Annotated in this window: 52 protein-coding genes, 1 tRNA gene, 1 other RNA gene and 1 pseudogene; 6 read left to right on the top strand and 49 right to left on the bottom strand. The window is 40.2% G+C overall.

Annotation, left to right across the window (positions count from 1 at the left end; genetic code table 11):
• Positions 1-680: 680 nt before the first annotated feature.
• Positions 681-880, top strand: a pseudogene (locus AC1DSL_RS05275) (helix-turn-helix domain-containing protein); the annotation flags it as partial.
• A gap of 359 nt (positions 881-1239) precedes the next feature.
• Complete coding sequence (locus AC1DSL_RS05270) at positions 1240-3060, top strand: AAA family ATPase (RefSeq protein WP_477531424.1); 1821 nt, start codon at positions 1240-1242, stop codon at positions 3058-3060.
• Positions 3061-3316: 256 nt separating this feature from the next.
• On the opposite strand, the gene AC1DSL_RS05265 is transcribed toward AC1DSL_RS05270, so the two are convergent.
• From AC1DSL_RS05265 to clpP, 15 genes are all read right to left on the bottom strand, one after another.
• Entirely contained in the window at positions 3317-3607 is a 291-nt protein-coding gene (locus AC1DSL_RS05265) for a hypothetical protein (protein WP_477531423.1), read from the bottom strand.
• Positions 3608-3761: 154 nt separating this feature from the next.
• Positions 3762-4085, bottom strand: coding sequence for a hypothetical protein (locus tag AC1DSL_RS05260; RefSeq protein WP_477531422.1), 324 nt, complete (start codon positions 4083-4085; stop codon positions 3762-3764).
• Between the two features lie 530 nt (positions 4086-4615).
• Positions 4616-4971, bottom strand: a transfer-messenger RNA (tmRNA) gene (gene ssrA, locus AC1DSL_RS05255).
• 122 nt (positions 4972-5093) lie between these two features.
• On the bottom strand, positions 5094-5561 hold the full coding sequence (smpB, locus tag AC1DSL_RS05250; RefSeq protein WP_016429072.1) for an SsrA-binding protein SmpB: 468 nt from the start codon (positions 5559-5561) through the stop codon (positions 5094-5096).
• Positions 5562-5809: 248 nt separating this feature from the next.
• Positions 5810-8134, bottom strand: coding sequence for a ribonuclease R (gene rnr / locus AC1DSL_RS05245; protein WP_477531421.1), 2325 nt, complete (start codon positions 8132-8134; stop codon positions 5810-5812).
• Between the two features lie 43 nt (positions 8135-8177).
• Positions 8178-8924, bottom strand: a complete 747-nt coding sequence (locus tag AC1DSL_RS05240) for an alpha/beta hydrolase (RefSeq protein WP_477531420.1) — start codon at positions 8922-8924, stop codon at positions 8178-8180.
• Between the two features lie 149 nt (positions 8925-9073).
• Positions 9074-9301 carry a preprotein translocase subunit SecG gene (gene secG / locus AC1DSL_RS05235; protein WP_016429075.1) on the bottom strand — a complete coding sequence of 76 codons (228 nt, stop codon included), beginning with the start codon at positions 9299-9301 and terminating at the stop codon, positions 9074-9076.
• Between the two features lie 347 nt (positions 9302-9648).
• Positions 9649-10944, bottom strand: a complete 1296-nt coding sequence (gene eno / locus AC1DSL_RS05230; RefSeq protein ID WP_016429076.1) for a phosphopyruvate hydratase — start codon at positions 10942-10944, stop codon at positions 9649-9651.
• A 2-nt stretch (positions 10945-10946) separates the two neighbouring features.
• The gene (gpmI, locus tag AC1DSL_RS05225) at positions 10947-12491 is read right to left on the bottom strand and encodes a 2,3-bisphosphoglycerate-independent phosphoglycerate mutase (protein WP_477531419.1); all 1545 of its coding nucleotides are present in this window, start codon (positions 12489-12491) and stop codon (positions 10947-10949) included.
• Complete coding sequence (tpiA, locus tag AC1DSL_RS05220) at positions 12484-13245, bottom strand: triose-phosphate isomerase (RefSeq protein WP_016429078.1); 762 nt, start codon at positions 13243-13245, stop codon at positions 12484-12486. The genes gpmI and tpiA overlap by 8 nt, the downstream gene beginning before the upstream one ends.
• Before the next feature lie 12 nt (positions 13246-13257).
• A complete protein-coding gene (locus AC1DSL_RS05215) occupies positions 13258-14445 on the bottom strand; it encodes a phosphoglycerate kinase (protein WP_477531418.1) in 1188 nt (395 codons plus the stop codon).
• A gap of 124 nt (positions 14446-14569) precedes the next feature.
• Positions 14570-15577 carry a type I glyceraldehyde-3-phosphate dehydrogenase gene (gene gap / locus AC1DSL_RS05210; RefSeq protein ID WP_477531417.1) on the bottom strand — a complete coding sequence of 336 codons (1008 nt, stop codon included), beginning with the start codon at positions 15575-15577 and terminating at the stop codon, positions 14570-14572.
• A gap of 12 nt (positions 15578-15589) precedes the next feature.
• Positions 15590-16627: a sugar-binding transcriptional regulator gene (locus tag AC1DSL_RS05205; RefSeq protein ID WP_477531416.1), complete on the bottom strand. Its 1038-nt coding sequence runs from the start codon at positions 16625-16627 to the stop codon at positions 15590-15592.
• A 114-nt stretch (positions 16628-16741) separates the two neighbouring features.
• Entirely contained in the window at positions 16742-16975 is a 234-nt protein-coding gene (locus AC1DSL_RS05200) for a glutaredoxin family protein (RefSeq protein ID WP_016429082.1), read from the bottom strand.
• 345 nt (positions 16976-17320) lie between these two features.
• Positions 17321-17917: an ATP-dependent Clp endopeptidase proteolytic subunit ClpP gene (gene clpP, locus AC1DSL_RS05195; protein ID WP_016429083.1), complete on the bottom strand. Its 597-nt coding sequence runs from the start codon at positions 17915-17917 to the stop codon at positions 17321-17323.
• Between the two features lie 169 nt (positions 17918-18086).
• On the opposite strand from clpP, the gene AC1DSL_RS05190 reads away from it, so the two are divergent.
• A tRNA-Arg gene (locus AC1DSL_RS05190) sits at positions 18087-18158 on the top strand.
• A 531-nt stretch (positions 18159-18689) separates the two neighbouring features.
• Here the strand turns inward: AC1DSL_RS05190 and AC1DSL_RS05185 are convergent.
• The 20 genes from AC1DSL_RS05185 to hprK form a co-directional block, all read right to left on the bottom strand.
• Positions 18690-18947: an HPr family phosphocarrier protein gene (locus AC1DSL_RS05185; protein WP_016429085.1), complete on the bottom strand. Its 258-nt coding sequence runs from the start codon at positions 18945-18947 to the stop codon at positions 18690-18692.
• 74 nt (positions 18948-19021) lie between these two features.
• A complete protein-coding gene (gene whiA, locus AC1DSL_RS05180) occupies positions 19022-19978 on the bottom strand; it encodes a DNA-binding protein WhiA (protein ID WP_477531415.1) in 957 nt (318 codons plus the stop codon).
• A 26-nt stretch (positions 19979-20004) separates the two neighbouring features.
• Positions 20005-20997 (bottom strand): gluconeogenesis factor YvcK family protein, encoded by a 993-nt coding sequence (locus tag AC1DSL_RS05175; RefSeq protein WP_342543120.1) that lies wholly within the window; start codon positions 20995-20997, stop codon positions 20005-20007.
• A 4-nt stretch (positions 20998-21001) separates the two neighbouring features.
• Positions 21002-21889, bottom strand: coding sequence for an RNase adapter RapZ (rapZ, locus tag AC1DSL_RS05170; RefSeq protein ID WP_477531414.1), 888 nt, complete (start codon positions 21887-21889; stop codon positions 21002-21004).
• Positions 21886-22362 (bottom strand): NUDIX hydrolase, encoded by a 477-nt coding sequence (locus tag AC1DSL_RS05165; protein WP_016429089.1) that lies wholly within the window; start codon positions 22360-22362, stop codon positions 21886-21888. Before AC1DSL_RS05165 ends, rapZ begins: the two co-directional genes overlap by 4 nt.
• A gap of 423 nt (positions 22363-22785) precedes the next feature.
• Positions 22786-23736: a thioredoxin-disulfide reductase gene (gene trxB / locus AC1DSL_RS05160; protein ID WP_477531413.1), complete on the bottom strand. Its 951-nt coding sequence runs from the start codon at positions 23734-23736 to the stop codon at positions 22786-22788.
• A gap of 69 nt (positions 23737-23805) precedes the next feature.
• Positions 23806-25332, bottom strand: a complete 1527-nt coding sequence (locus AC1DSL_RS05155) for a tetratricopeptide repeat protein (protein WP_477531412.1) — start codon at positions 25330-25332, stop codon at positions 23806-23808.
• A 73-nt stretch (positions 25333-25405) separates the two neighbouring features.
• The gene (hisIE, locus tag AC1DSL_RS05150) at positions 25406-26041 is read right to left on the bottom strand and encodes a bifunctional phosphoribosyl-AMP cyclohydrolase/phosphoribosyl-ATP diphosphatase HisIE (protein WP_477531411.1); all 636 of its coding nucleotides are present in this window, start codon (positions 26039-26041) and stop codon (positions 25406-25408) included.
• Positions 26038-26796 (bottom strand): imidazole glycerol phosphate synthase subunit HisF, encoded by a 759-nt coding sequence (hisF, locus tag AC1DSL_RS05145; RefSeq protein WP_477531410.1) that lies wholly within the window; start codon positions 26794-26796, stop codon positions 26038-26040. Before hisF ends, hisIE begins: the two co-directional genes overlap by 4 nt.
• Positions 26790-27533, bottom strand: a complete 744-nt coding sequence (gene hisA / locus AC1DSL_RS05140) for a 1-(5-phosphoribosyl)-5-[(5-phosphoribosylamino)methylideneamino]imidazole-4-carboxamide isomerase (protein ID WP_477531409.1) — start codon at positions 27531-27533, stop codon at positions 26790-26792. Before hisA ends, hisF begins: the two co-directional genes overlap by 7 nt.
• A complete protein-coding gene (gene hisH, locus AC1DSL_RS05135; RefSeq protein ID WP_477531408.1) occupies positions 27530-28183 on the bottom strand; it encodes an imidazole glycerol phosphate synthase subunit HisH in 654 nt (217 codons plus the stop codon). Before hisH ends, hisA begins: the two co-directional genes overlap by 4 nt.
• Positions 28180-28770, bottom strand: coding sequence for an imidazoleglycerol-phosphate dehydratase HisB (hisB, locus tag AC1DSL_RS05130; RefSeq protein WP_016429096.1), 591 nt, complete (start codon positions 28768-28770; stop codon positions 28180-28182). Before hisB ends, hisH begins: the two co-directional genes overlap by 4 nt.
• Positions 28767-30053, bottom strand: coding sequence for a histidinol dehydrogenase (hisD, locus tag AC1DSL_RS05125; protein ID WP_477531407.1), 1287 nt, complete (start codon positions 30051-30053; stop codon positions 28767-28769). The genes hisB and hisD overlap by 4 nt, the downstream gene beginning before the upstream one ends.
• A gap of 12 nt (positions 30054-30065) precedes the next feature.
• Positions 30066-30689 (bottom strand): ATP phosphoribosyltransferase, encoded by a 624-nt coding sequence (gene hisG / locus AC1DSL_RS05120; RefSeq protein WP_477531406.1) that lies wholly within the window; start codon positions 30687-30689, stop codon positions 30066-30068.
• Positions 30682-31866: an ATP phosphoribosyltransferase regulatory subunit gene (locus AC1DSL_RS05115; RefSeq protein ID WP_477531405.1), complete on the bottom strand. Its 1185-nt coding sequence runs from the start codon at positions 31864-31866 to the stop codon at positions 30682-30684. Before AC1DSL_RS05115 ends, hisG begins: the two co-directional genes overlap by 8 nt.
• A 153-nt stretch (positions 31867-32019) precedes the next feature.
• Entirely contained in the window at positions 32020-32529 is a 510-nt protein-coding gene (locus AC1DSL_RS05110) for an acyltransferase (protein ID WP_477531404.1), read from the bottom strand.
• A complete protein-coding gene (ppaX, locus tag AC1DSL_RS05105; protein WP_342543110.1) occupies positions 32526-33182 on the bottom strand; it encodes a pyrophosphatase PpaX in 657 nt (218 codons plus the stop codon). The genes AC1DSL_RS05110 and ppaX overlap by 4 nt, the downstream gene beginning before the upstream one ends.
• Entirely contained in the window at positions 33179-34117 is a 939-nt protein-coding gene (locus AC1DSL_RS05100) for a nucleoside recognition domain-containing protein (RefSeq protein WP_477531403.1), read from the bottom strand. The genes ppaX and AC1DSL_RS05100 overlap by 4 nt, the downstream gene beginning before the upstream one ends.
• Positions 34118-34134: 17 nt before the next feature.
• The gene (lgt, locus tag AC1DSL_RS05095; RefSeq protein ID WP_477531402.1) at positions 34135-34947 is read right to left on the bottom strand and encodes a prolipoprotein diacylglyceryl transferase; all 813 of its coding nucleotides are present in this window, start codon (positions 34945-34947) and stop codon (positions 34135-34137) included.
• Positions 34948-34974: 27 nt separating this feature from the next.
• The gene (gene hprK, locus AC1DSL_RS05090; protein ID WP_016429104.1) at positions 34975-35910 is read right to left on the bottom strand and encodes an HPr(Ser) kinase/phosphatase; all 936 of its coding nucleotides are present in this window, start codon (positions 35908-35910) and stop codon (positions 34975-34977) included.
• 247 nt (positions 35911-36157) lie between these two features.
• On the opposite strand from hprK, the gene AC1DSL_RS05085 reads away from it, so the two are divergent.
• Positions 36158-36700 (top strand): N-acetylmuramoyl-L-alanine amidase, encoded by a 543-nt coding sequence (locus tag AC1DSL_RS05085; RefSeq protein WP_477531401.1) that lies wholly within the window; start codon positions 36158-36160, stop codon positions 36698-36700.
• Between the two features lie 55 nt (positions 36701-36755).
• Here AC1DSL_RS05085 and AC1DSL_RS05080 read toward each other — a convergent pair whose 3' ends face one another.
• From AC1DSL_RS05080 to AC1DSL_RS05065, 4 genes are all read right to left on the bottom strand, one after another.
• Positions 36756-37916 carry a DUF4097 family beta strand repeat-containing protein gene (locus AC1DSL_RS05080; RefSeq protein ID WP_016429106.1) on the bottom strand — a complete coding sequence of 387 codons (1161 nt, stop codon included), beginning with the start codon at positions 37914-37916 and terminating at the stop codon, positions 36756-36758.
• 78 nt (positions 37917-37994) lie between these two features.
• Entirely contained in the window at positions 37995-40895 is a 2901-nt protein-coding gene (gene uvrA / locus AC1DSL_RS05075) for an excinuclease ABC subunit UvrA (protein WP_016429107.1), read from the bottom strand.
• Positions 40896-40901: 6 nt separating this feature from the next.
• Positions 40902-42884 carry an excinuclease ABC subunit UvrB gene (gene uvrB, locus AC1DSL_RS05070; RefSeq protein WP_477531400.1) on the bottom strand — a complete coding sequence of 661 codons (1983 nt, stop codon included), beginning with the start codon at positions 42882-42884 and terminating at the stop codon, positions 40902-40904.
• Between the two features lie 208 nt (positions 42885-43092).
• Positions 43093-43332, bottom strand: coding sequence for an IDEAL domain-containing protein (locus AC1DSL_RS05065; RefSeq protein ID WP_016429109.1), 240 nt, complete (start codon positions 43330-43332; stop codon positions 43093-43095).
• A gap of 184 nt (positions 43333-43516) precedes the next feature.
• Between AC1DSL_RS05065 and AC1DSL_RS05060 the strand changes: the two genes are divergently transcribed.
• The gene (locus AC1DSL_RS05060; protein WP_477531399.1) at positions 43517-44065 is read left to right on the top strand and encodes a competence protein ComK; all 549 of its coding nucleotides are present in this window, start codon (positions 43517-43519) and stop codon (positions 44063-44065) included.
• Positions 44066-44135: 70 nt separating this feature from the next.
• Here the strand turns inward: AC1DSL_RS05060 and AC1DSL_RS05055 are convergent, their stop codons facing one another.
• Together AC1DSL_RS05055 and AC1DSL_RS05050 are read right to left on the bottom strand one after the other, a co-directional pair.
• Positions 44136-44501 carry a YhjD family protein gene (locus AC1DSL_RS05055; RefSeq protein ID WP_342543105.1) on the bottom strand — a complete coding sequence of 122 codons (366 nt, stop codon included), beginning with the start codon at positions 44499-44501 and terminating at the stop codon, positions 44136-44138.
• A 186-nt stretch (positions 44502-44687) separates the two neighbouring features.
• Positions 44688-46310 (bottom strand): ABC1 kinase family protein, encoded by a 1623-nt coding sequence (locus AC1DSL_RS05050; RefSeq protein ID WP_477531398.1) that lies wholly within the window; start codon positions 46308-46310, stop codon positions 44688-44690.
• 115 nt (positions 46311-46425) lie between these two features.
• On the opposite strand from AC1DSL_RS05050, the gene AC1DSL_RS05045 reads away from it, so the two are divergent.
• A complete protein-coding gene (locus tag AC1DSL_RS05045; protein ID WP_016429113.1) occupies positions 46426-47202 on the top strand; it encodes an enoyl-CoA hydratase-related protein in 777 nt (258 codons plus the stop codon).
• A gap of 81 nt (positions 47203-47283) precedes the next feature.
• Here the strand turns inward: AC1DSL_RS05045 and AC1DSL_RS05040 are convergent, their stop codons facing one another.
• The 8 genes from AC1DSL_RS05040 to AC1DSL_RS05005 all read right to left on the bottom strand — a co-directional run bounded on the left by AC1DSL_RS05040 (position 47284) and on the right by AC1DSL_RS05005 (position 54985).
• On the bottom strand, positions 47284-48321 hold the full coding sequence (locus tag AC1DSL_RS05040) for a flavin-containing monooxygenase (RefSeq protein ID WP_477531397.1): 1038 nt from the start codon (positions 48319-48321) through the stop codon (positions 47284-47286).
• A 100-nt stretch (positions 48322-48421) separates the two neighbouring features.
• Positions 48422-48805: a hypothetical protein gene (locus AC1DSL_RS05035; RefSeq protein ID WP_477531396.1), complete on the bottom strand. Its 384-nt coding sequence runs from the start codon at positions 48803-48805 to the stop codon at positions 48422-48424.
• A gap of 192 nt (positions 48806-48997) precedes the next feature.
• The gene (locus AC1DSL_RS05030) at positions 48998-50131 is read right to left on the bottom strand and encodes a bifunctional cystathionine gamma-lyase/homocysteine desulfhydrase (protein ID WP_477531395.1); all 1134 of its coding nucleotides are present in this window, start codon (positions 50129-50131) and stop codon (positions 48998-49000) included.
• Positions 50128-51066 (bottom strand): PLP-dependent cysteine synthase family protein, encoded by a 939-nt coding sequence (locus AC1DSL_RS05025; protein ID WP_477531394.1) that lies wholly within the window; start codon positions 51064-51066, stop codon positions 50128-50130. The genes AC1DSL_RS05030 and AC1DSL_RS05025 overlap by 4 nt, the downstream gene beginning before the upstream one ends.
• Positions 51066-51536 (bottom strand): S-ribosylhomocysteine lyase, encoded by a 471-nt coding sequence (locus AC1DSL_RS05020; RefSeq protein ID WP_016429118.1) that lies wholly within the window; start codon positions 51534-51536, stop codon positions 51066-51068. The genes AC1DSL_RS05025 and AC1DSL_RS05020 overlap by 1 nt, the downstream gene beginning before the upstream one ends.
• Positions 51537-51669: 133 nt before the next feature.
• Positions 51670-52305 carry a class I SAM-dependent DNA methyltransferase gene (locus tag AC1DSL_RS05015; protein ID WP_477531393.1) on the bottom strand — a complete coding sequence of 212 codons (636 nt, stop codon included), beginning with the start codon at positions 52303-52305 and terminating at the stop codon, positions 51670-51672.
• 149 nt (positions 52306-52454) lie between these two features.
• Entirely contained in the window at positions 52455-52997 is a 543-nt protein-coding gene (locus tag AC1DSL_RS05010; RefSeq protein WP_342543100.1) for a GNAT family N-acetyltransferase, read from the bottom strand.
• 11 nt (positions 52998-53008) lie between these two features.
• On the bottom strand, positions 53009-54985 hold the full coding sequence (locus tag AC1DSL_RS05005; RefSeq protein ID WP_477531392.1) for a S9 family peptidase: 1977 nt from the start codon (positions 54983-54985) through the stop codon (positions 53009-53011).
• Between the last annotated feature and the right edge of the window lie 252 nt (positions 54986-55237).

Raw genomic sequence — 55237 nt, 5'->3', positions numbered from 1 at the left:
GACTCAACTAAAAACATTAAATAATTACAATGTTCAATAAATTTCGTTTAAATTCACATCATAAACACTCGTTCAAATAACGATTTYTATATTCCACTATGTATTAATCCCTTTATAGGTGTTATGTCTATTCTCTATCTTCAATTTCCCTTTTAACTATCTTTGTCCTGTTTGACCGATAATGAAGATAACGATAAAAGATAACTAATACATTGAATTATCTCTCCTTCACTTCCAATATTAACCTAACTTAGTCGGTAAAGGAATCACTCTTCAACTAATCTGCCCCGTTAGTACAATAAATACAACAAAAAGGAAGTTAATCCCTTTTTGAATCAACGTCCCCGTTATTTCAAGGGAAATATTCCATAGGCTCTGAACAATGAACGTAACCATTGTTTTTGTTTAATCTGTGTTATGTCATTGTCTTACAATGTTCTCAATAACAGATGTCTACTTAAACTAACCTCCCCATTTAGTTTAAGTAGAAGCCATCACAACGTTATATTTATTTTTAAATAAATATCCAATTAATCATTTGATTATGAATTGGTGAATGATAAACGGGTATGTAACAAAACTTTCCAACCGATTTGGAATACCTTTTATAAACAATTTTTAGGATTGTGCCCTTTATTTGGGAACACTCCTTTTTTTTCTACTAAACGTTTAAGTAGGCAGTTCTTGAAGAACGTTCTGCAGCTGGACGAGTAGTAGCTAAAGCGCGAGGCCTCTTGGCGGACGTCCAGAGAAATACGGAGAGAAAGATATAGAAATGATGAAAGCTCTTATTGATGGAGGCACCCCAATTAAGGATGTGGCAGAAAGATGGGGCGTTTCTCGAACTACCATTTATCGCTATTTGGATCGTAAATTATAGATCTCACTTTCTAAAAATCAAGCATAAATTTGTTTCTATTAGACACGACTCAAATAAAGAATAATTCGTAAACGGCAACGTGAAGAATTGTTTTGGCTCTGGTTACGACGATGCAATAAATTGGTGTGGAAAAACGACTTTATATTAACTAGTCAGGTAGTACGTAGAGTCCTTATAGTTTTAACTATATAATAGAAGAAACTCAATATTTAATTCTATGAAAGGTAAAATAACGCTAGCTCCGGAGGGATGGAAATAAAATTACATAAATAACATTTCAAAAATTTAAAGGTTTATTCTTAATTTAATAGAATTATTATATGGGGTAACCAATAATTTACAGAGGAGAATAATGTTATATGCAACTTAAGTCTTTAAAATTGAGAAACTTTAGGGGTTATAAAGAAGAGATTCAAATAGATTTTGAAAATTTAACAGCATTTATAGGGAAGAATGATGCCGGAAAATCTACAGTATTAGAAGCTTTAGAAATATTCTTTAATAACTCAGTCGTAACATGTGATAGAGAAGATCTGAGTGTTAGTTCAGTAGATCCAAATATCGAGATAACTTGTATTTTTAATAATTTACCTACTGAAATCACTATTGATAGTACTTCTACCACAACACTAGGGAATGAGTATTTACTTAATCTTAATAATGAATTAGAAATTAAAAAAACGTATAGAGCTACGGCTGCTAAACCTAAAGCAATAACTTCTATAATTTGTAATCACCCTAAMAAAGAAGGTTACAATAATTTATTAGAACTAAAGCAAACGCAATTACGAGCACTGGCCACCTCTTTAAATATTTCTCCAGAAGATTATAACCGCAGTAGTAATCCAAGTATTAGAAGTATTATTTGGAGTACTACTGATAATTTAGAGCTTACTTTACGTGAAATTCAAGTTGACAAGGAGGATTCAAAAAAACTATACGAATCATTGGAAAAATATCTACCTATCTATTCTTTATTTCAATCTGATCGCTCTAGTAAAGATGATGATAAAGAAGTTACCGATCCTATGAAACTAGCGATACAACAGGCATTGGGAGAATTAAATGGTGAAATAGAAAAGATTAAAATGGAAGTAAGACAAAAAGCACTAGAAACAGCCAATAGAACGCTCGAAAAACTGAAGGAAATGGATAATGATTTAGCTTCATCATTAATACCTGATTTTAAATCCGAACCCAAATTTGATTCTCTATTTAAATTAAGTATTACTTCCGATGATGGTATCCCCATTAATAAACGTGGAAGTGGTGTACGACGATTAATTCTTCTGAATTTCTTTAGAGCCGAGGTGGAAAGAAAACTTGCCGAGAGCTCATCACAAAATATTATCTATGCTTTTGAAGAACCTGAAACATCACAACATCCTAAACACCAAGAGATGTTAATGAATGCTTTTATGGAACTAGCCTATAATACTAATTCACAAGTTATTTTAACTACACATACTCCTGCACTAGCAGGCCTATTACCACTTGAAAGTTTACGCTTTATAACAAAACATAGCGAGAACCGAATAATTATGTCTAATGACGAAGATGTATTTCAAGAAATTGCCAATACCTTAGGCATTTTACCGGAACCCTTTAGTAATAATACAAAGGCATTATTGCTTTTAGAAGGACAAGGTGATGTAGTTTTCATTAGACATATTTGCGAAAAACTTAAAGAGGGTGGAGTAATTTCTTCAACCCTTCAAGAGAAAGGGTTTGCTTTAATCCCCACTGGAGGATGTGGCAATTTGAAAGCGTGGACAACTTTAAAATTGGCAGAGCAATTTAACTTACCTTGGTGCGTATTACTAGACTCTGACCAACCGACTCCAGAAGCGCAACAAAACATTCAAACTCAGTTGCAGTTAAACGCACAAGGCATTAAAGCTTACTTAACAAGAAAAAGAGAACCGGAAAATTACTTACATATAGATTGTTTCGATAGTCCGATTTCTTTTAGCGAACATGATGATGTGAAAAAATTAGTAAATGCTGCTTTTCCTCATGTTAGTAGAACAAAAGTTTTAGAACACTTTTGGCATAAGATGACTTTCGAGCAAATCCGGGAAATGGAACATTACACTGCTGAAGACGAATCAACGCATTATGAGTTCACAGAAATGATATTAGATTTCCTTTCGCTTGTTGTACAACCTGAATTAGTTTAACTTTTCAAATAATATGAAAGAGGTCATCTCATGTACATAGAGATGACCTCTACCTAATTCTAGTTAACTTGTCTGCCAGTTACTTAAATTCGAATGATTTTAAATCACTGTACTTAACAATCATTCGATTTATCAGTTTAGCTGAAAAAAAGAAAAATTATTTATTTACCATCTGACTAAACTTTCTAATATTTCAGTGAAGGTATTGCTCCCAATGTGTGAGTGGACACATAACAAAATCGAAGTAATTAAAAAGTTACAAATCAACGTCAGAAAATATATCCACTCTAACTTCTCTTTTATCATTTTCATTAAAAGTTAGATATTCATATTCATCATCATCGTTAGGTTCCTCTAAATAATCAGTTCTACTAATATAAAAATTACGGGTTTCTTCGTTAGCTTTAGATATTTCTTCTATATATTCCTCTTTTTCAAAGTGATTGATAATATTCCTATTTTCTAATTCACTAATTAGACTTTCAATTGACTTAAACCAATCCTCAATAGCGCCTTCCAGATTATCTGCTTCTTCAATATTTCCCATTAAATATTCGAAATGTTCAAAACAAATTTTTACAGATTTTATATACCAAATCAGAGGATAATATATAATTTTTTCGCTTTCTTCGAATTTTTTTATACAATCAGGACACCAAGAAAAGGATTCTTTTAATAAATTTCTTAATGGAATAAAATCTTTAGTTATATAAAGTAAGGTTAGATAAATCCGTTCTTGAGGTTAGTAATTCCATTATCCTAACGAATTCAGTTGAGTTATCCATATATCCATTTATTGTTTTAGCACCTTCATAAAAACGATTTCCTCCATGTATTGCACTTCTTACCAAATAATTTTTATTCATTTCAGTAAATACCATCTTATTTATCAAGCAACCAACAGTAATGTTATGTTCATAGGCTGCTCTGATTAAATAGCTACTAAGACTTTCAACTAAACCTGTTTCTATTCCGACTGGTTCAATATTGTATAAATGACTTCTATGATAAATATGTTCTTTCAAGTAAAAGACACCTCGTATTTCAAATCAACTTTGAATTAATCTTTACTCTTTTAGATTTTTTAATGCATTATAAAGTAGTTTCCTTATATTACGGTTTATACGGATTTCTCCACTTAGAAAAATAGCTCTCCGTGTCAAGGAATTTATTTTTCAATTATAATTCACATTTTTGTATTTTCTTTATGTTCATTCAATAGACAATTAAATAGTCAAATCCATTTATATATACATTTAGCAGATAGAGCAACTCACCTCTCAAAATCTAAGTAGTGCATTTACTATATTATTTGCCAAAAAAATCTCCTAAACACTAATCTTAAACTCTTCAATACAAGATAGGGATTAGTATGATAATTTTCATTGATTTTTAGTCACAAATATTTTTTAAACTTACTTTATTTATTAAAAATTTTGGAAAAACCTTATATTCAATCATAAAATTTCCTAAAAAAAAATAAAGCATAAAGTTTCCAAAAGGAAATTTTATGCTTTATGTCACATGACACTGTATAAAATCATATGATTTCATAATATGGAGACGGCGGGAATCGAACCCGCGTCCAGAAACTCCAACACTTAAGCTTCTACGCGTGTATCTTGCCTATTGAGGTTTCGCGCAGCATTATGCCGACAAGCGGGCGTCTTGTGCGCTAACTTGAAAGTCTCTTCTCGGCGGCTCAAGTCGCACCGACGATCGTATCCCACTAAGAGTGAGCTCGTACAGGACCACATGGGCGATGGTCAAGACAAGCAACATTGTCAGCTTACGCTGCGAATGCTAGGTTTTGGTTTTTGCCAGTTATTATAAAATGACGTTGATACGGAGCCGATCCCTCCGACGCGCAACTTAAGCTCAGACCATCCCTGTCGAATCCGTAACGTCCCCTTATAGGATAATCATAAAGTCTTTTAACTCTTTATGATAAAGGATGTTCGGGTAAACAAAAAGTTCAGCTGGCAAAGCTGTAAATCTATTATAAGGCAAAATTGGTCAAAATTCAAGTACCATCAATCTTGATTGCGGGATTTGAATGCACGTTCAATATCTCGCTTCGCTTCTTTCTTCTTGAGATCATCGCGTTTATCGTAATTCTTTTTCCCTTTACCCATGCCGATTAACACTTTGGCAAAGCCATCCTTCATGTACATTTTGATGGGAATGATTGAATAGCCATCTTGTTTTGAAAGACCGATCAATTCACTGATTTGTTTTTTATGCAGTAACAGTTTCCTAGAACGCAATGGTTCATGGTTGAATCGGTTTCCTTGTTCATATGGGCTGATGTGCATATTCGAAATCCATGCTTCATTGTTACGAATGCGGACGAATGCATCCTTCAGCTGAACTTTCCCGTTACGAACGGATTTGATTTCCGTACCTTGAAGCACAATTCCTGCTTCAATTGTTTCATCAATAAAATAATCGTGATTGGCTTTCTTGTTCTGCGCAACCACTTTCCCAGTTCCTTTTGGCATCTGTTACACCTCGCTGTCAAGAAAAGCGCAAAGCACCACTCTAGCCTACACCAACGCTAAAACTACCGAATGGAAGTGCATTCTTATCGGTAGGTTGGCTAAAGTCACCGCGTCCTGCGGTAACGCCTTCATGACCCACATCCAGTGGGTCCAAGCTTTGGCGTAGGCTGGCGCTTGAGCTAGACATAACATAATTTTATAGTTTATTAGCTTTGTGGAAATGAGCGGCTAACCGCCGCTCCTATTACTTACTTTTTCTTACGCTTACGACTGCTTTTATTTTTCTTGGCAATGTCTTCATAAAACTTTTTCTTTTGATTCACGCCTTTTTTTGGTCCTGGCGATGATTTATCAGCAGAAGATTTACCTCTTCCTGCTCCTTCTTTTCGTTTCGCATGAATGACTTTCGGCGTTTCCTTGCGAGGAGGACGATTGAAAGTTTTGACCATACCGACAATTTCAAAGTCGATAGCAGATTCTTCAGGTTTAACAGATGTGACACGAACCGTAACTTCATCTCCGATTCGGAATTGTTTTCCTGCTCTTTCACCAATCATCATCATCTGACGATCATCAAATCGGTAATAGTCATCTGTCATATTACTTACATGCACGAGTCCTTCAATTGTATTCTGAAGTTCGATAAACATACCAAAGTTTGTTACAGAGCTGACGATACCTTCAAACTCTTCACCAATCTTATCTGCCATGTATTGCGCTTTCTTCAATGATTCTGTATCTCGCTCTGCATCCACCGCACGGCGTTCACGTCCAGAAGTATGGTCAGCAATTTCATCCATCACTGCACCCCAATGGGCCACTGTCGGTTTTGAAACATCTCCATTAATTAAATATGTTCGAATTAATCGGTGAACGATTAAATCTGGATAACGACGAATCGGTGATGTGAAATGCGTATAGTAGTCCGTCGATAATCCGAAATGGCCTAAACTTTCCGCATGATACTTCGCTTGTTGCATGGAACGTAACATCATCGTTGAAATAACCGGTTCTTCTGGTAGTCCTTCGATGGACTCTACGATTTCCTGCAACGCACGTGGATGAATTTCATTACCCGAACCTTTTACCACGATACCGAAATTTGTAATGAATTCGAAGAAACGTTGAAGCTTTTCAGGTTTTGGATCTTCGTGAATACGGTAGATGAACGGTACATCCATCCAGTGGAAATGCTCTGCAACTGTTTCGTTCGCAGCTAACATGAATTCTTCAATCAAGCGCTCAGCGATCGTACGTTCACGAATGACAACATCCGTTGGCCATCCATCTTCGTCCACCAAAATTTTTGATTCCTTGAAATCAAAATCAATCGCACCGCGGTCTGCACGTTTTTGACGTAAAACATCAGCCAGTTCTGCCATTAATTCGAACATGGGAACTAAATCACGGTAGCGTTCGATTAGTGCTTCATCTTTTTCTTCGACAATCTTGAAAACATCCGTGTATGTCATACGTTCTGTTGTTTTGATGACACTTTGGAAGATTTCATGTGATACGACTTTCCCACTGCCATCAATCACCATTTCACATGATAATGTCAAGCGGTCCACTTTTGGATTTAATGAACAAATTCCGTTAGAAAGACGGTGTGGAAGCATTGGGATTACACGGTCAGTCAAATAGACACTCGTCGCACGTTCATACGCTTCGGTATCCATTGGCGAACCGTCAGTTACATAGTGACTAACGTCTGCAATGTGAACTCCGAGTTTGTATGTTCCATCTGCATTCTTCGTGACTGTTACGGCGTCATCCAAGTCTTTTGCATCTGCTCCATCAATCGTCACGATAACTTCATTTCGAAGATCACGTCGACCTTCCAAGTCCGCTTCAGTGATCTCATCAGGCACTGCATTAGCTTGATCCAATACTGGTTTCGGGAATTCCGTTTCGATTCCATGCTTATGGATGATTGATAAAATATCGACACCAGGATCATTTTTATGTCCAAGAATTTGTGTAACCATACCTGTTGCTGATTTACGACCTTCTGGCCATCCAGTAATTTCTACAACTACTTTATGTCCTTCCATCGCGCCAAGTGTATCTTCTTTCGCAATGAAAATATCCATTGAGATTTTTTTATCGTCAGGAAGTACAAAGCCAAAGCCTTTGTTATCCTGGAACTGACCGACCACTTTCGTGATGCCGCGTTCAGTAATTTTTGTAATCGAGCCTTCACGTCTATCGCCTGAGCTTGCGCTCGAAACACGAACTAAAACGCTATCTCCATTCATTGCTCCATTGATTTCTGTTGGTGGAATGAAAATATCATCCATACCTTCTTCTTCCGGTGAAACAAATCCAAATCCTCTTGGATGTCCAATGAACTTCCCTTTTAATAAATTCATTTGTTGCGGGAGTCCATAACGGTTCGATCTTGAGCGGATGACATCGCCTTGTGTTTCCAATCGGGCAAGCGTCTTCACTAATTCCTTGAATTCCTCGGAATACTCCAGCTCAAGCTTTGATTCTAATTCCTGAACGGTCATTGGTTTATAATCTTCTTCTCGTAATATCGCGAATAATTGTTCTTCTAAAGATTGTTCCATGTTTCATCCCTCCTTCTATCAGCGTGTGCGTGCATGGCAATTTTTACACATGCCAGTCAAGCGATTGTAAAAATTCTAAAATATCTTCGTGCAATTGCTCTTTTTCCTGATCAAGTGTAATTACATGGCCCGATTGTTCGTACCATTTAATCTGCTTTTCAAATGATTCCGCCTGATTATATATAATATTAGCCGAGTCCACATCAATAACACTATCTTGACGGCCTTGCACAACAAAAAGTGGTGCATAGACATGATCCACATGATCACGAACGTTATACACGAGATTTCGTAATTCAGGTAGTGAATCCATCGAAGTCTTTTGAAGTGCTTCTACTTCTTCTTCGATAAGTGATGTGTCTTTTCCTTCATAGCGCTTATAATCCCTCGCATATTTCAATACACCTTCATACATGAGTTCAGTAGTCTTCATGGACATTGGTGCACACATCGTCACGATACCCTTTACAGGAACGGTATACCCTAATTTCAGTGAAAAGACACCACCTAATGATAATCCTGCCACAGCAATTTCTTCGTATCCAGCAGCCTTCAATTGATCATAGCCACGCATGACATCTTTCCACCAATCAGCAGGTCCACTTTGAATCAATTCTTCCGGTGGAACACCATGCCCTTTATAATGAGGAGCCAATGATGTGTACCCATTCTTTTCTAAAAAACGGCCAAGCATGCGTACATCTGATGAGTTCCCAGTAAATCCATGCAACAATAATACGGCTCTTTTACCCGCTTCAAAAAAGAACGGTTTGGGTTGCGCAATTCGCATTAAAAAAACCTCTCCTTTACAAAACACATCATTCAATCAGTATGTATCTAAATAATGTTTTTAATTATGACATCCAACTTTTCCCATCATTTCATGGAATAAGAAAACGCCTAACCAATTCAGTCGGTCAGGCGGTTCGTATTTGTTGATTATAATTTTGTTACGGCAATTGCCAAAATAAAAAATAATACTGCTAATACAATCGTTACACGGTGCAAGACAAGATCAATACCTCTTGCTTTTTGCTTACCGAAAAGTTGCTCAGCTCCGCCAGAGATGGCACCTGATAAACCTGCACTTTTCCCTGATTGTAACAACACAACAACGATTAATGCTAGCGAAACGATGACGAGTAAAGTCAGTAAAAACGCATGCATTTGTTCCACCTCCGATCAGAAACATCACAACAATAACTATTTTACCAAATAATAGAGATAAGCACAATAAGTTAAGAGAAATAGAATAAGAATTCTGTCAGATTATTTGATAATATGATAGAATCTTGTAGAAATATGTATAGCACCTATGTAGTTTGACTCCATAGTTTGCTGGAGAGATTCGAAAATAACCTATCGCATAATGGACTGAATCTAATTCCAGGATGGCGCTTTAAGTTAGTCAGAGAATAGAAATTACTAGCGCAAATGTACGATAAACACCTATTTCTTTAAAAAATCCAAAAAAAAAGCCACACACCTTTTTAAAAAGATGTGCGGCTTTCCAATTATTTTTTCAAGTTATAAAACGTTTTTAGTCCTAAATATTTTGCAGTGTCATACAATTGATCTTCAATACGAAGCAATTGGTTGTATTTTGCCACACGGTCAGAACGTGATGGTGCACCCGTTTTGATTTGGCCTGCATTTGTTGCAACTGCGATATCAGCAATCGTTGCATCTTCAGATTCACCTGAACGATGTGAAATAACAGTAGTATATCCAGCACGCTTCGCCATTTCGATCGCATCAAATGTTTCAGTCAATGTACCGATTTGGTTAACTTTGATTAAGATTGAGTTGCCAACGCCTTCTTCGATTCCGCGTGAAAGTTTCGTTGTATTCGTTACAAACAAGTCGTCTCCTACTAATTGAACGCGGTCGCCCAAACGCTCAGTCAGTAATTTATGACCTGCCCAGTCGTTTTCGTCCAAACCATCTTCGATTGAAACGATTGGGTATTTATTGCAAAGCTCTTCATACCAAGCAACCATTTCCTCAGATGTTTTCACGATGCCTTCGCCAGCCAAGTGGTATTTACCGTCTTCTTTATTAAAGAACTCAGAAGAAGCTACGTCCATTGCAAGCAAAACTTCTTCACCAGGTTTGTAACCTGCTTTTTCAATAGCAGTCAAGATTGTTGTAAGAGCTTCTTCATTAGAAGCTAAGTTCGGTGCAAATCCACCTTCATCACCAACTGCAGTGTTCAATCCTTTTTCATGTAGCACGGATTTCAGGCTATGGAAAATTTCAGCACCCATACGTAGTGCATGACGGAAAGATTCTGCTCCAACAGGCATAACCATGAATTCCTGGATATCAACATTGTTATCTGCGTGTGCTCCACCGTTAAGGATGTTCATCATCGGAACTGGAAGTTGCTTCGCGTTGAATCCACCCAAGTATTGATAAAGTGGAATATCCAAGTAATCTGCAGCAGCATGAGCAGCAGCAATTGATACACCAAGAATTGCGTTAGCGCCAAGTTTCCCTTTATTGTCAGTACCATCTAATTCAATCATCGCCTGATCGATCGATACTTGATCCAAAACAGAGAAGTTCTCTTCGATTTCAGCTGCAATGATATCGTTAACGTTTTCAACAGCTTTTAACACACCTTTACCAAGGTAGCGACCTTTGTCTCCATCACGAAGTTCAACGGCTTCATGTTCACCAGTGGAAGCACCAGAAGGTACGATTGCACGGCCGAATGCGCCGCTTTCCGTGAATACTTCTACTTCGATTGTGGGATTACCACGTGAATCCAATACTTCGCGAGCTTGTACTTGTGTAATAATTGGCATGTTTAAATCTCCTCAGCTTTCACTAATGTTTCACCTGTCATTTCAGGTGGTTGATTAATTCCTAATAAGTGTAACATGGTTGGCGCCAAATCGGCTAAAATGCCATCTTCTCGTAATGCAACGCCTGATTTCGTGACGATGACCGGCACCGGATTTGTCGTGTGTGCAGTCATCGGTGCTCCTTCGACCGTTAAGACCTCGTCAGAATTTCCATGATCTGCTGTGATAATGGCCGCTCCACCTTTAGCTAGCAAGGCATCCACAATTCGACCTAAACATTCGTCAACCACTTCGATTGCACGAATCGTCGGTTCGAGCATGCCACTATGCCCCACCATATCCGGATTGGCAAAGTTTAGTATGATTCCATCAAATCGATCGGAGTCAATTGCCTGCAATAATGCATCCGTTACTTCATAAGCGCTCATTTCTGGTTGTAAATCGTATGTCGCCACTTTCGGTGAATTGATGAGGATTCGTTCTTCACCAGGGAACCGTTCTTCCCGTCCGCCACTCATAAAGAAAGTTACATGTGGATATTTTTCTGTTTCAGCAATGCGTAATTGTGTTTTTCCATTTGCTGAAAGAACTTCTCCGACCGTGTTCAGTAAGTTATCACTTTCGTAAGCAACTGTAGCCACAACTTCATCACTGTAAGCAGTAAAAGTCACAAACTTCAAATCTGTTGGATGCTTCACGCTTAAAGGAAATGTTGTTTCACATCTTGGATTGGTAAAAATAGACGATAATTGAATCGCACGGTCAGGTCTGAAATTGAAGAAAATGACCGCGTCCTGTGAATCGATCGTTGCAACTGGTTGTCCATGATCTTCAATAACAGTCGGCAATACAAACTCATCCACGACGTTACTGTCGTAGGAAGCCTGTACTCCAGCCACGGCTGACGCAGCTGTTTCACCTACACCATCGACGAGTGCACGATATGTTTTCTCTACTCGCTCCCAGCGACGATCGCGGTCCATTGCAAAATAACGTCCACTTATGGTTGCGAACTTACCGATTCCGATTTCCGCCATTTGACGCTCTGTTTTTTCAATATAGTTGATGGCTGTTGTAGGTCCGACATCTCGCCCATCGAGGAATCCATGAACAAAAACTTCATCCAGTCCATTTTTCTTCGCCACCATTAACAGAGCAAACAAATGTTCATAATGTGAATGGACTCCTCCGTCCGATAATAAGCCCATCAAATGTAATTTTGAGCCATGTACTTTAACGTGTTCAATGGCTTCTAAAAATGCAGCGTTGTCATAGAAATCGCCATCGGAAATCGATTTATGGATACGGGTCAAGTTTTGATAAACAATCCGTCCTGCTCCAATATTTAGATGCCCAACTTCTGAATTGCCCATTTGACCTTCAGGAAGTCCTACTGAATTTCCCGCCGCAATCAACGATGCATGGGGATATTGATTCCAATAGCGATCGAAATTCGGCTTTTTCGCTTGTGCCACTGCATTGCCAAAAACTTCATTACGTAGTGCAAAACCGTCAAGAATAATCAAGGCAACTGGTGATTTAGACATTGGCACCAGCCTCCAACAATTTCAGGAAAGAAGAAGGCTGTAAGCTTGCCCCACCTACTAGAGCTCCATCAATATGCTCCATTCTTAACAATTCATCAATATTTTCAGGTTTTACAGAGCCACCGTACTGGATGCGAAGAGCTTCTGCTACCGATTGTCCATACAATGACTCCACTTTCGCACGGATGGCGCCACATACTTCATTTGCGTTTTCAGATGTCGCAGTTTTGCCTGTACCAATTGCCCAGATTGGCTCATACGCGATGACGGACTGTTTCACTTGTTCTTCAGTTAAATCTGCAAGCGCTTTCTCTACTTGGCCTTCAACCTTAGATGTGGTGTTTCCAGCTTCACGCTCTTCGAGTGTTTCACCTACGCAAATAATTGGCGTTAAAGAATGGGCAAAAGCTGCATGTGCTTTCTTATTCACCGCTTCGTCTGTTTCGTTGAAGTATTCACGGCGTTCTGAATGTCCTAAAATAACATAGTCAACACCTAAATCCGCTAATTGGACAGGACTGACTTCTCCTGTAAAAGCGCCTTCTGTTTCAAAGTGCATCGTCTGTGCGCCTACATGTACGTTAGAATCCGATACGATTTGTTTCAATGACTCCAGAAAAAGAGCAGGTGCACAAATAACCGTATCCACTTTCACAGAATCCGGAGCCAACCCTTTTACTTCTTCTGCAAATTGTTTTGCTTCAGATAACGTTTTATACATTTTCCAGTTGCCAGCAATAATGGGTTTTCTCATACGAATTCCTCCTTAGTTTTGATCGTTCAGAGCTATGACTCCAGGTAAGTCTTTACCTTCCATGAACTCTAATGAAGCTCCTCCACCAGTCGAAATGTGATCCATTTTTTCTGCAACATCGAATTTTTCAACAGCTGCGGCTGAATCGCCTCCGCCGATTACTGTATAACCCTGTGTTTCGGCCATAGCATTTGCAACACCTTTCGTGCCTTCCGCAAATGGTGCCATTTCAAATACGCCCATTGGTCCATTCCAAATAATCAGTTTCGAATTGGCAATGACATCCGCATATTGAGCTGTTGTTTTTGGTCCGATATCAAGACCCATCCAATCAGAAGGAATCGAATCAATTGCGACAACTTTTGTTTCGGCATCTTTTGAAAATTCATTTGCAACGACAACGTCTATCGGCAAGAATAAATTCACGCCTTTTTCTTTCGCTTTATCGATAAATGATTTGGCTAAATCAATTTTGTCTTCTTCAAGCAAAGATTTCCCAATATCATGGCCTTGTGCTTTAGAAAATGTATAAGATAAGCCTCCACCGATAATAAGGTTGTCCACTTTATCCAATAAATGATCAATTACACCGATTTTGTCTTTTACTTTTGCTCCACCAATAATCGCTGTAAATGGTCGGTCGGGTTCCGATAATGCTTTACCTAGTACATCCAATTCTTTTTCCATCAACAAACCAGAAACTGCTGGAATGTGCTTAGCAATTCCTTCTGTTGAAGCATGAGCGCGGTGCGCAGCTCCAAAAGCATCGTTTACAAACACATCTGCGAGCTTCGCGAATTGCTCAGCCAATTGTTGATCATTTTTTTCTTCACCCTTATGGAAACGGACATTTTCAAGCAATACAATGTCTCCGTCTTCCATTCCGGCAATTGCTTCTTCAACCGACGCGCCGACTGACTCGTCCAGTTTTTGAACAGGTTTATGTAATAGCTCACTTAAATGTTTACCGACTTCAGTCAAGCGTAACTCTTCAGTGACTTCTCCTTTTGGACGGCCCATATGGCTCGCCAAAATTACTTTCGCACCCTTTTCCATCAATTGTTTAATCGTTGGAAGTGCTGCACGTATGCGTGTATCATCAGTAATTTTGCCATCTTCCATCGGGACGTTGAAATCCACCCGGCAAAATACGCGTTTACCTGCTAAATCCAGCTGTTGCATTGTCTGTTTTTGTTTCATGAAGAATCTCCTCCTCCAAAAATTAAAAAAATAAGGAACGGAGGGTACCTCCRTTCCTTTTACCCTACTATATTATAGAGGTTAATGACAATATTCGCTACTATAGCTCAAGAACTTAAACGTCTTATAAACCTTTGCTAGCCATGTGTAATGCAAGGTCGATACAACGAGTAGAGTAGCCTGTTTCGTTATCATACCAAGACAATACTTTTACCATGTTTTTCTCAAGAACCATTGTAGATAATCCATCAACAGTTGACGAAGCAGCGTTACCGTTATAGTCACGAGATACTAATGGTAACTCGTTATATTCTAAGTAACCTTTTAGTTCATTATCAGAAGCAGATTTAAGTGCTGAGTTTACTTCTTCAGTCGTTACATCTTTTTCAAGCTCAACTACTAAATCAACAAGTGATACGTTTGGTGTTGGTACGCGAACAGCCATCCCATCTAATTTGCCTTTTAATTCAGGAAGAACTAGTGAAACTGCAGCTGCAGCGCCTGTTGATGTTGGAATCATTGATTCAGCAGCTGCACGTGCGCGACGGTAGTCTTCATGTGGTAAATCTAAAATACGTTGATCATTTGTATAAGAATGAATTGTTGTCATCATCCCACGTTTGATACCAAAGCTTTCATGAAGTACTTTTGCCACTGGTGCCAAACTGTTTGTAGTACATGAAGCATTTGATACGACATTATCCGAATCTGCGTTATAAGACTCGTGGTTAACTCCCATAACGAATGTCGGCATACTTCCTTTACCAGGAGAAGAAACGATAACTTTTTTCGCACCCGCTTCGATATGTTTGCCTGCAGTTTTTTCATCACGGAAGATTCCTGTTGATTCGATTACAATATCGATTTCAAGGTCTTTCCAAGGCAATACCGATGGGTCTTTTTCTGCATACACACGTACTTGTTTACCATTGACGATTAAGTATTCGCCTTCAGAAGAAACATCAGCATCAAAAACGCCGTGAATTGAATCGTATTTCAGTAAATGAGCTAACATCGCTGCATCAGTTAAGTCGTTAATTGCTACTACTTCCACTCCGTCACGTTGTAATGCCTCACGGAATACCACTCGCCCAATACGTCCAAATCCGTTAATCGCTAATTTTAAAGTCATTTATAGTTCCTCCTAATTTTCATTACTCATAAGTTGAGTTAATTTCTTCGCTGCACCTTCATCCGTAATCAATACGGTCTGATTGGGTGCATGCTTTAAATATGAAAGCATGGCAGAAGCTTTTGATGCTCCACCGGCTACTGCTAGTAAATGCTTCACTTGATTCAGTTGTTTTAATTGTATTCCAACTGTCCGAATCCGATGGACGGCTTTGCCTTGCTCATTGAAATAGTATCCAAACGCTTCTCCCACAGCCTGTTTCCCTGAAATGATATCCAGTTCCTCAAGGCTTGAGTTGCGTCGTTTTGCCATTTCTTTTGCATCACCGATACCATGAATGACAATGTTCGTGTGATCATATAAGTCCATCATTTCCTTAATGACAGGCTCTTTTATCATGGTCTTATATGCGGTTTCACTTAAATGATCAGGTAAGTATAATGTTCTGGAAGTACCACTGGCTTGTGCGGCAAATGCAGATGCAATATGATTCGCTTGCAGTTCCACATTTTCCCCGATTCCTCCCCGCGCTGCCACAAACACTAGATTCTTTGGTTTGATGTGCACCGACAAGTGATTCGTAATGGCAGCAATCGTACTTCCACCCGTTACAGCGACAATATCACGCTCTTTCGATAATTGCTCCAGTTGCTTTGCAGCTTCCTGACCAATCAATGACTTCGCCTGACTTTCTTTTTCGCTATCTCCAGGCACGATGATTACGCGACTTAACTTGAAACTCTTCTCAAGTTGTTTTTCCAGTTCACTTAATCCAGACCATTCGTGTACTAAATTTTTCAAGCTATCTAAAACATCTTTACCTTCATGCGTAATTTCCATTCCATTTGCAAGCACATGTATTAATCCTTGTGCCCGTAAAATGTCAAGCTCTCTTCTTGTCTCCCGTTCGGTTGAATGAACGATTTCACTAAGGGCTCTGCGACCAATTCCAGCAGTTAACTGGATGGTCATCAATAAACGATATCTTTTTTGGAGAAGCGCAGTCATTTCCGGTAACAATTTTTGTTGTGCTCCAAGTAATTGATTCATTGCATTCTCCTCCTGAAAAGCGATTGGACGTTTTTTGTCCCGCTACATAATTTTATGTCCCGCCTTAATAATAATATACTCTTTTTCTAAAAAAAGAGCAAATAAAAAAGACGTTTATGATGTAAACGCCTCTAATAACGTAGGATAATCAATCCGTCCTTCTTGAATTACCACTCCGTTGCTTTCGATTACTGGGATGCGGAGTAAGTACTTTTCATGGATGTCATCATTGTCTTCAATATTGATTTCTTCTATATGTAATTCAACATCTTCTTTTACAAGTTGTAGCATCATTCGTGCGTCTTCACACAAAGTACAGTTCGGGCGAGAATAAAATTGTACGTTCATTATCCATCTTCCTTTCACGTCTTTAAGATCTTGATATCCAGAATTGTACTCTATTTTCCACAATTGCACGTCATAAATTCATAAAAAACAAGTGGCTACCATGAGCCACTTGTTGTACTCTCATTTAAAAACCACGACCAGCGTCGCCTCTACCGAATGATCCAGGCCCGAAACCACGGTGTCCACGTGAACCCGGTCCCATACCGCCACCACTTCCTTGATTGACCTATACAGGCTCGTGCTTTTAAGCTATCCGGAAGTGCACTCTTTCGTTACAGTCTCCTTAAACATTAGCCATAAACAAAAAAGCTGCAATGACTATAAAAGTCACTGTAGCTTTGGTAATTATGATTTTTTCAATTCACTGCGAGAAATAATGTGATCAACAAGACCATAGTCTTTCGCACGCTCAGCTGTCATGAAGTTATCGCGGTCCGTATCTTTTGCGATGACATCAATCGGTTGACCTGTACGTTCTGACAAGATACCGTTTAATTTTTCACGCAAGAATAAAATACGTTTTGCAGCGATTTCAATTTCAGTCGCTTGCCCTTGTGCTCCACCAAGTGGTTGGTGAATCATGACTTCAGCATTCGGTAAAGCATAACGTTTACCTTTTGTTCCAGCCGCAAGCAAGAATGCGCCCATTGAAGCTGCCATCCCGATACAAATTGTTTGCACGTCCGGTTTGATGAAATGCATTGTGTCAAAAATCGCCATACCCGCCGTGATACTTCCACCTGGGCTGTTGATGTAAATAGAAATATCTTTTTCTGGATCTTCAGCTTCTAGGAAAAGTAATTGTGCCACGATGGAGTTTGCAACATTATCATCAATGCCGCTTCCAAGCATAATCACTCGGTCTTTTAATAAACGTGAGTAGATGTCATAAGCGCGCTCTCCGCGGCTTGTTTGTTCAATAACTGTAGGAATTAAATTCATGGAAATGCCCCCTTCAAGCTTATAATAATTTTCGTACATCCCGAGTATCATCTATTGTACTCGGTTGTTCCTTTATAATATACAAGTTGGTCAAGGAAGGTCAAATATTATGCACAAAAAAGTACAGTTGAAATGTTTGCCTACTATTTGTATAATAGGTAAGTCGCTTGCCCTCGTGGTGCAATGGATAACACGTAAGATTCCGGTTCTTGAGATGGGGGTTCGATTCCCTCCGAGGGCGTCAAAAGGAAACCGTCCCAAACGTTAATAGACGTATGGGACGGTTTTTTTATTTATATTCATTCATTCAGACAATGGATTACTTTAACTTCCACAAAGAATGGAAATCTGCGAGTAACAACCTTTTTTGCATCAGTGGCTTTTCATTACAAAATCATCACCCATTCAAAAACGTGAATTTTTTATTTTTTATCCAAGAGCAACCGTTTTAACACAATTGCAGTTAATCCAATGTCCCGCAGACCATGTAATTTTAATCATTTCTATTTCMCACTTACCTATTAAGATTTTTATCCCATTTTTTAAAAACGTTCGAAAAAACCATGAATAGTCATCGTTTCTTTTATGCCCCACTTATTTAAGATTAAATAGTATTGTAGCTACAACCCATAGTATTCTCGTAAATCTATTGGGACTGAGTAATTTACTAGATTTATCGAAAAGTAGCAATAGTTATTAAGTGAAACATTTTGAACTTGATGAATTTTGTCCATAAAAAAAACCTTCGACAGATCGTCGAAGGTTTTTGATTTTAATTTTCTTTTTGAATCATGGCGATTAGTCCTTCAACCGCCTGTTCTTCATCTGATCCTTCAGCACTGATTGTAACTGATGATCCTTTGCTGATAGCTAGGCTCATTATGCCCATAATACTTTTTGCATTTACTTTTTTATCGTCTTTTTGCAGATATACATCTGCTTGGTAACGATTTGCTTCTTGCACAAAAAGAGCAGCCTGTCTTGCCTGTAATCCTGATTTCAATTCAACTTGTACTTGATTTTCCGTCATTAGTTCATGCCCCCCAAATCTCTGTTCGTTCATGTATTGTTTTTTATGTTAGCTGAAATGAGTCATTCTCACAACTATCTTTTCACTTTATCAAACGCAACTCCACCGCGAAGTCCGTCAGCAATTTCATCAAGCTTACGTAATCGGTGATTAATGCCAGATTTACTGATTGTACCTGTTGAAACCATTTCGCCAAGCTCTTTAAGCGTGACATCTGTGTACTCAACACGCAATCTTGCTACTTCCCTCAGCTTTTCAGGCAATTGATCAATTCCCATGACATTATCAATATAACGAATATTTTCCACTTGTCGTATGGATGCGCCAATTGTTTTATTGAGATTGGCAGTTTCACAATTGACGAGACGATTTACGCTATTTCGCATATCGCGGACAATGCGGACATCTTCAAATTTCAATAATGCGTGATGAGCTCCGGTAATACTTAAAAAATCCGATATTTTTTCAGCTTCTTTTAAATAAGTCACAAACCCTTTTTTACGTTCAATTGTTTTAGCATTCAATCCAAAGCCATTCATTAAATTAACAAGTGCATCACTATGGTCTTTATATAGCGAATAAACTTCCAAATGGTATGCAGAGGTTTCCGGATTATTGACTGAGCCACCAGCCAGGAATGCACCACGCAAATACGCCCGCTTGCAACAATTCTTTTTAAYCAGTTCAGCTGAAATTGTATGATTGAACTGAAAGTCTTCTGTAATGATTTTCAAATCTTCCAGCAAAGCTTTTGACCCATCTCGCACCCGACAAATATATACATTGTTTTTTTTCAAGCGCATCTTTTTTCGTACCAATAGTTCTACTTGGTACGGGTACAATTCTTTCATCAATGTATATAAACGTCTGGCAATCGCTGCATTCTCGGTTTGTACATCCAAACTCAAACTTCGGTTCGCAAATGAAAGCGCACCATTCATGCGGATGAGTGCAGATAGTTCTGCTTTCGCGCAACAAGGTGTTATGTCAGCCTGCGTCATTTCTTTTTTTGTTTCAGATGCAAATGACATATATATTTCCCCCTTTCGAGCGAAAGTTAGATAAATGATTGCTTGATTGCATTTTCCTTATCTTCCGCATAATGGACCAGCCATTCCGCAACTTTGGTTGCGTCATGACGAATGGCTCCATCCTGGATGGTCGCAATATCTTTTTTGACCACTGTTATTCCTAATTGATTTAATCTTGATTCGTCATAACTCACCGGCATAGACTGTTCTTGTGCATAAATTTCTTGAACGGATAATGGAACTTCATCCGTGTTAAGTAAAATCGTCTGAATAAACGGCGCACCCATATGCAACATCAATGCACGGACATGATCAGCCGCTGAATAGTTCAATGTCTCTCCAGCTTGTGTCATCAAGTTGCAAATGTATACGTTTGGTGCCTTCGATTCGAGTATTGCTTTTTGAATTCCTTGAACCAATAAATTGGGCAAAATACTAGTATATAAACTTCCTGGTCCAAATACGAGTAAATCAGCTTTGCAAATTGCTTTAATCGTATCTGGAAGCGGTTCCACATCATTGGGTGTCAGAAAGACACGATGAATGCGTTGATTGTATGTAGGAATCTTTGATTCTCCCGTAACAATGGTCCCGTCGTCCAGTTCTGCATGAAGGGTGATTGTCTGATTCGCCGCTGGCAATACAGTACCATGAACATTTAATACGCGGCTCATTTCCCGAATCGCATGCGAAAAGTCACCAGTTATATCTGTCAACGCTGTTAACATTAAATTACCTAGTGAATGTCCACCTAAATCATCAGATTGACTGAAACGATATTGGAACATTTCTTCAACTAAAGGCTCTACATCTGATAATGCAGCCATTACTTTTCGAATATCTCCCGGAGGCGGAATATCGTAATCGTCGCGGAGTCTGCCTGAGCTGCCTCCATCATCTGCAACTGTAACAATTGCAGTGATATCGACCGGGAATTTCTTTAATCCTCGCAACAACGTGGATAGACCCGTCCCCCCGCCGATTATGACGATTCGTTTCCGGCGTTTGGAACGTGCCATTCCATCAGCCCTTTCTATGTTTAATATCGCGATGCGTAATTACAGTTTGATAATCTTGTTGGAACAATTTCGCATAGTATTCCGTAAGGGTTACGGAACGGTGTTGCCCACCGGTACAACCAAATGCGATGACGAGCTGGCGTTTTCCTTCTCGTTTATATTGAGGAATCATGTAAGTCAGTAAATCAGTCAGTTTTTCAATTAACATTTGGGTTTCCGGCCATTTCAACACATAACCAGATACATCAGAATCCAAGCCGGTTTTCGGACGCAAATCTTCTATATAATAAGGATTTGGCAAGAATCGTACATCAAATACTAAATCCGCATCAATCGGTAAGCCGTGTTTAAAACCGAATGACATGACGTTTACAGTAAATGTAGAGCTTCCTATTGAAGAAAATTCTTCTTGTATTTTTTCACGAAGATCTTTCGGTTTCAGGGTTGAGGTGTTGTATATGAATTGAGCTCTTCCTTTCAACTCAGAAAGCAACAAACGTTCTTTTGCAATCCCCTCTAAAGGTAAGCCTTCAGGGGCTAGCGGATGTGAACGCCGTGTTTCTTTATAGCGTCTGACCAGAGTTTCATCGTCCGCTTCCAGGAATAAAATTTTTGGTGTACATAAATTCCCTTGCGCCATTTCATCGAGAGCACCAATCAACGAATCGAATAAATCTCCGCCACGCATATCCATTACCGCAGCAATCCGATTCATGTCTTTTCCTGATTCCTTCATTAATTTTAAAAACGTCATTAATAAAGCTGGTGGCAAGTTATCGATACAGAAAAACCCTAGATCTTCGAAACTTTGAATGGCAACTGTTTTCCCTGCGCCAGACATGCCGGTAATGATGACCAATTCCGAATCCTGAGTTTGTTTTGATTCCATCATTGCTTCTCTCCCTCATATGACGCTTGTATATCTTGTTTAATCAAATCAAAATCATGGGTGTAAACAAATGTCCCGTATTGAACCCCTTGTCCTGATACAGCAAATTGTAAGTTCGTACGATCTCCTTCTGCCATTGGCAAATGTGCCAAGGCTTCCACAGGATGCCACTCCAAAATTCCTTCTTTTGTTACTTCAAATGGAATACCTTCTAAATCATGCGACACAAATGTAAAGAGCATCCACTCATTTTCGATCTGCTGTTCGTCTTGTACGATCATCGTATAAACGCCTTTTAAATGAGGTTTGACAGGTACGGTGTTGGTTTCCTCTTGAAATTCACGAATGGCCGCGCTGTAAATGGACTCGCCTGCTTCCATTTTCCCGCCAGGGGCTACATACCAATTTCTACGTGGTTTTTTCAATAAAAGAACCTGTTGATCTTTCAAAACAATTAAATTTGCTATACGCTGCACATTCGACACTCCACATCCAAATAAACTCACTTATTCTATTATACAACTTTGAAGGATGGCATATCAAAAAGTATGCAAAAAAGAAAAGCGGAAAGCTCGTCTAGTGACCGGAATGACATAATGGCAAGTTGTTTTCAAGAGTTTTGACCATTGTTATTGAATATCTGACCATTCAGAACCGTTATTGACCACTCAAAAACGTTTTCTGACCGGTTAACTTGATTTTCTGTCCATTTCGAAGCACTTTCTGTCCATACACTTTCAAACACCTTTCCAAACGGCAAAAAAAGAGGCTGTTTCATCGATTTGCACCGAGAAACAGCCTTTCAAAATGTTGCTATAAAAAGGGGGTCAATTTACTATCCTTAATATACACCTTTATTGTTGCAAGGGTATTACAGATGGATTAAAGAATGATTAAAATTAAGCCTTAATGCTTAATTTTTCGTGTAATTCTTCGATATAATGCTGAGCAGCCTGTGCAGCGATACTGCCATCACCTGTTGCCGTTACAATTTGACGCAACGTTTTTTCACGTACATCTCCGGCAGCAAAGATACCAGGGATACTCGTTTCCATTTGTTCGTTTGTTAAGATATACCCCATTTCGTTCAGGATACCTAATTGAGCAAATGGTTTTGTCAATGGAAGCATTCCGATGTAAATAAATACACCGTTCGCTTTAAATTCCTGTTCCGAATCATCTACTGTTGATGCCAATGTCACGCTTCCGACTTTGCCATTTTCATCGTTAATCGATTTCACAGTATGGTTCCAGATGAAGTCGATTTTTTCATTTGCAAACGCACGTTCTTGTAGGATTTTTTGTGCACGAAGTTCATCACGACGGTGAACAATCGTTACTTTGCTAGCAAAACGTGTTAAATACACGCCTTCTTCCACAGCAGAATCTCCGCCTCCTACAACGACTAATTCTTTATTTCTAAAGAATGCGCCATCGCAGACCGCACAGTAGCTTACTCCACGTCCACCCAGTTCAGTTTCGCCTGGAATTCCCATTTTCTTATATTCAGCACCAGTTGTGATGATGATTGAACGGGCTTTATATTCTTTCCCACCCGCTTTAATTGTCTTGAATGCTTCACCATTAGTGATTTCCTGTACATCTCCGTATGCGTACTCCGCACCGAATTTTTTGGCATGTTCAAACATTTTCGTTGAAAGTTCCGGTCCTAAAATATGTTCGAAACCGGGATAGTTTTCAACTTCCTCAGTATTTGCCATTTGGCCACCTGGAATGCCACGTTCAATCATTAAAGTCGATAAATTTCCTCGTGATGTATATACAGCTGCTGTCATACCTGCAGGACCAGCCCCGATAATCACAACATCATAAATTTTTTCTTCAGTCATTAAAAATACCTCCTAAATCCTTCTATCACAAATCGTATAAGATTCATGCAAGTCATTCAACTTTTTTGCTTAAGTATCAAAAAGCGGTAAAAATTGAATAAGTTCATTTACATATTTTGTGATGGTTGGTGTGGTAATCTCATAGCGTTCCGCTAGTGCTTTTTTTGTAATGCCTTGTGAACGTGATGATTGGAACATATAATCCGCAGCGGCCGCTAAAGCCTTAGGGTTTTTAAAAGCATAGCCTTTATCAATACCACGCTCAATTAACACAAACCACATTTGAAAGAGGAATGATCCGTCAATTGTTAACGGGTGATTTTTCCGGTACAGCACTTCTGTTGCTTCGACCGCTCTTAAAAAAGAACGTTCAGCAAGTCGACTAGTTTCAAATTCGTGCCCAAGGGCATGGGCCAACAACCATTTTTCCATCGTAGAGTACGTTTCTACATTTACCCATTCAGGATGAGCGATAATTTCTTGTTTATGTGCAGTCTTACCCAACAAAAACAAACCGAACATTCGCTCACTGCGATACGCATTTTCAAGCTTTTCTACAATAAAATCACGATTGTGCTCCATGCCATCTAAGGATTCGCCTTCTTTTTGGCCAGCCCAAGGTTCCAGTCCGTGTTTTTCGGGATCAATTTGAATCAGTTGTTTCCAGTATTGACGAGCTTCTTTTTCATGTCCCGAAAAGTATGCGGAATGTGACAACCAGAAATAAAAGCCAGGGTCGCCCTCGTATCCGCGTTTTTGAAGTGAACGTAACCATTTATACGCATCTTCATATTTACCAACCAAAGCAAAAGTTGCACCCAGCTTGTAGCGGTGTTCCAGCATATACGGTTGGATTTTCCCAAGTAAATTCAAAAGATAAGAGAGTTCCTGCTCATTTTTTTCGTAATAATGAACGACTGCCAAATTACACAATGCATGCAAATTCCCTGTGTTTTCTTCCAATACTTTATGTAATAAAGCTTTTGCTTGATCGACTTCGCCGATATAAAAATAAGCAAGCGCCAAATTGTTGAATGCAGCCCAGAAATCCGGATTTTCTTCAATAAAATTCTCCAAAACTTCAATTGCCTTCTCAAAGTTTCCTTGTTCCATCATCCGTCTTGCTTTTTCTTGAATGACTAAAATTTCGCTTCCGATATTATCATCTTCAAATAACGGCCAGTCTTCTTGTTCCGAGAAATCAATGATCTCCATCGCTTCCTCAGCGTAAGCTCCCGTCATATCCAATTCAATATACTGTTTGGCATACTTATGGGCATCCGAAAGAAAACCGAGATGAGCATTGACTTCGGCCAAGAAGAAAACAATTTCACTTTCATTTGGATCAAGACTGTACGCACTTTGCAATAATTCAAGGGCATGGTCGTATTTTTCCACTTCCATTTCCACAATTGCGTATTGCATTAAAATAAGCGGATCATCAGGACTCAGTTCCGCTGCACGTCTCAAATATTTATGCGCTTTTTCAAAATGCTCACGATTCAGAGCTACTAACGCTTTTTGATAATAATATTCGCCTGTAGGAATAAACGAGACGATGTTTTCATTCGCGAGTTGTTTGTGTTTTTTCTCCAATTAATGCCTCCGAAAAAATAAAAAGGAACACAACAGGTCCCTTTTCAGTATCTCTCTATTATAGCACATTGGCTTATGATTTACTCTCATGTCGTTTCTGTAAAACTTCCAACACATCATACAAATTTACTTTTTGTTCTTGAAGCAAGACTAATAAGTGATAGATCAAGTCAGCCGCTTCCCATTGCAATTCTTCGGCATCACGGTTTTTTGCGGCAATTACGACTTCTGTCGCTTCTTCCCCGATTTTCTTGCCGATTTTGTCCACGCCTTTTTCAAATAAGTAGGTCGTATAGGCACCTTTTGGCATAGACTTTTCACGTTGTTGGATGACTTGTACCAAATCTGCTAAAATCCCGAAACTGCCGACAGTTTGTCCTGGAGAGAGGATGTCTTTATGAAAACAAGTGGCTTCACCCGTATGACAAGCAGGGCCTTTTGGCAACACTTCCACCACTAATGCATCTTCATCACAGTCTGTTCGGATGGCTACTACTTGTTGCGTGTTACCACTCGTTGCACCTTTATGCCATAGTTCTTGTCTCGAACGACTGAAGAACCATGTTTCTTTCGTTTCAATTGTTTTTTCCATTGATTGACGATTCATATAAGCGACCGTCAACACTTCTTTTGTTTGTGCATGTTGAACAACAACCGGTATCAGTCCTTGCTCATCAAATTGAATGGTTTCCAATACGTTTTTTGTCATCTGACTGACACTCCCTTCTCTCGCAGTACACTTTTCACTTCTGCTACACTTGTCTCTTTATAATGAAAAATGGAAGCCGCCAATGCCGCATCTACATCCACTTCATTGAATACATCATAAAAGTGTTGGGCATTTCCCGCTCCACCACTTGCGATAACCGGAACAATTACAGCCTCCCGAACCGCTTTCGTTAACGCCAAATCAAAACCACTTTTTTCACCATCTTTGTTCATGGACGTCAGGAGAATTTCTCCTGCACCTAATCGCGTGGCTTCTTGTGCCCATTTAACTGCTGTCCATTGTGTTAGCCGTCGACCACCATGCGTATAAACCATCCACGTCCCGTCACCTTCTGACCATTTTGCATCAATAGCGACTACAATGCATTGTGAACCGAAATATGCCGCACCTTCAGCAATCAATTCGGGACGTTCAAGTGCAGATGTATTGACGGATACTTTATCTGCACCTGCCCGCAGTATGTTTTTCATATCATCCAGTGTTCGGATTCCGCCTCCAACGGTAAAAGGAATAGCCAGTTCAACGGCAGTTTGACGTACGACATCAATCATCGTCTCTTTTCCTTCATGCGAAGCCGATATATCCAAAAATACTAACTCATCTGCCCCTTGCTCATCATAAAATTTTGCAAGTTCGACCGGATCTCCTGCATCTCGTAATGAAACAAATTGAACCCCTTTTACCACTCGTCCTTCTTTGACATCCAAACATGGAATAATTCGTTTTGTTAACATGAAGCCACCTCACGCAATGCTTCCGGTAACGTGAAGCGATTTTCATAAAGTGCTTTACCAATAATCACGCCACCGATTTTTGAACCTGCGGCTGCTTTTGCAACTTTCTTTACGTCTGAAAGTGAACTAATGCCCCCAGAAACAATCACTTCTGCTCCCGTAGCTTCGGCAAGAAGTTCATTCGCAAGAATATTAGGTCCACTTAATGTTCCGTCCGTTGCTATATCCGTAAAAATAAAGGTTTTCGCACCATGAGTTGCAAAATATTGCCCTACTTCAATCGCGGATTTTGAGGAAGTTTCCAACCATCCATGTGTAGCAACCATGCCATCTTTTGCATCAAGGCCTATAACTATTTTCTCTGCACCGAACTTTTGAATCATCGAGACCGCTAGCTCGGGTTGCTGAATAGCCAAGCTTCCGATAATGACTCGTGCCACACCATTATCCAGATAATATTTCACATCTTCTTCAGTGCGTATTCCTCCGCCAATTTGTACATTCACACCAAGCTCAGTAGCCGCACGGATTACATCTTTATCGTGAATTCGTTTTCCATCTTTCGCGCCGTCCAAATCTACCATGTGAATCCACTTTGCTCCTTGGCATGCAAACGTTTTTGCCATTTCAAAAGGAGATTCCGCATAAACCGTCTCTTGATTATAATCTCCTTTAAATAAGCGCACACATTTGCCTCCAAGCATGTCAATCGCAGGGTATAATTCAATCACTTTCATATTTGTTCACTCCTTTTTTTTACTAGACCGACCCATTTTTCCAACAAGTACTTTCCGAAAGGTCCAGACTTTTCAGGGTGAAACTGCATACCAGTAATTGAGTCTTTCTGGACAAGTCCAGGAACAAACTGACCTGCATATGCACTGCTTGCCAGAACTTCTTTTTGCATTGTATTTTGTGCCAAATAGGAATGGACAAAGTAGACATGAGTTGAATCTTCTTTATCGAGACCTTCCAGCCAATCTGGTTGATGTGTAAAAGATAATGGATTCCATCCCATATGAGGAATTCGGATACGTTTTTGTTCTGCATCCAGTTGTTCAAATTTCTGAATATGACCCGTTAATATACCTAAACCTTCCGTCCATCCATTTTCTGTACTATCTTCATATAGAAGCTGCATGCCCAGACATATGCCAAGTAACGGTTTGTTGGTGTTCTCGATTTGTTTAATATATTGATCCAAGCCAGACTCACGCAGACGACTCATGGCATCTGGAAATGCCCCCACACCTGGTAAAACATAACCATCCATTTGATTTAAGATGTTTGTATCTGCCGTTATGGAAACTTCACAACCTAGTCGAAGCAGCGCTTGTTCAACACTATACAAATTGCCCATGCCGTAATCGATTACACCAATTTTCATGTTAATAATCCTTTCGTGGATGGCACTCCTTTGACACGCGGATCAATGGATACCGCTTCATCGAGCGCTCTTGCCAAAGCTTTGAATATGGCTTCAATCATGTGGTGTGTATTGTGGCCATAGTGAAGGATTACATGAACATTCATCCGTGCTTCGAGAGTGAATTTCCATAAAAATTCATGGACAAGTTCCGTATCGAAATTTCCTACTTTTTCTTTAGGGAATGTCGCTCTGAATTCAAGGTGAGGACGGTTTGAACAATCCACAATCACTTGCGCCAGTGCATCATCCATTGGTACAAATGCATTACCGTATCGTCGTATCCCTTTTTTGTCACCTAACGCTTCTTTGACAACTTGCCCGAGTACAATCCCGATATCTTCAGTTGTATGATGATCATCAATATGTGTATCACCAGACGCTTGAATGGTCGCATTAAAGAATCCATGTTTCACAAATAAATCAAGCATATGATCCATAAAAGGGACGCCTGTATCAATCGTGGCCTGTCCTTCTCCGTCCAGTTGCATCGTAACTTTAACTTGTGTTTCGTTCGTTTTTCTATTAATCGTTGCTTCGCGTGTCATGATTGATTCATCCCCTTTTTCCATCCTCTTGATTCTACAGCTCTTGCATGGGCTTCTAACCCTTCCATTCTCGCCAGTCTTGCTATTTTGTCTGCATGTTGTTGCCATGTTTCTTCTGTGTAAAAAATGATGCTTGTCTTTTTGATAAAATCATCCACCGATAATGGACTGGAGAACCGAGCAGTGCTGTTTGTCGGCAAAACATGATTGGTCCCTGCAAAGTAGTCACCAATTGGTTCCGAACTGTATCGACCGATAAAAATCGCACCTGCATGTCGCACTTGTTGTGCAACTTCATGAGGATTGATTGTCATGATTTCCAAATGCTCCGGTGCCAATTTATTTACAGCTTTAATAATATCCAGCATTGTTTCTGCAACATAAATTTTCCCGAACTTTTCAATAGCTGCCCGTGCAATCTTCTCACGCGGGAGCGTTCGCAATTGTTTCTCCACTTCTATTGCAACTTCCTGAGCAAATACATTGCTCGTCGTCAGTAAAATCGGACAAGCCATCGGATCATGTTCAGCTTGCGATAATAAATCGGCGGCGATTTCGTCCGCATATGCAGTATCATCTGCGATGATGGCAATTTCACTCGGTCCTGCAATCATATCAATAGCCACTTCACCAAACACTTCCCGTTTGGCCAATGCAACAAACACATTACCTGGACCTGTTATTTTATCTACAGGTGCAATGGATTCGGTACCATATGCAAGAGCGGCGATTGCCTGAGCTCCACCCATTTTATAAATTTCTTCAATTCCTAAAATCGAAGCCGCAACCAATACTGCGTCTGGTAGTGCTCCTTTATCGTTTGGAGGTGACACAATGACAATTCGTTCAACACCAGCCACTTGTGCCGGAATGACATTCATTAATACCGATGACGGATAAGCAGCGGAACCACCTGGCACGTACAAACCAACTGCATCCAATGGACTTACTCGTTGTCCAATAAATGAGCCATTTTTGACGTCAACTTCATAAGATGACCGTTTTTGCATTTCATGAAAAAGGCGGATATTTTTTGCCGCTTCTTCCAAATCATTTTTAAGTTCTTCATCAAAATTGGCGAGTGCTTGTTGAATTTCATCCATCGAAACACTAAATTCACTTAGTTTGATTCCGTCCCATTTCTCGCTATAGTCCGCGACTGCTTGGTCACCGCGTTTTTTGACATCGGACAATACCATTTTCACGGTGTTCAATTGCTCCTCATTGCCCATTTCCAACGGTCGTTTTAATGATATATCTTTCGTTAAAGAAACGATTTGCATATAATATCCTCCTTACTCCATTGACTCTTTCAGTCGCTTTACCATATCGCGGATGCGTTCACTTTTTAGTCGGTAACTGACGGGATTAGCAATTAACCTCGATGTCACATCCACAATGCGTTCGTATTCAACAAGTCCATTTTCTTTCAATGTCCGACCAGAAGATACGATATCCACAATTCGATCGGCCAGCCCAATCATGGGTGCCAGTTCGATTGAACCATTTAATCCAATAATTTCAACTTGCTCCCCTTTTTCTTTGTAAAAAGCCGAAGCAATTTCAGGATATTTAGTTGCCACTCGAGGCGCAATCTCATTCATGACTGTATTCGGCAAGCCTGCAGTTGCGATATAGCATTCGCTGATTTTTAAATCCAGCAACTCATGAACAATTCGTTTTTGTTCAAGTAATACATCTTTACCCGCTATTCCTATATCTGCAACCCCATGTTCCACATAAACAGGTACATCCATCGGTTTCGCAAGAATAAATCGAATCTTTTCACCAGGAGCTTCAACAATGAGTTTCCGTGATTCTTCAAAGTCATCCGGTAACTGAAAACCCGCTTTTTGAAGTAACACATAAGCTTCTTCAAAAATTCGTCCTTTCGGCATCGCAATTGTCAGTTCACTCATTATTTCCAACTCCTTCTGTTAACCAAAATACGTCTGTAAAGTTATCCTGATAAGCCTGTCTGTCCTCTACACCATTAACATATTGAATGGTTGTCCGAATTCCTTGCTGTCTAAATTTATTCGCCTCATTGACTGCTTCCATATAATTAGCTTCATCAAAAAAGATTAGCGTATGTGGCTTACGTGTTGTCGATGTAGTCATCACTTCAAGCAATCTGTCTACTCTCAATCCAAAACCTGTTGCACCGACATCACAATTGAACTCCTGCAACAAACCGTCATAGCGACCTCCATTGCCTATCGGAAAACCTGATCCACTCGCAAAAACTTCAAATAACATCCCAGTGTAATAACTCATTTCACTAGTAAGTGTCAGATCGTATGTGACCAGATTTGAAAGACCTGCATTTTCTAGTAACACGGACAAGTCACTAAGATACATAAACATGTTCACTTGCTGAATATTTGATTGGTCGATAAAAGGATGTAATGATTGAATGGATTGCACATTGGAAGCATGTCCAATAAATTCAATAAAGCGTTCTTCTTCTACTTTCGATAATCCATACGATTGTACAGCCTCTTCAAATCCAACCATGTTCTTTTCCACAAGTAATTTACGCAGTTCTTTAACTTGTTCTTTGGATTCGGTAAATTGCGTCAAAATTGATTGCAATAACCCGGCATGTCCGACCGTTAAATGATATTCACCAATTCCAAGTTCCTGTACAAAATCCGATGCGGTTATAATCATTTCTGCATCTGCGAAAACCGAAGAATCTCCTATTAACTCCACGCCCATTTGCTCGAATTCAGCAGGTCGTCCGCCTTCATTTTCCTGAGCACGGAAGACGTTCGCAAAGTATGCTAGACGCAATGGGATYTGTTCCTTCAATAGCTTAGATGTTGCCACACGAACAATTGGTGTCGTCATATCTGGTCTTAAGACAAGTGTCTCACCTTGGCGATCGACTAATTTAAACAACGATGAATCTGAAATTGCCGAGGCTTTCCCCACGGTTTCGTAATATTCAACAGTAGGTGTTTTGATAAAATCAAAGCCGTGATTTCGGAAAAATTTTCTGCCGACATCCCGTACTTTTTCCTTTTTTTCATTTATTAACGGAAATGAGTCTCTCATCCCTAGCGGTTTCTCAAATTTTCGAATTGGCGTCATTCTTTCATCACTTCCTAAAATAAGGATAYTTCACTTTAGTACACTAGCATACTACCACGATGAATTAAAATATATTTTAACGTAACTAATAGAGTGCGTCAATACAAAAGACCTCATGAAGCATTGGAATTCTCTTCATGAGGTCTTTTCTAGTTATATAAGGCGACGTGTCGCCATTTCTTCAGCAGTGTAAATGATTTTCATGGGATTCCCTCCGACAAAACTGCCTTCTGGTACATCTTTATGCACAAGAGTAGCAGCGGAAACGATCGCACCATCACCAATAGTAACTCCAGGTAAAATGGTAGAATTCGCTCCTATAAGAACACGATTCCCAATAATGACGTCTCCAATACGATATTCGTCAATTAAGTACTCATGAGCTAAAAGCGTCGTATTGTACCCGATGATTGAATTCTCTCCAATTGTAATTCTCTCCGGGAACATGACATCAGGCATAACCATCAAGGCAAATGAGGTTTGCTCTCCAACTTTCATATGTAAAAAGTGTCGGTAGAGGAAATTTTTCAGTGGCAATGAAGGGCTGTATCTGCCCAGTTGAATAACGATAAAATTTTTCATCACCTTCCAAAAAGGCACCGTTCGGTAAATATGCCACAACGAGTTTGCCCCTTCTACGGGATAACGTTCCGTCCTTCTCATGAAGATGTTCCGTCCACGATTTCAAGCAAATCCGTTATATGCTGCAACATATATGTTGGGTTAAAAGTAGCTAAATATGCTTCGCCTTTAGCAGTCCATGCAACACCAGCTGTTCTTACACCTGCGTTTTGACCACCCTCGATATCATGGGAGTTGTCCCCGATCATTATTGCCTCTTCTTTCGTTGCATTCAAACGCTCAAGTGCCAAAAGAATGGGTTCAGGGTCTGGTTTTGGGGTAACCACGTCGTCGAGTGCAATCACAACATCGAAGATGTCCTCAATCCCCATTAATGTTAATCCCTTCTGAATCATACCTTGCCTTTTCGTTGATACAATCGCCATCTTAAGGCCTCGAGCTTTTAATATACGGAGAGTATCAGTAACACCATCAAATTCGACAGCCATTTGATCGTGCATTTCAATATTCCATGCGCGGTATTCTTTAATTAGCTCTTCTGTCAATGTTTCATCAATCGAATCAAAGGTCTGTTTTAAGGACGGTCCTATAAATTGCAGCGCGTCTTCTTTAGTAAATCTTCCGGGATATCTTTTACCTAAAACACTTAAAAACGTTTGAATGATGAGCTCATTCGTATCCAGCAATGTACCATCAAAATCGAAAAGAAGCGTTGTTATTGGTTGAGATTTCATGATATAAGTACTTCCTTTCTTTTCGTTTGCTCAGCTCTTTTCCAAATTGATGCGACCACAATCGTCAATACAAAAGCGATGCCGAGCCTTAGTAAAAATAATGGCCAAATCGGTATTCCAAGAGGAATAAAGATAAGCGTATCTTCTACAACTGCGTGACAGGCGACTAAAAAGATAAAGACCAGCGTTGCATCTTTCTTGCTGACCCCGTCCTCTTGTACTGCCTGAATCATTACGCCTGCACCAAATGCCAACCCGATAACCAATCCAGATACCAGTGTCATCGAAGCATTTGGTTTAATTCCGAGCAACTTTGTAAAAGGTGCGATTTTTTGTGAAAACTTCTGCAAATACTGTTTGTCTTTCAAATATTGAATGACAACCATTAATGGAATAACGACCAGGGCGAGTTGCAGTACCCCATAACTTGCCTTTTGCAGTCCGAGTAAGATGATTTCAAGCCACCCTTCAGGCATGGTAGCCATTTTTGGTGCCATCCCATATTGAGCGACTTGCGAACCACCAGACCACACCAGGTTTATGACGATTGCCGATATAGCTGCAAGACCAAATCTTACGAGTAAAACTACCCACAATTTTACGCCAACCTTTAATGCCACTCCCGTTTCAATAAAAATATTATGTGAGAATGACAACATGACTGCCAGAATAAAGACTTCTTTAACAGTCAATTCGAGTGAAAGTATTCCAGCAATCCCTGCATACAAATTGAGCACGTTTCCTAATACTAGCGGAATCGCTGCATCGCCGCGCAATCCGAATAAACCCATGATGGGAGAAACGAAGTCAATAATCCACGGAAGAACTGGTGTGTACTGCAAAATAACCAGCAACAATGTAATTGGAAATATGATTTTGCTAAGCGTCCAGGTTGTTTTAAGACCCGCCAGCAGTCCATTTTTTATTGTAGTCATGTATGATACTTCCTTATTTATGCGTCTTTATAACGCACAGGATCTTTAATGGTCATACGACGGTAAACAACAATCAATAGTGCAACAACAACTGTAATAAGAGACACTACCTGTGCCGTGCGAAGTTCCCCGAGTAAATACAGACTGTCAGTCCGCAATCCTTCAATAAAGAAACGTCCCACAGAATACCAGATAAGATAAAACAAGAACATTTCTCCGCGTAGTAAATTAACTCTACGCAATAATATTAAGATAACAACACCCATGAAATTCCATATAGATTCATATAAGAAAGTGGGATGGTAATACGTCCCATCAATTCGCATTTGTTCGATAATCCAGTCTGGTAAAAACATATTCTCTAAGAAAGCACGTGATACAGGTCCTCCGTGGGCTTCCTGATTCATAAAGTTGCCCCAACGTCCTATTGTCTGACCGATTAGGATACTTGGTGCCACTACGTCCGCCAGTTTCAAAAATGAGACTTTGCGTTTTTTCGTAAACACATAAGCGGTAACGAATGAAGCAATCAATGCTCCATGTATGGCAAGTCCTCCCTCCCAAACTTGAAGGATATCACCGGGATTTTGGGAGTAATACTCCCATTTAAATATTACGTAATAAAGACGCGCCCCAAGAATTGCCAATGGGACAGCCCATATCAATAAATCCGTTAAGAATTCTTCGTGAAAACCTCGTTTCAGCATTTCACGCTGTGCTACTAGAAATGCCAAAACAATTCCAAAAGCGATAATGACGCCGTACCATCGTACATCAATCGGTCCAAGAGAAATCGCGATTGGATCAAATGCTCCAAGTAAAAAATTCATGTTATACCCCTTCCATACTTCCTGCTTTTAATATGTAGCGTCTTCATTTTGACTAATGACATCGTTCAGACGATTGGAAAATTCCTCTGCTGCATTGACTCCCATACGTTTCAAACGATAGTTCATCGCTGCCACTTCAATAATAACTGCTAAGTTCCGACCAGGTCGAACGGGAATCGTCAGTCTCGTCAGATCCGTATCAATAATTTTCATTTTTTCTTCCTCGAGCCCGAGACGGTCATACGTTTTCTGTGCATCCCAAATCTCTAAATCAATTACTAGAGATATCCGTTTGAAGCTGCGTATTGCACTTGCACCGAACAAAGTCATGATATCAATAATGCCCAGTCCACGGATTTCTAGTAAATGCTCAATCAGTTTTGGTGGATTCCCTACAAGCGTATTTTCGGCTTCTTGTCTGATTTCCACACAATCGTCAGCAACGAGGCGATGACCTCTTTTGACAAGTTCTAGAGCGGTCTCACTTTTACCGACCCCACTCTTCCCTGTAATCAAAACGCCTACCCCATAAATATCAACGAGTACGCCGTGTACTGCAGTCGTAGGTGCGAGTTTGCTTTCCAAAAAGTTTGTCAGCAAACTGGAGAACCTCGTAGTTGCCATTTTTGCAGTCAATACCGGTACGTGCTCTTCATTCGAAGCAATCTTCAGTTCTTCCGGTACGGTCATACCATGTGAAACAATAATAGCTGGTGTATCAGGTGAGCATAACTTTTTCATGCGATCTATTCGTTCGTGAGGCAGCAACATATCATAAAATGACAGTTCTGTCGTGCCGAGTAGTTGGACACGGTTTGCTGGGTAGTGTGTAAAATAACCGGCCATTTCTAACCCTGGTCTTGAGATATCGCTGATGGCAATATGCCTGCCGATGCCTTCCTGGCCACTGACTAGTTTTAAATCGAACATTTCCATTACATCTTTTGTTGTCACTTGTACCAAAATATCACCTGCTTTCTTCGAAATGCGAATTATCCGTCATGTCCTTTATTTTAGCATGCACTTTGAGAAAAGCGCAAAGTGCCGTTTTGCTGTACATCTGCGCTGGAAGGTTAGGGATGGCGATTGGAGCTAGACAAGCATTTTGATAGTACAACATTAATTTCATGGTACTAAATTGAAGGTAATCTCGATCGAAATTATCTCTCTTCTTTCATTTTTCCTATGTAAGTATTAGGAGGGATGAAGAATGAAGAAGATAATCGTCGATGCTGGACATGGTCCAGAAACTTCAGGTAAACGATCGCCTGATGGAGCCTTACGGGAATTCACTTTTAATGAAGCCACGGCTATACATGTCAAGAAGCTCTTTACTGCTGAAGGATTTACCGTACTATTTTCGCATAATAATTCTTGCGATGTTGCACTTTCAGAACGCATATCTCTAGCGAACAAACTGAAAGTTTCAGCATTTATATCGATTCATGCGAATGCTTTCGGCAATGATTGGAACCAAGCTCAAGGCATTGAAACGTATACTTGTTTGAACCCAAGCGAAACTTCAACTCGGATGGCTACTTTTGTTCAGCAAGCTTTGATCATGCGCACAGGTAGAAAAAATCGAGGTGTTAAAAAAGGGGACTTAGCCGTGCTGAGGGAAACGACGATGCCTGCCATATTAGTGGAATGTGGATTTATGACAAATAAAAAAGAAGCAGACTTGTTAAAAAGTCTAGAATATCAACAGCAATGTGCACAAGCCATCGTTTTCGGTATACTGTGTTCATTATAATAAGGAATATAAAAATCCCCAAATCGATTGTACTTTCGATTTGGGGATTTTCTATTTATTCAGCTGTTGTATAGCGTACGACAATCGAGCCTGTTTTTGCTTCCCCTTTAATATACAGAGGAGCTGCTGTTGAATCTGTGAGTTCTTTTGTAAAACGGATATTTTTTTGCAAGAAATGCTCTTGCTCATTTAAACGTGTCACATCCGGCAATGATACGTCCATTTTCCCGAAATTCGAAGCCACTTCCCCTTGCAAAGCAACCGTGGACGGGACATAAATTTCTACTGTACCAGCCACTGCACGTCCCTCAACTTTACGTGCTTCGGGATTTTTCGTGGTGACAACGACATGACCATTCACAGATTGTGCTTCAATATCTTTTAAATGGCCATCAATGTAAATACGACCATTTATGGTTTCTGCATCAACCTTGTTTCCAATGGCATCTTTAATATTAATGGCGCCATTGGCAGTCTGGATTTCGCCATCCTCCAATTGAACATTTTTCAATTCAATTTTGCCATTAGCGGTTTTGACTTTAAAGCGTCCCACTTCTAGATGTTTGCTGATGAAGGCTCCATTGAACAATCGAACCGATATGGAATCATACATTTGTTTTGGAACATACAAGACGACATTGACAGAAGTTGTTTTCATGTCGCTGATAATGCGCAATCTTTGTTGATCCACGACAAATACAAATTTTTCAAAGAAATCTTTCTTCCCATCCTCTTCATTGGGAGCACGATACACTTTCACATGGCATTCCGCTCGTACTTGACCGTCTTGTGAAGGATAAATTTCGAACTTCCCATTGGCAATGTCGACAGAGACTTCTTTGAAATCTGCCAACTCTTTTGTAAAGGTGTGATGAAATTCGTTCGGTTCACCGAAAGGCATATCGAAATCGAATGATTTCATTTTACCGACAGCCGTTTGCATAAATTGCATGAAACGGTCGCTGAATTGCGAAAAATCTCTTTTAATATCTTCCATAAAATCTTCTGCTTGAGAGGATGTGGTTTTCTTGTTGTGTGTTTCAGAATTTGTATGAGTGGAATGGTTATGCACATCAGACGTTCCCGGTCCAGCGTATGCTGACACACTAGGTTTAGCCTTATCATTTCCAAGAGCCTCTAGTAATACCAACGCTTCTTGAGCAGAAATCGTTCCTTTTTCAACTAGATCTAAAATGCGTTTACGTTCTTCTTGCATATAGTTGGCCTCCTTCAAAGCCGCTTTGCGCGGAACTTTGTTCTTCCCTTATACATACGGTTCATCCACAAAAAGGTTTCATTTAGCTGAAACTGTCTCTTTTTTCGCCTTCTTTTTTGTTGAAGCTTTTGCGATTTGATCTTCCATGCGCTGACGGTCACGTTCTAGCACAGGTTTTAAATAGCGACCTGTATATGACTTTTTGACATTGGCAATTTCTTCAGGGGTACCCACTGCTAAAATGGTGCCGCCTTTATCGCCACCTTCTGGCCCTAAATCAATCAAGTAATCGGAAGTTTTAATAACATCTAAGTTATGTTCGATTACTAAAACGGTATCGCCACTTTCAACCAATCGCTGCAAGACAACAAGCAAACGGGCAATATCATGTGCATGAAGTCCAGTCGTCGGTTCATCTAGAATGTAGAATGATTTACCATTCGAGCGTTTATGCAATTCCGAAGCCAACTTAACCCGTTGTGCTTCACCACCTGATAACGTCGTAGCTGGCTGGCCCAACTCCATATAGCCTAGGCCTACATCGACAATTGTTTGAAGTTTACGGCTGATTTTCGGGATATTTTCAAAGAATTTCAGACCGTCTTCCACTGTCATTTTCAATACATCTGCAATATTTTTGTCTTTGTATTTCACTTCCAGTGTTTCACGGTTGTATCGTTTCCCATGGCAAATCTCACATGGTACATAGACATCCGGCAAGAAATGCATTTCAATCTTGATGATACCGTCACCACGACAAGCTTCACAACGTCCACCTTTAACGTTAAAACTGAATCGACCTTTTTTGTAGCCACGCACTTTCGCTTCGTTCGTTGACGCATACACATCCCGAATATCATCAAATACGCCCGTGTAGGTAGCTGGATTTGATCTTGGTGTTCGGCCAATTGGAGACTGGTCAATATCAATGACTTTTTCCAATTGTTCGATACCTGTTACTTCTATGTGCTGTCCAGGTTTCGATTTTGCTCGATTTAGCTTTTGAGCGAGAGCTTTATGCAAAATTTCATTTATCAACGTACTTTTCCCTGAACCTGACACACCTGTAACCGAAGTGAAAACACCAAGCGGAATATCCACGGTAACATTTTTCAAATTGTTTTCTGTCGCTCCCTTGATCGTTATCAAACGACCGTCCGGTTTGCGACGTTCTGTAGGCAGCGGAATGAATTTCTTCCCGCTTAAATATTGACCGGTAATGGACTTCGTGTTTTTCATGACCTGCGCCGGTGTTCCGGAAGCGACAATTTCTCCACCATGTACTCCTGCTCCAGGACCCACGTCAATTAAATAATCTGCAGCCATCATCGTGTCTTCATCATGTTCAACCACAATTAACGTATTACCGATATCTCGCATATTTTTAAGCGTTGAAATCAAGCGATCATTATCTCGTTGATGCAAGCCGATTGAAGGTTCATCCAAAATGTAAAGTACGCCCGATAAACGCGAACCAATTTGAGTCGCTAAACGGATACGTTGTGCTTCCCCACCCGACAATGTTCCAGCAGCCCGACTCAACGTTAGATAATCCAGTCCCACATTAATAAGGAACCCAAGTCGTTCATCGATTTCACGTAAAATGAGTCGTGCAATTTGCATATCTTTTTCGGATAACTCGAGTGATTTGAAAAATGCATCAGCTTCCTGAATGGAGAAAGACGTCACTTGTCCGACATGTAGTGAAGCTACTTTCACTGCCAATGTTTCAGGTTTCAGACGATAGCCTTCACATGTTGGGCAATCTTGTTGGGCCATATATTTTTCCATTTGCTCGCGAATATAATCCGACGACGTTTCTTTATAACGGCGTTCGATATTTTTTAATACGCCTTCAAAATAAATCTCATTGCTCCGAACTTGTCCAAAATCATTTTCATAACGGAATGTAATTTTATCCTTGCCAGAGCCATGAAGAATTTTATCCATTTGTTCTTTCGGCAGTTTTTTCACGGGTTTTTTCATATCGATTTTGTAATGTTTACATACTGCCGCCAAAAGTTGTGGATAGTATTGAGAACTGGTCGGTTCCCACGGTACAATCGCTCCTTCATTCAACGATTTTGACCAATCGGGAATCACAAGTTCAGGATCCACTTCAAGCTTCGTACCTAGACCATCACATTCCGGACAGGCACCAAATGGACTGTTGAATGAAAACATGCGTGGTTCTAGTTCCCCAATTGAAAATCCACAAATTGGACATGCATGATGTTCACTGAACAGTAATACTTCATGTTCCATTACATCAATCAAGACACGACCATCCGCCAGTCTTAACGCGGACTCCAATGAATCTGCCAGTCGTGCTGCAACATCATCCTTCATCACGACACGGTCAATAACAATTTCAATGTCATGCTTTTTATTTTTGTCTAAATTAATGTCGTCATCCAGATCCATTAAATCACCGTTTACACGCACTCGTACATAGCCTTGCTTCTTCACATCTTCCAACATTTTTGCATGAGTACCTTTACGACCGGAAACAATCGGCGCTAAAATTTGCATCCGCGTACGTTCCGGGAATTCCATCAAACGGTCAACCATTTGCTCAATGGTCTGTGATGTAATTTCAGTCCCGTGATTTGGACAGATCGGTTTCCCGACACGTGCAAATAACAGTCGTAAATAATCATAAATTTCCGTTACTGTCCCCACAGTGGAACGAGGATTGCGGCTTGTTGTTTTTTGGTCAATGGAAATGGCAGGTGACAAGCCTTCAATGGCATCTACATCCGGTTTATCCATTTGACCTAAAAACTGTCGTGCATAGGCAGACAATGACTCGACATAACGTCGTTGTCCTTCTGCATAAATCGTATCGAAAGCAAGTGAAGATTTACCCGATCCCGATAAGCCTGTCATGACAACAAGCTTGTCTCGTGGAATTGTTAAATCTACGTTTTTCAAATTATGTGCACGTGCACCTTGTATACGAATTTCCTGGTTTTTCAAATCGGTTCATCCTTCCGCTTTCAGTTCCAAAATCGTGTCACGCAGTTCAGCTGCACGTTCGAAATCGAGTGCTTTCGCTGCGTCTTTCATTTCTTTTTCCAAAGTCAGCAACAATGTCACTTTCTCGTCTTTGGTCAATTTTTTGCCTTTTGTTACTTTTTCCATATATGTCGATGTTTCTTCTGCATTATGAGAAGCACGAATGACATCGCGAATTTTCTTCTGAATTGTTTGCGGGGTAATGCCATGTTTTTCGTTATACTCTATTTGGATATCGCGGCGTCGCTGCGTTTCACCAATTGCTTTGGTCATTGAATCCGTCATGCGATCCGCATACATGATGACATGTCCATTGGCATTACGTGCTGCCCGTCCAATTGTTTGAATAAGTGAACGCTCGGAACGTAAAAACCCTTCTTTGTCCGCATCCAAAATCGTCACTAGCGAAACTTCCGGAATATCGAGTCCTTCTCTGAGCAAGTTGATGCCAATCAATACATCATACGTACCCATGCGAAGTTCTCTAATAATTTCAATTCGCTCAAGTGTTTTAATTTCTGAGTGCAAATAATTAACTTTAATGCCGATTTCTTTTAAATAATCGGTTAAATCCTCTGACATTTTTTTCGTTAATGTGGTCACAAGAACCCGTTCATTACGCTCGGCCCGTTGACGGATTTCATCAATCAAATCATCAATCTGACCTTCAATCGGACGGACATCGATTGTAGGGTCTAACAAGCCTGTCGGTCTAATGATTTGCTCAACCATGTCAGGTGTGTGTTCCAATTCATAAGGTCCTGGAGTCGCTGAAACGAATATGGCTTGCCCCATATGACCTTCAAATTCCTGGAATGTCAATGGTCTGTTATCCATGGCGGATGGTAACCGGAACCCATGATCCACCAACACTTTCTTACGAGCCTGATCCCCGTTGAACATCCCCCTTACTTGAGGCAATGTTACGTGGCTTTCATCCACGACCATCAGGAAATCGTCTGGAAAATAATCAAGTAATGTATATGGGGTGGCCCCAGATTCGCGCAGTGTTAAATGACGTGAATAGTTTTCGATACCTGAACAAAAGCCCATCTCGCGCATCATTTCCAAGTCGTAGCGGGTACGTTGTTCCAGACGCTGCGCTTCTAGTAATTTGTCTGCGCCACGTAGAACTTTCAGTTGCTGTTCTAATTCAATTTCAATATTTTCTATCGCTTTCAGCAATTTTTCTTCACGGGTAACGAAGTGGGAGTTCGGGAATATCGCAACATGTTCACGGTCTCCGATAATTTCACCTGTTAAGGCATCCACTTCACGTATCCGGTCGATTTCATCCCCGAAAAACTCAACGCGAATGCACCGTTCATCACGGGAAGCCGGGAAAATTTCAACGACATCTCCTCGCACACGGAACTTCCCGCGGACGAAATTCATATCGTTTCGTTCATATTGAATATCGACCAATCGACGGAGTAATTGATTGCGTTCGATTTCCATTCCCGTACGAAGGGACAACACCATTTCCCGATATTCTTCGGGATTTCCGAGTCCATATATACATGAAACGGATGCAACAATTAATACATCCTCCCGTTCAAATAAAGCCGACGTTGCGGAGTGGCGCAATTTATCAATCTCTTCATTAATACTTGAATCTTTTTCGATATACGTATCCGTTTGTGGCACATAAGCCTCCGGTTGATAGTAATCGTAGAAACTAACAAAATACTCCACCGCATTATTCGGGAAGAATTCTTTGAACTCACTGTACAGTTGTCCTGCAAGTGTTTTATTGTGAGCCATGACTAATGTCGGCTTTTTGATTTCCGTCACTACATTCGACACGGTAAATGTTTTACCTGTTCCTGTTGCACCAAGTAACGTCTGGTATTTCCGACCTTCTTCAATTCCTTTTACCAATTCGCGAATCGCCTGCGGTTGATCACCGTCAGGTTTGTAAGGAGCCTGCAAATCAAAATTCTGTACCATAATTTCCTCCTTGTTTATAAAGCGGAAAGCGCTACTTTTGTTAAGGTTAGCGGGGTTCGGCCATTTTTATTGAATGTTCATATTTTATCATATTCCCCAATGGAACACGAATAAAAAGCGAACGTATGTTTTTCTGCTAAAAAAACAAAATCCGCTCTTCGCGAAGAGCGGATAATTCACAAGTCTATAGGAACTAATCATCTAATCATTACACACTTTCTTGTTGCAACAGACGTAATTCGCTTGTATATGCCACAAACGATTCTTTATCTTTCAGATCGAGCGCTCCATCAATCAAGGTCAGCAAGCGTTCTTTCCGTTGCTCGCGATGCACATGGTTCAAGAACAAATCCATGTAGATATCGTTCAACAGTTTCTCCGCTTCACTAACGGTCTGATTTCGCCCCATCGCTTTCAGAAAATCAGCATATGAATAATACTTATCCATTGCAATCACCTCGGATGCCTTTTTTCTATTATAAATAAAAAACCTAGGAAGTTGCAAATGTTTTTTCTGAATATTACGTATGATTTATTTTTTCTTAATATTTGTACTAATTAGTCAAAAGTATTGCAAAATTCCCAATTTTCTCTATAATAGGGTTTGTACTCTAAAATAGGGATGTGAATAGATGGATAAAAAAATCTCCGCTGCCTCGAATTACATCGTGTCATTCAACACCATTGCTCTCGTACCGTTCTGGAATGAGAATAATCTTTACACTCGTGTCATTGAAAACCATATTGAATTTATCGTTAGAATGAAGCCTGGGGCCATTATAAAAAAATCACTTATTTTTTATGGAAACTCTTATAAACATGCTACGTTTTTCTCTCGTGAATCCATTGGCCCTTTGCATAAAGTCCCTCTCATCATTTCACATGATTTTGGAGTTCCATTAATCATGATGCCGACCCTATCTGCCGAATCAGACGGAAATATATGGATATCCTTTTCTGCTATCGATAGCTATTCAATTAATTCCCACAACCAATGTTTAGTGCATTTCACTAATTCGCAGATTCTACCGGTGAATGTTTCGTACACAACAATGTGCAGACAATTTGTGCTTTCCCATTTCCTGACGAATCAATTTCAAAAAACACGCGATCAAATGAACCATCCTTTTTCTCAGTCAAAGCTTACATATTTACCAACCCAAACAAATCCTACCAGATAATACATACTCTTAAGCCCTTTCTCTGTGAAAGGGCTTATTATTTTGATTTTCACTCAATTTCCCCACTCACTCAATTAGCCTGTTTTGCAATTGACAGATACACACTCAGCAGCTCCTCGACTCGATTTCTCAAGCGCACGTTCAAATAGCGGCGATGCTCTTCGTATCCACTGTGAAAAAAAACATATTCGGTAAAGGTGTCATCGTGATTGCCTCGAATGACTTTCATATTGTGTTGGCGCAAATAGATTTTCGTGTCTTTCAATTCACGCTGCGCTTCCTTCACTGCTTGATCGATCATGGCCACATAAGGTCTCTTCAACTTGAATGGGCCTTTTTCAACGATTTCCCGGTCGCGCTCCAAAATGGTCAATACCATGGGGAGATAAATCATTTTTTCAAAATAGGGTAAACTATCGGCTGGAATGAGCGGCATGTTTTCGCCTCCTTCAAGAACGTTTGTTCGTATTTTATATTGTACGCTCATTTTTAAAAAATACAAGTGGGAAATCAGGGGAATTTCGCTGGAAGTGTTGCTGCGTCTCACTTCAAGTTAACCTTAGCGTGAGATGACATGAAATATTCGTCAAAAAAACCACCTCAAAAAAGAGATGGTTCAGCGTTATTTATGTGATTTCCCTCGATAAACCCAAGCAGAAGCGATAAAGAAAAATCCGGATGTAACCATTAATGGAGAATGATCATCCCATACCGCATAAAACCCTGTAGCCAAGGACAAAACAGATATGATTCCGGCAAACATTCGCGTTTGCAGTTGGAATCGTTCCACTTTGGATTGTGCATCCCGAATTTGCATGTATTCCCGCATTCGAGTCGGTTCATCTAGGAAAGTAATTACTTTTTGTGGGAAAGCACGCAATGGTCCGATTGCATTTAATGCAAAGCGTACCGCATCCTCTTTCGAAAATGATTTGTCCCCCTCTTTTTGGGTTGTTGCCCATTCGAGCACACGCGGCCGCGCAATAGCAAGTAAATCCACTTTCGGATCCAGAACATGAAGAACTCCAATAAAAGTCGAAACTGCCCGACCAAAAAAGGCGAATTCCGCAGGCAGCTGCACAGGTTGCGTACGGACAATTCCTTTTAAGTCATCCAGTAAACGGTCGACGACAAAACTGTCCATTTGCGTCAATTCTTCGGATTCATACGCTGCAACCACTCTGGCAATTGCATCTGCCAGTAAACGGCGGTCTGCCTGCGGCAACAAGAATCTCAACTCTTCCAGACCATCCAATACTTGGTCATACTGTTTGAGCAGTATACCTTCGACGACTTTTAACACGGAACGCGCTTCCTCTTTACTGATAGAACCGACCATTCCGAAATCAATCAACACAATCGTGCCATCGGGTTTAATTAAGATATTTCCACCGTGTGGATCCGCGTGGAATTGTCCACCATCCAGCACTTGTTCTAAAAACAACCGAAACAGTCGCTCCGATAAAACGCGACGGTTTATCCCATTAGAATCAATAAATGCAAGGTCGGTTATACGGGCACCTTCAATCCATTCCATCACCAGAACGCGACGCGTAGAAAATTCATCATAGTACACAGGGAAACGAACACCTGGCATTGATTCGAAACGGTCCGCAAAGCTGCGCCCATTACGTAGTTCCTGTAAAAAATTAAGCTCTGCCCCAACCGTATCGACCATCTCGCTATACAACAGATTGAAATCAATTTGTTTGCCAAAAGCCGTGAAACGTTTTGCCAGCCAAATCACAATTTTCATGGCACGAAAATCAGCACGTAAAATGCGCTCGATTTCCGGGCGTTGAATTTTCACTGCCACAGGCGTCCCGTCTTTCAGCGAGCCCTTATAGACTTCACCGATCGATGCAGATGCGACAGGTTTATCCGATAGGTTCATGAGAATATCCGTATGAGTTTCATTCCACTCCTGTTCGAGAAGATCAATTGCTTTCTCTCTCGGAACAGCAGGAACCCGGTCGGTCAACCCTTCTAGCTCTGCAATAAATGAAGGCGGCATTATGTCCGCACGTGTCGATAAAAACTGTCCCATTTTAATCATTAATCCGCCAAGTTTGAGTGCGGTCCGTTTATATTCTTTCGCTTGCCTCGTCACAAGCCGCTCCCATTTTTCGTTGATTACCGGTGTAAAACGACCTTTATAACGGCGCTGAAAAAGCGTTACTTGTGTAAAAAACTTTACGGACATCCAGACAATGCGATAAATTCGATAAATTGCTAAACGTTCCATTTCAAGCGCCTCCTTTGCCTACCATTATAGAGAGAGATGGCGACAACGTCCAAAAAGTGATATGTTTTGAAGGGAAAAACTTTCAAAATTGTGAACATTATAAGGGGGATTTACCATGGACACCATTCGCTACGAACAAAACGGGAATTTAGCTATCATCACACTCAATCGTCCGGACTCTATGAACGCCTTTAACTATGATATGTTACGTGAACTTGGTCAGGTTGCCGAAGCCATTCGCATCAATCCAGACGTTCGTCTCGTTGTTTTCACAGGTTCTGGTGAAAAAGCATTTAGTGTAGGTGCAGATTTAAAAGAACGCAAAACGTTGACAGAGCAACAAGTAAAACGCAATATTTACAAAATCGGTGAAGTATTTTCAGCAATTGAAAACTTGCCACAACCTACAATTGCCATGATGAATGGTCACGCATTCGGTGGGGGAATGGAACTTGCACTAGCATGCGATTTCCGAATTGCAGCAGATAATATATTACTTGGACTCACTGAAACGAGCTTAGCCATCATTCCAGGAGCCGGTGGTACACAGCGTCTGCCACGCTTGATCGGAGAAGCAAAAGCTCTTGAATTAATCCTGACTGCACGTCGCTTAACAGCTGATGAAGCTCTGGCTTACGGCGTTTTAACAAAAGTAGTTTCCAGCGGAAGCTTACTAGAAGAAACGGGGAAATTTGCCAATCTGATTTTAGCAAACGGGCCGATCGCCGTACAACAAGCGAAATTTGCTATTAAACACGGCATGAACGCTGATTTACATACAGGCTTGAACATTGAACGAAAAGCCTATGAAATAACGATACCTACTGAAGACCGTGTTGAAGCCTTGATTGCATTTGGCGAAAAAAGAAAGCCTGTCTTTAAAGGGAAATAATAAAGAGCTATTCCAGAGATTTCACACTTCCTCTGGAATAGCTCTTTTTGGTAGTATCTTCACTATCATGTTCCAATAGAATCAGTCGTTTAAAAAAGCCATCACATATTCCGCATCGTCTCCTACACCTTGAAGAATAGCGGATCCTCTTTTACTTTGCCATGGCAAGCCCAAGAAATACAATCCCTTTACTGGACTGATTCCTCGTTGATGCAGCACTTCATTTTTCTCACTAATAGCTCCATTAATTTGAATACAAGAGTAGTTAGATCTGAATCCTGTGGACCAGATGATATTTTGTATATGTAAGGTGGAATCATCTTGGAATCTTACTTCATTCGCCTTGCACTCAATGAGCCTTGATTTTAGTACAACCCGATTTTGTTTTAGTGCATTTTTCAACTCGTGGCCAAAAATGAAATCGCCTTTTCGCTGTATGAATTTACCTAGCATGGAATTTGAAGACGCATTTAATATTCCCACTTTATCCAACCACCAAAAAATGCTTTTTCCCATGATGAATAACGGCATATAATCGGGGTTTTTACTGACCGCCAAAAATGTTTTCTTTGATTTCGATAATTCCACAGCAATTTGTGCTCCACTGTTCCCACCGCCTACCACCAACACATTGCCTTCCTGCAATTGACTTTCGTTGCGATACTCGGATGAATGCAATTGAACAACATAATCATCAATTGATTTAGACATTGAAGGAACAAACTTGTTATGGAAAGGTCCAGTTGCCATGACGAGGTTTTTTGTTTGAAAAACACCATTATTTGTCGTTACCTTAAACGACTGATCGTCATTTAGAACGACTCCATGAACTTCCTTATTAAATTGAACAGGGAATTGATAATTCTTGGCATACCGTGCTAAGTAGCGGCTGACTTCATCTTTCGACGGCAATCCATGCGGCTCTCCTTCCATTATCATGCCTGGAAGGGAATTATATAGGCGTGGTGTAAAAAGAACCAATGAGTCATATCGATTAACCCAACTCTCACCAATGAATGATCCTTTATCGAGAACAAGAAAATCCTTCTCATTTGACTTTAAAAAATAGCTCATAGCTAATCCAGCCTGACCAGCACCGACGACAATTGTATGATACAACTGGGAACACTCCTAAATAGAGATTAAAGTTTTAAATAGACTTCAATAAAAATATAAAATTGTTATCACTCACTGTCCAGAAAAAAATGGAAATTAACTATCACTCTGAATCAATAGCTTCTAAAGGCATGTCCCATAATAAATAATCGTCTATAAAAATGGCGGTTTCTACAACAATCGTATCTTTATTTTTCTTGAAAAATAAGGCCGTTCCTTCTTGTGTTTCATACGACCATCCCAGATCACTCATGATTTTCTTCACATGGTCAAATGTCGCCTCTTCCGTATATTCAGAAACATAACGTTTCACGTATTCCGTCTCCTGAAACTTTACAGACTCACGTGTAGTGACATCCAAAACTGCAACTGCCAAACCAAGTCGAATTGTCCCTTCATCCTGAGCCAAGATATGACCATACCGCATCCAAAAAATTGTGCAAAGGATTACGCACAATAAACAAAGAACCAAACTGATTTTTTTCATGGCGACCTCCTATCCATATTATAGAATATGTTCATAAGGAGGATAAATAGTATCTAATTCATTAAACAAACCGCTCTATTAATTTTTATTGATGAAAAGGGAACTGACTATTTTACTATCAGCAACATCGTTTATCATAAGCCAAACAAAAACCACTCCATATCTCGATGGAGTGGCTGAAGTCTACGAATATTAAACTAACCCTTGCTCTAAATCTTCAATTAAATCTTCAACGTCTTCAATACCAACCGAAATACGAACAAGGCCGTCTAGAATGCCAAGTTCTTGGCGGCGTTCTGCCGGAATTGACGCATGCGTCATCCGTGCCGGGGTGGAGATCAAGCTTTCCACCGCTCCCAGACTTTCAGCAAGTGTGAAGTATTTTAATTTCTTGATCAGCTGATCGGCTTTTTCAGTACTGCCCACATCAAATGAAATCATTCCGCCAAAACCAGTTGCCTGTTTCTTCATGATGCCGTGCCCAGCATGTGATTCCAATCCTGGATAGAAGACGTTTCTAACAGCTTCATGAGCAACTAGGAAATCAGCAATGCGCTTAGCATTTGAATTTGTTTCTTCCATGCGGATTCCGAGTGTCTTCAAGCCACGAATCAATAACCATGAATCTTGTGGTCCTAAAATTGCCCCTACTGAGTTTTGAACAAAGTGTAGGTCTTTCGCTAACTCTTCTGTCGCAACAACTACCAACCCAGCAACTACATCACTATGGCCGCCAATATATTTCGTTGCACTGTGCAACACAATATCCGCTCCAAGTGAAAGTGGCTGTTGCAAGTAAGGAGTCAAAAACGTGTTATCAACAATTGTCAGTAAACCTTTTGCTTTTGCCAATTGTGCAATTTCCGCAATGTCCGTTACTTTCAGCAATGGATTGGTTGGAGATTCAATAAAGACCGCTTTTGTATTTTCTTTAATTGCCGCTTCAAATTCAGCTGCGTTTGAAGAATCAACAAACGTGGATTCAATTCCGAAACGGTTTAATACTTTTGTCATGACACGGTATGTACCACCGTATACATCATCCGTCATGACGATATGATCACCAGAATTGAAAAGCATCATGACTGAACTGATTGCTGCCATTCCTGACCCGAAAGCGAAGCCTGCATGACCACCTTCTAAATCACTAATTAATACTTCAAGTGCATGGCGAGTCGGATTCCCTGTACGTGAATATTCATATCCGCGGAAATCACCTACGGCATCCTGTTTATACGTGCTTACCTGGTAAATCGGAGTAGAAACGGCACCCGTTGTTTCGTCTCCTACTATTCCAGCGTGAATTAATTTCGTTTTCGGTCTCACTCTGCTTCATCCTCCTTCAATAATTCATAAACTTTTTGACTTAAATAACGTTCGCTTGAATCTGCAAAAATAGTTACAATATGGCTGCCTGGTTTTGCAACCTTTGCTTCTTCCAGTGCAGCATAAAATGCCGCTCCTGACGAACTGCCTACGAGAAGACCTTCTTCTTTAGCCAGCACACGCAGTTTTTCAAAAGCGTTCTTATCCGTAACCGTATGGATAGCATTAAAATATGCTTTGTTCATATAGGCTGGTAAAAATTCCATACCGATGCCTTCCGTGTAATGCGAACCAGGTTCCCCACCATTTAAAATAGAGCCTTCTGGTTCTACAATCACTGTCTTAATATCTGCCTTCTGCCCTTTTAAATACTTCGCAGTTCCCATAAAGGTTCCACCAGAACCTGCGCCTGCGACAAAGACGTCAATTTGACCGTCCAAATCACGCCAAAGTTCAGGTCCTAAAGTATGGACATACGTTTCAGGATTAGCTGGATTTGAAAATTGAGATGGTGAAAAAGCGCCTGGTGTTTCTTTGACAAGCTCTGCGGCTTTTTCAATAGCCCCTTTCATTCCAAGTTCAGTTGGTGTATTGATAATTTCAGCGCCCAACGCGCGCATCAAAGTTTGTTTTTCCATACTGAACTTTTGCGGGACCACAAATTTCACTTGGTAACCTTTGCCGATGGCGGCAAGAGCCACACCGATTCCTGTGTTGCCAGCGGTCGGCTCAATAATAGTGCCACCTGGTTGAAGTTTTCCCGATTCTTCAGCATCCTTTAATAAAGAAACGCCTAATCGATCTTTTACGCTACCACCTGGATTCATGAATTCAAGCTTGGCAAAAATACGGCAATTATTAGGAATTTCACAATTTTTAATTTCAACAACCGGTGTATTGCCGATTAATTCATGTACGCTGCCGTATACGTTCATTATGCTTCCTCCGCAAATACGTTACGCCACTCATCTTTCTTCGATAGCATGTCGCGTGCAATTTCTTTCGCGCCTTCGAGACTGTGATTTGCAGCCCATCCACATTGGACTTCGTTACAAGCCGGAACTTCCGTAGCTTGAAGGACATCTTCCAACGTTTTTTCAAGAATCGTTAGGATTTCCTCATAATTGTCATGGTTGATTACAGCCAAATAGAATCCAGTCTGACATCCCATTGGACTCATATCGACCACTTGATCTGTATGGTTGCGAATATTTTCAGCCATTAAATGCTCGATGGAATGCAAACCTGCCATTTCCATATGTTCTTTATTCGGTTGTTTGAAACGGATATCATATTTCAGGATTTCGTCGCCATTCGTGCCCATTTTACGACCAGCAAGACGTACATAAGGTGCCACTACTTTTGTATGATCTAAGTTAAAGCTTTCAACATTCATTTGTTTCATCAAAAACACTCCTTATTTTTTACTCTTTACTGTTGATTTTTATTGAGAAGGTGGGAATCTTTGCGACGAGTAACCGCAGGAGCAGATGTTTTTTTCACACCCCCTGAAGTTCAACAACATTGTTTAACAGAGTCTATTTTTTAGTTGCGTCCATTAACCACACATAATCATTCATTTGTTCAAACTGAACGTCGAAGCCAGCATTTTCAAATGCTAGAGTCAAAACAGGTATCGTCGTGTAGTACTCGCGTTCCAAATCATCTGCCACATTGTTAAAACCACGTGCGCGTTCTTTTGTAATCTGTGCTTGTTTTGCTTCTTCTGATACAAATACAGTATCTGCAAATACAATTTTCCCACCAACCGGCAATATAGTAGCATATGTGACCAAAGCATTTTCTTTCTCTAAATCTTTTAAATGATGAAATACATACGAGCTGACAAATGTATCAACCTTCTCGGGTGCTTCAAATTTCAATAAGTCCCCATCCAGTATTGCCAATTCTGGAAAACGTTTCGCTGTTACCGTACGCATTGCTTTATTTGGTTCGATACCAATAACAGAATGACCTGCATCTATTAATTTCGCCGTCAAGTTTCCAGTCCCTGTTCCAAATTCAACAATTGTTCCAAATGATTTAGAAGCAACCGCAGAAAGAATCTCTTCATATTTATCAAATACATCACGGTATTCTGGATCTTTTCCGGAAACGGATGCATCATAAGAATGTACCCACTCGTCAAAAATATCTACGAATTCACGTCCCATAGTAAATCCTCCTTTTTATTTATATATATTATTCCAATAAGTTTACTTGGTATTAGGTTAACTGACTTATTTATAACATAGTTTACCCGTTATTTCTACTCCTAAATTCCAAAAGACCCCTTTCAAATTATGCGAAAGGGGTCTTGATATTATTTAGATTGTGCTTCCCATTCTTCACGCAAAATGCCCATGCGAATCGAGTCATAGTATGTGCCATTGTAGTAACGAACCTTACGGATACGGGCTTCCATCGTCATGCCAAGCTTTTCCCCTACCCGAATCATCCGATAATTACCGGACCATGTGGTAAAGCCTACACGTACGAGCGGCATGGTTTTAAAGAGACGATTCGTCCATTTTCTTAAGGCTTCTGCACCGTAGCCTCCGCTCCAATATTCCGGCTTAAAGATGACGATTCCCATCTCAAGCCATAAAGAAGGTTCATGCTCCCAGTAATAGGACACCATCCCGATTAGTTCGTCATTCACTTCAATCCCATACATATGCTCCTTATTGAGATAACGATCTTTATCGGATAAAAATTGTTCAAACGTTTTTGGTGAATATGGATAATAGGGTGCATCCCATTTCTTCCATTCGGGATTTTCTTCTTTCGCACTCATTTCCCATAGTCTACATAAATCCTCTTCATAAAAAGGTCGCAAGTGGACCTGTGAACTTGCCTCAATCAAATCGTTTCACCTCATAGATACTTATCAAACCAACCAGTAATTTGCTCTAGTCGGGCATAGCGTAAATTTGGATAACCCGTTCGCGACAAGTTATGATCTGCATCCGGGAAACGCACAAAGCCCGCTTCTTTTTTCATTTGTTTCAATGTAATATAAAGTTGCTCTGCCTGCTCAATCGGACAACGGAAATCTTTTTCACTGTGTAAAATCAATAATGGTGTCTCGATGTTCTTGGCGTACTTCAGAGGGGAATGATTCCACAGTTTTTCAACATCCGTCATATCCGCGCCAACTTGCCATTCGTTGAAATAATATCCGATATCAGATACCCCAAAGAAGCTGATCCAGTTTGAAATCGATCGTTGAGTGACCGCCGCTTTAAAGCGATTCGTATGGCCGACAATCCAGTTCGTCATGAACCCGCCATAGCTTCCGCCAGTTACTCCAAGACGATTTTCATCAATCCAGTCGTTTTCAGCAAGTACCGAATCGAGGCCTTTCATTATGTCTTCATAATCACCGCCGCCATAATCGCCGCGAACCGCATCGACGAATTGCTGACTGTAGCCATGACTGCCACGTGGATTTACATATAGAACGCCATAACCCTGTGCTGCTAAAAGCTGAAGCTCATGGAAAAAAGTGTTCGCGTACATAGCATGCGGACCACCATGAATCTCTACAATTAATGGATACTTTTCACCTTGTACGTAGCCCGCCGGTTTCATTAACCAACCATGAACGTTCCATCCTTCTGCACCTTCATAAACAATTGCCTCAGGTGATACCAATTCCACCTCGTTTTCAAATGTTTCATTGAATGTCGTTAATGCTTGTCTTTCACCAGTCGCAATCGTTTGTACATATAGTTCGCCAATGCTGGTTGGATTGGACACCGTTACCAGAGCAAACTCCCCAGATTTTGCAACATCATAACCATATATATATTCATCGTCGCCAGTCGCCGGATACATTTCCCCTTCCAATGAAGCGGCATATAATCGAACGTCCCCCATAGTAGATACTTGGAAATACAAGTGGTCATCTTTCGTCCATACAACGCTAGGCGCATTTGCCCCTTGTTGTGTATCTGCTACGACATAATCCCCAACTGGAGCATCAATTCCTTCAGTCAGATTTTGGCGTGAACCTGACTCGATATCATATACATATAGTTCTGTATGTGTTGCGTTCTTGAAAGACGCATCGCTACCGACAAATGCCAGTTTCGAATCATCAAAAGAAAATGCAGCACCGCCAAAGTAACCATCTTCTTCAATAACAACCGTTTCTTCCTTCGAGTCCACGTCCACCAAATACAATGATTGACGGAATTCGAAATCCTGGTTTTCAGAACGATTGACACCGAAGACTAGTTTCGATCCATCGTGTGAAACGGACTGTAGCGAATAAAAATAATTGCCTTCCGTAAATTGTGTTACTTCCCCGTTTTCAAGATTTATTACACCGATATGTTTATAACTGTCTTGAGGCAGCAACCCCGTACCGTCCATTTTGTACTTCATTTTATCCACTACGTATGGTTCTGGTTTTTTCTTTTCCTCTTTATCCGGTTCATCAGTAAAGTTCTTTCCTTCTTTTAAGGAAGCAGAAAACCATATTTTCTTTCCACATGGAGACCACACAAAACTGCTGACTCCTGTTTCAAATGAAGTCACTTTACGTGCTTCCCCGCCTTTTGTGGACAATACATAAAGTTGATTCTTATCATCTCGAGTAGATAAAAATGCAAGCTGCGTGCCGTCTATGGAATATGTAGGAGAAGAAATCTTCTCTTTGCCATGTGTCCATTGTGTCAATTTCTTTGAATCCAATTCCACATGCCATAAATTCGCTTGATATGTATTTTCATTGTCGTCTATTTTTGTATGAACAAAAACTGATTCTTTTTGATTTGGTGCTAAGGTAGGCTGAGTAACAGAAACCAATTGATTTAAATCTTCTATAGTTAATTTGCGTTTTGACATTTAATTTCCTCCCTAGGTGTCGCATTATTCCTATTTCGACATCCGTAAGAGTTTTCCTTTAAATCTGAACCATAATTTTCCCGTCGATTATTTAAATTTATTGCAGTATGTTATTTATATGAAAATTGGAGGTTTTATTATGGCTTGGATACTAGGTGGAATGGCATTGATTCTTCTRGGCTTAGTGGGGATATATTTTTGGGTGTACAAATACGATCGTGATAAAGTCGATTTGAATCATATAGACTCTCC

This window comes from Paenisporosarcina sp. P4_D4 (assembly GCF_056401835.1).
Note: the sequence above shows the minus strand (reverse complement) of the source record. Positions and strands in the feature narration are given on the sequence as shown.

What these genes read in the sequence shown, in the direction of transcription:
- AC1DSL_RS05265 (WP_477531423.1), bottom strand. Translation starts at nt 3,607, where the DNA reads ATGGGAAATATTGAAGAAGCAGATAATCTGGAAGGCGCTATTGAGGAT.
- smpB (WP_016429072.1), bottom strand. Translation starts at nt 5,561, where the DNA reads ATGCCAAAAGGAACTGGGAAAGTGGTTGCGCAGAACAAGAAAGCCAAT.
- rnr (WP_477531421.1), bottom strand. Translation starts at nt 8,134, where the DNA reads ATGGAACAATCTTTAGAAGAACAATTATTCGCGATATTACGAGAAGAA.
- AC1DSL_RS05240 (WP_477531420.1), bottom strand. Translation starts at nt 8,924, where the DNA reads ATGCGAATTGCGCAACCCAAACCGTTCTTTTTTGAAGCGGGTAAAAGA.
- secG (WP_016429075.1), bottom strand. Translation starts at nt 9,301, where the DNA reads ATGCATGCGTTTTTACTGACTTTACTCGTCATCGTTTCGCTAGCATTA.
- eno (WP_016429076.1), bottom strand. Translation starts at nt 10,944, where the DNA reads ATGCCAATTATTACACAAGTACAAGCTCGCGAAGTATTGGATTCACGT.
- gpmI (WP_477531419.1), bottom strand. Translation starts at nt 12,491, where the DNA reads ATGTCTAAATCACCAGTTGCCTTGATTATTCTTGACGGTTTTGCACTA.
- tpiA (WP_016429078.1), bottom strand. Translation starts at nt 13,245, where the DNA reads ATGAGAAAACCCATTATTGCTGGCAACTGGAAAATGTATAAAACGTTA.
- AC1DSL_RS05215 (WP_477531418.1), bottom strand. Translation starts at nt 14,445, where the DNA reads ATGAAACAAAAACAGACAATGCAACAGCTGGATTTAGCAGGTAAACGC.
- gap (WP_477531417.1), bottom strand. Translation starts at nt 15,577, where the DNA reads ATGACTTTAAAATTAGCGATTAACGGATTTGGACGTATTGGGCGAGTG.
- AC1DSL_RS05205 (WP_477531416.1), bottom strand. Translation starts at nt 16,627, where the DNA reads ATGAATCAATTACTTGGAGCACAACAAAAATTGTTACCGGAAATGACT.
- AC1DSL_RS05200 (WP_016429082.1), bottom strand. Translation starts at nt 16,975, where the DNA reads ATGAACGTACAATTTTATTCTCGCCCGAACTGTACTTTGTGTGAAGAC.
- clpP (WP_016429083.1), bottom strand. Translation starts at nt 17,917, where the DNA reads ATGAATTTAATTCCTACAGTTATTGAACAAACAAGCCGCGGAGAGCGC.
- AC1DSL_RS05185 (WP_016429085.1), bottom strand. Translation starts at nt 18,947, where the DNA reads ATGACGGAAAATCAAGTACAAGTTGAATTGAAATCAGGATTACAGGCA.
- AC1DSL_RS05175 (WP_342543120.1), bottom strand. Translation starts at nt 20,997, where the DNA reads ATGGCACGTTCCAAACGCCGGAAACGAATCGTCATAATCGGCGGGGGG.
- rapZ (WP_477531414.1), bottom strand. Translation starts at nt 21,889, where the DNA reads ATGATGGAATCAAAACAAACTCAGGATTCGGAATTGGTCATCATTACC.
- trxB (WP_477531413.1), bottom strand. Translation starts at nt 23,736, where the DNA reads ATGACTGAAGAAAAAATTTATGATGTTGTGATTATCGGGGCTGGTCCT.
- hisIE (WP_477531411.1), bottom strand. Translation starts at nt 26,041, where the DNA reads ATGACAAAAAACGTATTGGAAACCATTCAATTTGATGAGCAAGGACTG.
- hisF (WP_477531410.1), bottom strand. Translation starts at nt 26,796, where the DNA reads ATGTTAACAAAACGAATTATTCCATGTTTGGATGTCAAAGAAGGACGA.
- hisA (WP_477531409.1), bottom strand. Translation starts at nt 27,533, where the DNA reads ATGAAAGTGATTGAATTATACCCTGCGATTGACATGCTTGGAGGCAAA.
- hisH (WP_477531408.1), bottom strand. Translation starts at nt 28,183, where the DNA reads ATGAAAATTGGTGTAATCGATTACGGCATGGGCAATTTGTATAGTGTT.
- hisB (WP_016429096.1), bottom strand. Translation starts at nt 28,770, where the DNA reads ATGACACGCGAAGCAACGATTAATAGAAAAACGAACGAAACACAAGTT.
- hisD (WP_477531407.1), bottom strand. Translation starts at nt 30,053, where the DNA reads ATGCAAATCGTTTCTTTAACGAAAGATATATCATTAAAACGACCGTTG.
- hisG (WP_477531406.1), bottom strand. Translation starts at nt 30,689, where the DNA reads ATGAGTGAACTGACAATTGCGATGCCGAAAGGACGAATTTTTGAAGAA.
- AC1DSL_RS05110 (WP_477531404.1), bottom strand. Translation starts at nt 32,529, where the DNA reads ATGAGAAGGACGGAACGTTATCCCGTAGAAGGGGCAAACTCGTTGTGG.
- ppaX (WP_342543110.1), bottom strand. Translation starts at nt 33,182, where the DNA reads ATGAAATCTCAACCAATAACAACGCTTCTTTTCGATTTTGATGGTACA.
- AC1DSL_RS05100 (WP_477531403.1), bottom strand. Translation starts at nt 34,117, where the DNA reads ATGACTACAATAAAAAATGGACTGCTGGCGGGTCTTAAAACAACCTGG.
- lgt (WP_477531402.1), bottom strand. Translation starts at nt 34,947, where the DNA reads ATGAATTTTTTACTTGGAGCATTTGATCCAATCGCGATTTCTCTTGGA.
- AC1DSL_RS05085 (WP_477531401.1), top strand. Translation starts at nt 36,158, where the DNA reads ATGAAGAAGATAATCGTCGATGCTGGACATGGTCCAGAAACTTCAGGT.
- AC1DSL_RS05080 (WP_016429106.1), bottom strand. Translation starts at nt 37,916, where the DNA reads ATGCAAGAAGAACGTAAACGCATTTTAGATCTAGTTGAAAAAGGAACG.
- uvrB (WP_477531400.1), bottom strand. Translation starts at nt 42,884, where the DNA reads ATGGTACAGAATTTTGATTTGCAGGCTCCTTACAAACCTGACGGTGAT.
- AC1DSL_RS05065 (WP_016429109.1), bottom strand. Translation starts at nt 43,332, where the DNA reads ATGGATAAGTATTATTCATATGCTGATTTTCTGAAAGCGATGGGGCGA.
- AC1DSL_RS05060 (WP_477531399.1), top strand. Translation starts at nt 43,517, where the DNA reads ATGGATAAAAAAATCTCCGCTGCCTCGAATTACATCGTGTCATTCAAC.
- AC1DSL_RS05055 (WP_342543105.1), bottom strand. Translation starts at nt 44,501, where the DNA reads ATGCCGCTCATTCCAGCCGATAGTTTACCCTATTTTGAAAAAATGATT.
- AC1DSL_RS05050 (WP_477531398.1), bottom strand. Translation starts at nt 46,310, where the DNA reads ATGGAACGTTTAGCAATTTATCGAATTTATCGCATTGTCTGGATGTCC.
- AC1DSL_RS05045 (WP_016429113.1), top strand. Translation starts at nt 46,426, where the DNA reads ATGGACACCATTCGCTACGAACAAAACGGGAATTTAGCTATCATCACA.
- AC1DSL_RS05035 (WP_477531396.1), bottom strand. Translation starts at nt 48,805, where the DNA reads ATGAAAAAAATCAGTTTGGTTCTTTGTTTATTGTGCGTAATCCTTTGC.
- AC1DSL_RS05025 (WP_477531394.1), bottom strand. Translation starts at nt 51,066, where the DNA reads ATGAACGTATACGGCAGCGTACATGAATTAATCGGCAATACACCGGTT.
- AC1DSL_RS05020 (WP_016429118.1), bottom strand. Translation starts at nt 51,536, where the DNA reads ATGAAACAAATGAATGTTGAAAGCTTTAACTTAGATCATACAAAAGTA.
- AC1DSL_RS05015 (WP_477531393.1), bottom strand. Translation starts at nt 52,305, where the DNA reads ATGGGACGTGAATTCGTAGATATTTTTGACGAGTGGGTACATTCTTAT.
- AC1DSL_RS05005 (WP_477531392.1), bottom strand. Translation starts at nt 54,985, where the DNA reads ATGTCAAAACGCAAATTAACTATAGAAGATTTAAATCAATTGGTTTCT.